Genomic DNA, 54827 nt, shown 5'->3' on the forward strand with positions numbered 1-54827 from the left:
AAGCCATTAAGAGCTTTGAGGACTTCAAAAGGATGGATAACGAAGAGGAGAGGCTCTACTATACAAGCAAACTAAAAGGTCTGGCAGATTTTACGATTGTGAATGAAGGAACTTTGGAAGATTTGAGAAAAGATGTTGAGAAGATTCTTGAATTTCTGGATACACTTATAGTTATTGCCCCCTGCCTGCTTAGCCCGTTCACGGTTTATAGAGGGCCAAAGGAGAAGGAATATAGGACAGCTTCAGCCCTAATGAGGCTCTTTGGGAAGTATCACTACCTCAAAATTTTGGCTTATCCGTGTCCAGAGTTTCTACTCTTAGATTTTCCAAGGCTACCCGCGAGCAAGGAAGTTTATGAAAAGCTAGGCATGAGAGAATACGCCAAGAAAGTTGCTGAATTTGTTGAAAGAGTAATTAAAGAAGAAAATCCATCAAGAGTGATCCTTATCGGAGTTAAAGGTTCGCCAACCTGTGGAGTCTTTCATACAACTTCAAGCGACCCAGAAGAGTACCCCTATGAGAAAATTGAGGAGTTCAAAAAGCTGAGCAAGAAAGAGAGGTTTAAATTAGCAACGGAGATTGCCAAGGACTTTAAGCTTATTGAGGGGGAGGGAATTCTGTTTGAGATTTTAAAGAGAAAAATTGAAGGGATTTATCTAGAAGTCGATAAGGACAATCTGAAGGAGAGTCTGCAGACAATCTCCTACTATTTCACTTCATTGAAACCATAATTGCTCCAACAACAATCAGTAATGCCCCAATCAAAGTCCTTATTGTAACCTCCTCTTTAAAGATAAACCACGCAAAGAGTAACGCAAATACAATGCTCAGCCTGTCTATTGCAACGACTGTTGAAACATTCCCATTTTTCAATGCCATAAAATAAAAAAGCCAGCTCAAAGCTCCAGCAACTCCAGATAGCATTATGAAAACCCAAAAGCGCGTATTGAGATTCAGGTTTAGCTTTCCTGTTGCAAGTGAAAAGGACAGCAGAAAGAAAAACATCACACCAGCCCTTATTGTTGTTGCTAGCGTTGAATCAACGTTTTCAAGACCTAACTTTCCAAAAATTGCCACCAAAGCTGCAAACAGTGCCGAAAGCAGAGCATAAAAAATGTAGGAAGTCATGCTAAGCCTCCTTTATCGCTCTCTCCACTAATTCTTTCGCCTTTTTCATCAGCTCCTCAGCTTTCTCCCTTGTGTGAGCCTCAAGTGTAATTCTCATTATCGGTTCTGTTCCGCTTGGTCTAAAGAGAATCCACCATCCATCGTTCTCTATCCTTATCCCGTCAATGTCAATTAGTCTTTCATACTCAAAGCTGTTTAAAGCCTCCTTTGAGATTATCTCCATGGCTTTTCTTTTCTTTTCGTTAGGACAGGAGATTTTAGCCCTCATTGTGACATATCTAGGCACTTCCTTAGCCAATTCGCTCAAAGGCCCCAACTTATCAATCATCTCAATGACAAGCGCACCGGCAAAGATACCATCGGGAGTGAGGTTCCACTGGGGAATTATCCAAGTCCCACTTGGCTCTCCACCAAAGACCGCATTTTCCTTAACTATACCCTCAGCAACTGCAACATCACCAACTTTAACCCTAACAACTTCTCCACCTAAGGGCTTAACGTAATCATCAAGAGCAAAGCCGGCATCAACCGTCGTAATTATCTTTCCTTTTCCAAACTTCCTTAGCATATAGCCCGAGATTAAGCTCAGCATAACTTCATATTCAACAAAGTTGCCCTGATCATCAACGACGCCAATTCTGTCAGCATCTCCGTCATGAGCTATGCCCACATCAGCTTTCATGACTTTCACAGTTTTGGCAAGCCAGTCAAGACTTTTCGCATTCGGCTCCAGCTCGCGGACGAAGTATCCAGAAGGGTGAGCGTTGAGGCTTATAACTTTGTTGCCAAGTTCCCTCTGAAGATAGGGGCTAACAAGAGAACCTGCACCATTTCCTGTATCAACAATCACAGTGTAGGAATTTTCAAGCTCAATTATATCCAAAATCCTCCTGATATATTCTTCCTTCGGATCTGCATGGCTCAGCTTTCCAATTTCATTCCAGCTTGCTTTTTTGAAGGCTTCACTTTCTATAATTTTTTCCAGCTCATTCTCCATCTCACTTGTATATGCCATTCCATTGGGCTGCCAGACCTTAATTCCATTATATTCTGGGGGATTGTGTGAGGCCGTGATTGTTACTCCAGCATCCGCTTCGTAAAGCTTTATCGCAAAGCCCGTCAAGGGAGTAGGAGAGAGGCCAATATCAATGACGTCAACACCAGTGCTTAGAAGACCAGAAATTAGAGCATTCTTGAGCATCTCTCCAGAAGTTCTGGTGTCCATGCCAACAACAACTTTTCCCCCGCCGAGATAAGTTCCCAAAGCCTTTCCAACTTTTAAAGCTAGCTCCGGAGTTAGTTTTTCATTGACTACTTCTCTAATCCCGCTTGTTCCGAAGTATTTTCCCATATTAATCACCCGATGAATATGCTTACAATTACAAAAAGTCACAAAAGTTTATAAATAAAACGGAGGGGAAAAATTACCAGTTTCTCAACTCGTTCGCAAGCTCCACTAATTTCTTGGCTCTTCTCAGGTCAATATCATTCTTTGTTTTTCCATCTTTCTTAATCCATGTCCCCACTATGAAGCCATCAGCATACTTCCATAGCTTTGGAAGGTTGTCGTAGGTTGTACCTGAGCCTACAATAACTGGAACTGGGGAAATTTCCTTCGCCTTTTTGAGCTTCTCCAAATCAACTTCACTACCAGTTGCCCTTCCGCTGATAATTACAGCGTCAGCCAAGCCCCTCTCAACTGTATCCCTCAATGCATCTTCAAATTCTCCAAAGTGATACGCATGTTTAACATGAACATCTGCGAAAACCTTTATTTTGCTTGGCAAGAGTTTCCTCAGCTTTGTAAGCTCATAGGCTATGCCTTCTATTATTCCCTGGTCAGTGTATGCAACCCCGCTCAAAACATTTACTCTTATGAAGTCCGCTTTCACAGCGTAGGCTATTGAATAAGCCGCTATCCCATCGTTCCTCAGGACGTTTATGCCCAAAGGAAGAGAAACTTCCTCCCGAATGGCTTTTGCAATGACACTCATAGCTGCTACCGTTATTTTCTCAACAGTTTTTGGAAAAGGCACATCTCCAAAGTTCTCAACCATTACGGCATCAAAGCCCGCTTTTTCAAGCTTTTTTGCTTCGTCAATTGCATGCTCTACTATTTCGTCAGTGTTTCCATCATAAAGGTATGAACCTGGCAAGGGTTTGAGATGAACCATCCCAATCAGAACTTTTCGCTCGAAGTTCATTGTATCACCGAAAATTGGAAGGACCTTGGAAGTAATAAAATTTACCTAAAAGAAAGAGGAAGGTAATCTCTCAACAAATTTTAAAAAGGAAATCACTTTTTCACAAGCCTGTAAATTCTCAGTGAGATGCTGTACTTGTTGTAACCTTCTTCCGGGTGAAACTCCACTTCAACCTTGAAAGGCACATCTGATGTGTAGATGAAATCCGATTTGACAACTATAAGAGACTCATGAAGAACTTTACCAGCCTCACTGATAATCCTTACATTGTCCACACTTCCGCTCGGCTCGATCTTGATTCTGTAGATACCTGCTGGGATCACGGGTGAGGTGTAGTATGTAACTCCTTGAACAGTTTTCTCTTTATTGAACATTAACTCTTTGTCATATTCCGAGAGCTTGAGATGATAGTTTAAATACCACGCTCCTGCACCAAGCAGGATTAATATCACTACGAGAGTGGAGAGCTTTCCCATCTTAAGCACCTTTCCCTATATCGTTCCTTCCTCTCAAGATTAATGGCAGAAGGATCACTGCAACTATCACTCCTGGTCCGCAGACTCCCTTAGCAACTTCCTTAGCTTTTTCTGTCGCACTAGTTGCCATCTCTTTGGCGGTTTCTGTAATATTCTCAGTCCCTACGATTGTGGAAGTTTTTGATGTTGGTGTGCTTGTTGAGGTGCCTATAGAGGGCGATTTATCCTTTGGAGCCTCTACTCTGATAAGCCAAAGGTCACGAGTATTGCTGAAAGAGTCGCTTGACAATAAGAGCAAATATCCGTCGCTAACTCTCTCCATAGCCAGTGCCCAATCTTGTTTTGGCATATCTACATCAAGAGAGTACTCTTTAATACCTCTATCGTTGAATTTGAAGAAGTAGCCTTTCTTATCTGTCCAAGCATTCTCCATTCCTCTGTCAAAGAGCACAAAGCCATCATCAGCTTTTAGGATTTTAACTGGTTCATCATTTTCTACTTTTCCCTCAACCTTTTCCCATATCAAATTGCCAGCTAAATCAAGTCTCGCGATGTAGAGGTCACTTCCTCCGAAAAGGTTGTTGTACACGTAACCTGTTACAAGATATCCGTTGTCCAGAACTTCTACACTGAAGCCCACTGCGTAATCTTCCTTTTTATCGCTGTTCTTTCCAAGATATTTAACCCACTCTTCCTTCCCCTCTAAGTTCGTCTTGATGACAAATATTCTAGCCGTGTTGCTCTTTTCCGTTTTTACAGTATCCCCAACTATTATGTAGCCGTCCTTGGTTTTCTTAACTTGATGAGGCATCATATCTGGACTCATTCCGAGCTTTTCAACATTAATGTAGCTCTCCCATAAAAGATTGCCATTTTTATCTACGTTTACCAAGAACAACTCCCTATAAATCCCCCTACTTCCACCCCAAGTTCCATCGGTGGAACCCATTAAGATATAACCATCCTGAACTTTTATGATCTCTCTTCCTCTCTGGAAAATCCCATGTTCTGCATAGTTTTTGCTCCACAAGATGTTCCCACTTAAGTCGGTTTTTATAAGTGTGGCTTTACCTTTCATGGTTCCAAAGATCAGGTAGCCATCGTTTTCAAGGGTCAGAGATGGGAAGTCACCAATTATGTCAGTGTACTTCTTAAACCAAATGAGATTGCCCTCTTTATCAGTTTTCACAAGTATTGGATAGCTTGGATTCCCATCAGATGCCGCTAAAATTGCATAGCCGTCACTTACCTCCTTGATGTCCTTTCCCCAAACGCTTTCACCTATTGAGATAGTCTTGTTGAGTGTGATCTTGGGGAGCTGAGGAGAGTAGTCTTTAAAGCCAAATTTGACGATGTAGCCTTCAGCAAGATAAGAGAAGTCTTTGCCAGGCTTTTCTTTGAAGGAATCTTTTGTAATTGGAAAGTCATATGCTCTGGTATAGCCCCCTATGTAGACTTCACCGTTCTCAACAGCTATTTCGGATGCCCATTCTCTTTGGGTATGCTCCCCTTCGTGGCCCCCTAAGAGCGTACAATATAAAATGTGGCCGTTTGAATCAAGCTTCGCAAAGAAAGCGTTGTGTGTTAACGAGGAAGTGTCTTTTGGCATGAGAGCATTTGGAGTGGTTAAGTGGGAACCGTTGGCATCCCGGGTTATGCCTATTATGTACGACTCACCGTTCTCAGCCCTAATTGAGTGAACTGAAGCTTCCCTCATGAAGTACGTAGAATACACAAGGGCACTTAGTGTAGGCGTCATCTTGAAAACAATACCGTAATCAGCCCCATCTCCCTCAGGCTTTGTCATGGATGGATTTTTGAGCGGAAAGTCATTATTTTTCCATGCCTGAACTCCAACACCATATACATAGCCCTCTTCATCCACATAGAGGTCTTTGAGATAATCCGCTCCAGTTGATCCTATGAAGGTGGAGTAAACGATGTTCAAATTATTGTCAAGCTTTGTTATTGCTATATCGCTGTTTCCTGCTTGTGGATTGCATTCTTGGTCTTTAATTCCACATACACTATCGAACGCGTCCGGTGTGATATAATACCCCGGATCAACAGTATGTCCACCAATGTAAAGGCCGTCCTTAACTGGGGCAAGCTTTATCTCATGGAGAGACCAATAAGTTGAGAATATCAAGTTGCCATTTGTGTCAAACTTTGCTATAAATGGCCTTGTATAAAAGTTAAACTTCTTTATGCCTTCCACACCTATTTTCTCATTTTTTAGAGGAATGTGCTTCAAGTTATTATCCTCACCCCATGTGTGCTTGGTGTAGCCGGCTATGTATACATTACCCTCGCCATCAACCTCCATATCGTATGGTTCCTCAAGATATTCACCCCCAAAGTAAGTGGAAAAAATTAGCTCACCATTAGGGGAGAATTTAATAATGAACAAGTCACTGGTGCCAATCAGCTTACTTTGAAAGGCATTTTTCGTAGGCATGTCTCTGGATGAAGTCTTTCCAAAGAGGTATATGTTGCCATTTCTATCAACCCTAATTTTTGTAACTTCTTCGCCCCCACTTCCACCAAAGAAGCGAATATACTCAACATCCCTTCCACTTTTTGTGAACTTCGCATAGTAGATGTCCACATTGTCAAGTCCCCTAGCATGGTTCCCAGTAACATAAACCTCTCCATCTTTTACATCAATACTTAGTATGCTGTCCCAAGAGTTTCCCCATCCAAAATATGTCCCATAGATTAGTTTGTAGTCCTCGTTTTGAGCCGAAGTTTTAGGTATAGAACTAGAACTAAACAGGAATATCAAAATCCCAAGTGTTAATACAATTTTCCGTTTCATATTTATCACACTCCACAGAGCCAACCCACTTATGGAACAACCTAATTTCGCAAAACCATCTCGTAGAAAAGAAAAGCGAGACAGGTTTTGCTTTTGACATATTACGTTTTTCTTTTGATGTACAATAACATCTTTTGTTAATATACTTTTTGTTTGTTAGAGGGATTATCTGTTATTAGGGAGAAGTTGAAAAAGAGGTTTAACACTTTCCCCCAACTAAAAGAAAAAAGATAAGTAAAAACAATACTCCAAGATCACTTTTTCACAAGCCGGTATATCTTAACAGAGACCGTGTAATCTTCATTTGGATTCGGTGCATTGTACTGAATACGAATCCTGAAGGGATTTGCTGAGCTGTATATGACATTCCCGCTCTCAAATTCTGTAACAACTTCATCTGTATCCGCTTTGAGTATTTGCACGCCTTCAACGACTCCCGAACTTTCTGCTTCTATAAAATATTTTCCGGTGGGTATTACAGCTGAGGTATAGTAAACTGAACCGTTAACTGTCTCGCTCTGGCTTATGATTAGTTCTTTTTCATGGGTCGCAAGAGTGTAATGGTAAATACCAAATGTAAATGCAACTCCCACAATAAGCAGGACAAAGAACCCTATTATGAGCTTCTTTATTAGTCCCATATTCTCACCTCCTTTACTTTATAGCTTTGTTTAACTCCCATCCTCAAGATTTCTATACCGAATTACAACCGTATGGTCGCAGTCGCTAATTTTCTCGTGGCTAACTATAACAAAAGCTGTGTAGCTTCCATCGCGGTTCAAACTTATGTAAACATGACCCACCTCCACTTGCTGGGAATTTTCCGAGGAGCTCCAGCTTAAGGGGATGTCCGAGGATGTAACGTCCTCGAGATTTTTCTTTCCAACATCAATGAAGTTGCCAAGCAAAGCCGGATAATCAACACACCAAGGCTCAATCATTAAGTCACCCTCTTCATTACCAAGCTCACCAGTTGAGAAGTTGATCACCATTCTATCTCTGGTTGAAAGAACAGCCTCATGAACTTCCCCAAAGCTCCCCTTAACCATTGTCGAGGTGGCAGTTGATTGGTTTAGGAAGGAGTCATGGCATGCCTTGGCTTCCAGATACTTAGCGTAAGCTTCTTTGATTCTCTCTTGCTCTGCATTAGCTTGCTGGAGTGAAGTGACGTTGTTGTAGGCTTGAACAAAAAGCCTGTATGCTTCTTCTTGAGTTGATGGACAGGTGAAGCCTCCAGTTGTATTTTCGGGTGGTACTATGTTTGGGCCGCCCTCAAACTCATCAAAAATTCCGTCAAAGTCATAATCATGTAAATCTGAAGTTCCATCATAGTCAACATCCTTCTCATCTATAATTCCATCGGAGTTTAAATCCCAAGCATCAATCTTGCCGTCTCCATTTGTGTCATAAACGTCCGGAATGCCATCTCCGCTTAGGTCCCATGCATAGCTTTTGATACCGTTAAAGGTCGTGAACCATGTGTCAGTTTTTCCATTGTAGTCCTCATCGAGGTAAGCCGTGTCGAAGTTCCCGTCCCCTGTGGTATCAATGTACATAGCATCTATTCTGCCATCATTGTTTCTGTCTTTGGTTATAACATAGCTCTCATTGACGCTTATGGCGATGAAGCCTGTTCCCACGTAAATATCGGCACTTCCATCATTATCTGTATCGCTCCAGCCACTCCCCTTCAAGGATGCTCCATTATCATTAGAGAGCTGTCCAGAAATTTCCTTTCCAATGTTCCTAGTATTATCAGTGACGTTCTTTATTACGTCCGGATTCTTGGCATAAAGGTAGTAAAGACCACCAAGAATGAGGAGGATTACCAGAAGAGTCGTAAGCTTACCCATTTTCCTTCACCTCCACGAACTGTTCTCTGCTGAACCATCCCCCTCCAACGCGCCTGAACTTCTTGCCAGTTTCGTAGTCTTCATAAATGCCTGGAATTGTAGTCTCGTGAAGAACATAGCCGTTCCATGTGAACCATCCCTGATTGCGTTCCTCTATCTTTTTCCGCAGATTTATCAACGCTCCAACTGTAGCATCTGCCATATTGCCAAAGTAGCCAGTTGGATCGAGTATTTTGCCTATTTTTGTAGTCCCGTCAAGGACTATTATTGAAACCTTGGCGTTTTTGTCGAGGTTCATCTTCTCCAAATCTCGAGCATGATCCATCAACGCTTTAGCATCGAGGGCAACAAAGTAAATCTGCGCCCCTGTTGTGAACACTTTAACTTTTCCTCCACCTTTTATTCTCAAGCCTTCCCTTGTTTTCTCAAAATTATCAGCTGCAAACTTCGCCCAGTCAAGGGCTCCACCAGAACCGTACTGTCCACCGACGAGCCATTTTGGGGGATTCAGGAGTCCAGTCATTATCATGTTAATCGTTGCCATTTTTTCTGCTTCGCTCTTAGAGTTCTCGTAAATGAACTTTTTCATCTCTATATCCCGATTTATCGGATCGTAGCGATATTTTATCGCTATCTGTCTGAGCTGGTATGCTTTTTTTGGATCATCTCTGAAAATTGAGATGTATGAATTGATCTTCTGGTTAGCATAAACTCTTTTCTCCATGTATTCATTCATCCTGACTATCATCTTGTCCGGGTCGTTGATATAGGTGTTGTGTATCTCTTTGAGTCCGCTTATGTAGTTTCCATAGAGAGATTTATATTCCGGATGAAGCTCCATTGCCTTCTTGAGATAGTTAATGTGTCTCTGCATTATGCTTTCAGCCAGCTCAAGTTTTTTCTGGACAATACATGCCTTGCAGGTGAATAAATCCGGATCGTCGCAATCAACGAGACCGTCTCCATCGTTGTCTATATAGTCTCCCGGAACTTCCTCTCTGTTAGCAAAAGTCACAGTAACGCTGTCACTCGCGAGGAGAACTTCACTTGAGTTGAGAGTTCCATACAACTCAACCTTTATTGTTCCACTTCCTGATCCATTGTTTTCGATGAAGAGCACATCCCATATATCGCCCCTTTCAGAAACACTGACCTTATCTCTCGTTCCTCCTGAAGCGATTATGACTGCACGGAGGTTTTTTGCCCCATCACCCAAAACTTTGGCTGCCACTTCAACAGCAAATACACCAATGCCACTCGAAGAAGTGAAGGTTTCTCCATCAGATGGTGATGTTATGTGTAAGGAGTACTTTTTTTCTTTCAAGGTGGGGGTTGTTTCTGTAGGAGTTATGCCTGTATGTTTCAGAATCAACTTTACCACTTCTGCGGTAAGTTTTTCTGCCTTGGTCTTTGAAGCCTCTTTGCGCTTCTCCAGTAATTTTAGATATTCCTGATACTTCACCTCATTTACTCTTGTAGCAAAGTAGTTAGGGTCATCAGACTCCACGACAACGTCACATTTTGCATATCCGCTTTCAACCAGCTGTTTTGAACAGACATATTCAATGTAAGAATCCATTGAGTCATCGCTCCAGCGTCCATGCATATCGACATCAATGAGATACCTTCCATACATGTAAGTGGCATAGTAGTCTGCCGATGCCGAGTACTTATAACTGTTCCCGTTCACCGTTATGCTGTTTGTTGTGAAAAAGTAGCACATGTAGCTGCTGGCGGTTTTAGCTTCCTCAACATAATCTGCAGTTTCTCTATTTTCAGAACAAAGGGACTTAAGATTATCTGCTCGATTGTTAAACCTTTCTTTTGCTTTTTCGGAATTTTCATACTCGAAGATTGCTACTGTTAAGGGATTCATCGTCGGCTCGTTCGGATTGTTTGCCCACGAAACTCCCGTAAAGGTGACTCCTCCTCCAAGATTCTGACCCACGTTTTCAACATTAATGCCGACTGCGTTAAGCTCGCTGATCGTAGGTGCATAATCTGGAATCTCTGAACTCGAAACCGTACTAATAGGAAATGCTGAAATCATAAGAATTATTACAACCAAAAAAGCTTTACTTTTCATAAAAATCTCCTCTTGTTGTTTTTTCTTAAACAAAAACTCCTCATCATCCTTAATCACCCCCACTCCCATTCGTCGTTATCAAAAAATCCGCTCTCATCATCTCGGCTCCCAAGAGAACTCCTGACAAAAACAATGTTTCCTCCCTGCATTTTCAGCATCTTGAGAGAAATCCATAGACCGAGAACCAAGAACACAGCCCCCAAGAATACTGCTACATCTGGGAGAAACATTAAACTTACTAGGTATCCAACACCACCAAAGGTTAATGTTACTATGGAAACAACAATGACCTTCAGCAGAACTTTCCTCAGCAACCAAAGCAGCAAAAGCAGAGCAAAGAATACTCCTGCTCCTAAGAGAGGAGCACTTACGCTGAATCCTGTTAGATAATCTTCACCTTTGATCAGAGGCAAGGTAACCAAAAACATGCTCAATACAATAAGTTTTCTCACAGTACCACCACCAAGGCAAAACCATCTCGCAGAAAAGAAAAGCGGGACAGGCTTTGCTTTCAACATGTTACATATTTTTGATTAATATACTTTTTGGTTTTAGTGAGGAATTATTTTTAAGTGCAAAGTTTAATATAGAATGCTGACCAATAGCAGAGTTGGTGAATTTCATGAGTAAAAAACTTCCAAAAGGTGTTTTAGAGAATCTCTATCCAGATGAAGATGTTCTTTATGCTATAAAAAAGAAGTTCAGCTTGGAAGCAAAGCCTAAGTGGTTAGTTGTAACAGATAGGAGAATTTTGTACGTTGATGAAAAGATTTTAGGGAGATATGAACTGACCGCTGTTCCCTATGAGAAGCTCGAACTCGTTTATGTGAAGGTTGGCAAAATGTATTCAGAGTTCATAATCAAGAAAGAATACGGAGATGAGATTAGGCTTAGTAGAATGGACAAAGAAGAAGCAAGAAAAGCTATGGAAGCTATAAGAGATGCTCTAAACGAGATTGCTGTTGAGCCTGTGAGCATTGAGAGAAAGAAGCACCTAATGAGTGAGGAGTGGATTATCCACAAGCCAAAGGAAGCTGTGAGCAGATCAATTAGAATGGAGCCAAGGAAATTTAAGGAAAAGAAAGAGGAAGATCCTCTTGAGAAGCTCAAGAAGTTGAAAGAACTCTATGACATGGGTGTTATAGCCCGAGAGGAGTACGAAGAAAAGAGGAAAAAGCTTTTAGAGAAGATTTAGTGATTATTATGAGCATCAGAGCAAAAAAATTATTATTTTTCTCTTCCTCTTAATGTTGACAGGACCTTTCGCTTTTCTCTGGTTAGCAAGAATTATGCACAAGGAAAAACCCAAAATTGAGATTGAACACCCCAAAGAAGATACAAGAAAAGAAAAAGATTCATTTGAATGGAAGAGCATTTGGGACGAGGAATCAGCGCTTTTTGAGGAGAACTATTAGGGACAGCATCAAAATTAGACCCGCCCCACAGATAGATGTTGAGGGAGATTGAATTGTAGTTCTTGTGATTGTTTGAGTGTACTTTGGAGCCTGTTTTGTCTTCGTTAGAATTATCGTTTTGTTGATTGATTCTCCATAGAGAGTCATATTTAAAGGCTCAAGTTTTTCCCAAGGTAGGCCAGAGTATAAATCCACGCTAAAGCTGGTATTTATAGGAAGGCTAATGACTTGGAAATAATAGCCAGTTCTAGACCTCATCAATGGAATTGGTTCGGCCAATTCGGAGATGTTGCCTTTAATCCATATCTGACCCATCAAGTTAGACGCATTTAAAACGAGCAAAAATGCTTCTTCGTTTCCATTCAAATACCGAAGCTTAACTTTGTTGCTTCTCTTTCCATCCGTTTCAACGTAAACATCAACCCAAGCTTTTTGAGTGTTCAGCTTGGGCATTCTAAAAACTATCATCTCATCACTCCATTCAAGGACTTCTGCTCTTACTCCTTCAATAAACACATTTCCACTTTTTCCAAATCCGGCTCCACCGAGAATAATTTTTTGATCTGGTTGCGCGATATATGGAGTTATAGATCCGATTAAGGGTTTCTCTTGCTTGCCCTCATAACTGAACACAAGCACTTTGTTTTTAGGGGCTGAAATCTCAGCTTTTCCATCTTTAACTTGCATCTTAACTCCATAAAGAACATCTCTGTAAATTCCGTTGCTCCAGTTTAAGCTAAGGGTTAAGTTTTTGCTGTCCACTTTGTTCACAACAACCAAAACTTTCTCGCTACCAAAGTTCCTCTCAAAGACCCAAGTGTTGTAATCAGCATAAATTGCCTCAAAATTTCCATAAGCGAGGGCGTTGTTCTTCTTTCTAAGTTCTGCAAGAATTCTGATTATTCTTGCAGCCTCTGTTTGGTTGTCAAACTTCATCATTGGTCTGTTATATGGATCACCCTTTCCTTCTTTGCTGACCAGATAACTTTCATCACCATAGTAAATCACCGGAATGCCAGGCAACGTCATTACTAAGCTCAATGCCATGTGATACCTATCGAGATTTTTACTTTCGCTTAGATATCTGGGCAAATCATGATTGTCGAGGAAGTTAACTGCCTTATTCGGATAAACGAAGTGAGAGTAATATTCTTCGAGCTCTCTTGCAAGAGTCTTGAGACTTCCACCAAAGGCAAACGTCCTCACAATGTCGTTCCTTATTGGAATGCTGAGCTGGGAAGAAACATTGGAATATTGATAAAAGTAGAACATATCATCATCTTTTTCAAAGTTAATCTTATAGTACTCACCAAAGATAAAGAGAGGCTCTTGCATGTACAAATGAGCATAGAACTGAGTCAACCAGCCCAAGTCCATATGTTTGACCGCATCAATTCTAAATCCACAAATACCACTTCGAACAAACAAACTCGCACCATCTTTGAGATACCCATCAACCCAAGGATTTAGCTGATTAAAGTCTGCCAGACCAAAAAGATTCCCATATTTAAGCTCAAATCCTTCCCATATCTTAATGTTGCCATTGTGATGATAAATATCCTCCAAGCTTCCCGTGTAAGGATTTAACGTTGCATTTTTGCTGTCAGAATAATAGTTTGTGACAAGAGTGCCGTTGTCATAAAGAGAACCGAATTCACCGTCAGTTGCTGGATTCGAATGATTTGGAACAAAATCAACAATTATGCAAATTCCTCTTTTCTCTGCTTCTTTAACTAGGGTTTTGAAAATTCTCCAGTTACCGAAATGTTCCTCTATTCTCTTATAATCTCTTGTCCAATACCCATGATAAGGCGCAGAGCCTGAGGCCATGCGATTTATATTGTCATTGACCGGAGATAACCATATCATCGAAACTCCTAAGCTTTTGATATAGTCAAGATTCTCAATTATTCCTTCTAAATCCCCACCCCAGTAAAGGCGATAATTACTATGAGTCGGATCGTAAAAAGGCTGATTATTGCTCTTATTCCCATCGTAAAAACGGTCAACCATTATCTGATAAATGATGCCTTTTTCTGGAATTTGATATGCATAGCTACTTGGTAGAAGGACAATCAGGAGTAATATGCCAATCAGCTTTCTCATTATATCACCAGAAGTGATAAGAAAAAAGAGCTTAAAAACTTTCACATCTTTTTGATATCTTCAAAATTTATTGTTGCAATTTTCTCGAGAATATTATTGTTTGCAGATTTGACAACTTTCAACTTATAAGTGCTACCACTTCTCTCCCACTGCATAACTGAGGTTGCAATCTCCTCAAATAAGTAAAGGAGTTCTGGGAATTTAGTTTGTGTTAAATCCTTGTGAATGAAATAAAGTGCTATTCTAGTTTTGTTTCCAACATACTTGGAGATGTTTCTAAGTAATCTGATACCTCCTCCATATTCTTTTATTGAATTTATTAAAAAAAGTTTGTGAATTCCTAATACAGGATTATACACCATTTTAGGTGGAACTACTCTCTCATAAATAAGATCATAATACTGGAGATTTAAAGAGTACTTCTCAATTTCTATCCTCCCAATGACATTTCCTTCATCTCTATGACCACCTATTTTTATAACAGGAATGTCCTTAAACCCTTCTATAGGTAGCCCTATAAGGTCCAATCGAATTAGAAATTCAGGTAAAGTATCTGCCATGTCATCAATAATCATTGGAATATCATGTTGTTTACAATACTCCTCCAGCACATATAACAAAATTTCAGGAGATGATACAGAAGTATACTCGATGAGTATGGTTTCACCGGCTCTTAACTGAGAAAAGATGAACTCAAATCCTTGTTCAACCATTTCCCTACCACCAGGATTAATTTTTGGATTTAAAGTATAAATAGTTTACCCAAATTAACAAGAGTTTTATATAATTTTACCAAAAGCTAGTACTCTTGGAGAGATAAAACTGCCAACCTCTTCCTTTTCTTTTCCAACACTTATAATTGAGTTTATCAACTCAAAGATATTGCCCACAAACATGTTATCTTTAAACGGTCTAACTTCTCCATTTTCAATTATGTAGCCAAGCTCAACTGTTAAAGAGAAATCTCCACTTACTGGATTTGCAGTATGCTCTCCAAAAACGCGCTTTAGAATGACAGCCTTATCTAAATCCCCCAAATTCTCCCGCTTTCCATCAACAATTACGTTGCTGTTCCCAATGTGTGGTGTTGTCCTGAAATCCCTAACAGCATTTCCTGTGCTTTCTGTGTTCATAAGTTTAGCATAGGTTTCATCAAAAAGAAAGCTCTTTAGAATACCGTTTTCAATCAGCACATTCCTTTGGGATGGATTCCCCTCACCATCGAAAGAATAACTACCAAGCTTTCCTTCAAGGGTTGCATCATCTATCAGCGTAAAGCTCTCACTTGCAATTGTATCCCCTACTTTTGAGAATCTCGAGCGTCTGTGATAAACATTATCCCCATAAAGGTTAGACATTAAGATACTTATGACAGATGCTACTGCATGTGGTTCCAGAATAAGCTCTCCTTTATATCCGTCAATCTTTTTGGCATTATAGCTTAGCGCCACTTCTTCCAAAGCTTTTTCAAGCCCCAATGAGATCTCTCGCTCAAAGTCTGGCATCAGTCTAAATCCCTTGTAGTAGCTTCCAATTCCACTTTTCTCTGATCTTTTGACAATATGAATGCTCATACTCAACCCAGTTGTTTTTTCACTCTTTTCTATCCCGTTGGAATTTGCTATTCCATCTGTGGAAACTCCAAAAGCTAAACCCCCAGAAAAAGTGTACTCTTTTCCAAACTTTTCTTTGAATTCTTTTTCCTTTTCAGTTAGGGAGAGAGCAGTTGCATAAGCGTCATCGAAGCTGAGCTCCTCAATTCTCTTGTCATAGAGAGCTTTAACTTTGTTTCCCCCATTATTATCGGGAAATCCATGAAAAGGAACTTCACTAACCTTTGCAAGCTTTATTGTTCTGTTCACAAACCTTTCCAAAGTCGCTCTGTCGTGATTTATCCCAGTGATGTATGAGAAGCCGATTTTCCCTTTATATCCAATCCTCAGTCCAATACCAGAATGATATTTACGCTGAGCTCTCACCAGCTCACATCTCTCAATCTTAAAGGAGCTTCCTCTCCCTATTTCCCAGTAAATCTCCCACTCAACGTCTTTGTGATTGAGGATTTTAATTAATTCATCTATCATAGCAATCCACCCACCAAAGCTCTCGTCAATACATGAGGGCCGCCGTCATCAACAGGTACCCACTGGCCTTTTCCACAATAGCCAGGAAATTCGATTTTCAAATCTTTGCCAATAGCTCTGATATTCCTAAGAACGTCAAGGATTTTTCCTGATAATGCAACGTCCCTTATATGTGCTTTAATCTCACCATTTTCAATTAAATAACCTTCTTTTGCTCCAAACATGAAAGTTCCATTAGCGATGTCCACTTCTCCACCTTTATCTCCGATTAAATACAAACCACGCTTCACTTCACTAAGCATCTCCTCAAAGCTCCAATCACGAGGTTCAATGTACGTGTTGCTCATTCTAACTAAAGGCTGATAGTTGTAGCTTTGAGCCCTGCCGTGTCCATTTGGTTCCATATTAAGATAAGCCGCTGTTTCCCTATCAAGGAGGTACTCATTAAGGAATCCATTTTTAATTATTTCAACTCTTCTCGCTTTTATACCTTCATCATCATAAATATATGAGCCGAATTTTCCTTCTAGAGTTGGATCATCAACAACCGTAAGCTCTTCAACAGCTATTTTCTCTCCAAGCTTGCCCTCTAAAATGCTCTCCCCATTCTTTATTGCATCACCTTCGCTTGCATGCCCTAAAGCTTCATGAATAAACACGCCAGCAAGCTCTGGATCCATAATCACATCAAACTCTCCAGAGGGAGGTAGTTGAGCATTCAGCAGAGACTTCGCTTTTTCTTTCACAAAGGTTGTCCAGTGTTCCAAGTCAGTATTCTCAATTATTTCCCATCCCCCAGTCCCACCGAAGATTTCCCAATAACTCTGCATGTCGTTTCCCTTTTTAGCTGTTGCAGAGAAGCTAAGTCTTATTCTTGGAATTATTGTTTCAATCTCGCTCCCCAAAGAGTTAAAGTAGAATTGCCATTTTAGACCATCACCATAGGTTATCTTTCTGTTTACAATCTTGTCATCCATTAATAACCTGTCCACAGTTTTTACGAGTTCAAGCTTCTCCTCTAAATCAACATCCACAAAAGCTTTTTTTGCTTTAATTTCGGCTCGATCTTTTGTCGGATCATCAAGATAAACTTTTGAATTCCCTTTCATCAACTTTGCTATTTTCATGGCGGTTTCTATTGCTTTTTCTGCTCTCCTCATATCGTTAGCTGAGGAAAATCCCCAGGCACCACAAAATGCTCTCACACCAATCCCAATTTCAATATTTGAAGAAAACTCCTCAAGATGAGAGTTTTGCATTTCCAAGTGAGTGGCATTTATTTCTGCTATTCTAACTTCATAATATTTGATCCCATACTCTCTCGCAAGTTCCTCTGCTTTTCTCATAAGTCTCTCAATTTCCATCTTCTCACCCCACAAAAGAGATATTCATCATAAACCCAAATCAATTTATATTTCTTTTTATCGTATAGAGAACTGTACCAAAAGTAGGATAAGGTAAGTGATAGTATGACCCACAGAGAGGAGATACTCCAGTATATTCGCAAAAACCCTGGCATAACATTTCGAAGACTTGCAGATGAGCTTGGGATAGGCATAGGAAATCTTCAGTATCATCTTTATCAGCTCGAAAAGGAGGGCCTAATATTTTCAAAAAAGCTTGGAGGAAAAAGATATATATTCCCAAAGGAATTCAGAGAAGAATACGAACCCTTGCTGATAGCAATTTCAAATGAAACCCAGCGTAAAATACTGCTCCTACTAGCGGAAAAAGACATGAATCAGCGAGAAATTGCTGAAAGATTAAACCTTACACAGGCAACAATAAACTACCATATGAATGCTCTCAGCAAGCTGGGACTCATTGAGAAAAGAAAAGAAGGTCGAAATGTGATATACAGCTTGAAATGTGATATTGAGATCATAATAAGAGTGATCAACGAGTACAGGCCAAAGCTATGGGATAAGCTGGCGGATAGACTTATCGATCTCATGCTAACTCTGAAAGGTGGTGATATAAATGATTGATATAATACTTGATGTCATTATAGTAGCATTTGCCCTGTTCCTATCTTTCATCTCATGGATAGCCTATAAAAAGAGCGGTATGAAGAGCATATTCTTTTTGTTACTTGCTTTCCTGCTATTTGGAATCAAAAAAACTCTGGAAAATCTCCACATAATAGCTGAAGTGGGTGAAGGAACCCTTGAAATCGCCACAACATTTCTTGAGTTAGCAATACTCCTTATGTTTTTTATAGCAGTTGTAAAGAGAGATTAACGAACAATCATTAAGGGTGGCTTTATGATCCCAGCAAGCTCCTCTAATAGGCTTCCAATTCTTGTTTTTCCACTTTTTCCATAAGCACCCATAACAACTAAAGTATACTCCCCACTATTTGCCTCCTTGAGGATTTCATCCTTTGCAATACCTTCCACTATTTTCATAGAACAATTAACGTTTTCCTTGTGGCATAGTTCGAGTAAATCCACCATTATTTCTTTAACGCTCTTCTTCATCTCGTGCCATATCTGTTCTTCAAACTTCTTTATCTCATCAAGTTTGTCACTCCTCATACTTAGATTAAATGCAACAGCCCTCGCTTCCCTTCTATCAAGAACCGAAAATAAAATAATTTTGGCATTCTTTTTCTTTGCTATTGATATAGCATGCAGAGCTGCCTTTTGACTCCATTTTGAACCATCTATGAGTACCAATATTTTCATCATTACCACCCAATATACCTGATCCAGAGTATTCCAACGCCTATAGCAACTGTTATGACCATTATAACCATACCCACCTTTAAAAAGTCCCCAAAGGTTATCCTAATCCCTTCTCTTTCAGCAATTCCAATAACAACAACATTTGCAGATGCACCTATTGCAGTCCCATTTCCCCCCAAACATGCTCCCAAGCTGAGAGCCCACCAGAGAGGGTAGATATCCATTGAAGTGCTCATATGTTTTATCAGAGGTATCATTGCAGCTGTCAGAGGAATGTTATCAACAATAGCAGAAGAAAAAGCAGAAAACCAAGTAATAGCAAGCAGTGCTTGACCCTGAGTATGCACGTGGGTTAAAACCCATTCTGCAACTTTGGCTATCGTTCCCGTTTCCTCCAATGCACCGACTATTATAAACAGCCCTCCGAAGAAGAACAAAGCTGGCCACTCGATTTTTTCAAAAATACCCTCCGGATCTTCTCGTGTCCACAACAATATGAGAGAAGCCCCAAGGAGAGCTACAACAGCGGGCTCTATACCCAGCTTATCGTGGAAGAAGAACAAAGCTACAACAAATACAATTATAGCAATGGATTTTCTGAAAAGTCTTATATCCCTAATTGCGGCTTTTTCATTTAAGCCACGAAGAGTTTGCTTTATCATGACTTTTTTCTTTGGTGTCACCTTAAGAGCATTGTTATATGCGAAGTATATAATTAAGATCGTTGCAATCAGATCAACTGCTGCTATAGGTCCCATATTAACCAAAAACTCATTAAAGCTTAAATTTGCTGCAGAACCTATCATTATGTTTGGAGGATCACCTATCAGAGTTGCAGTTCCGCCAATGTTGGAGGCAAAAATTTCAGAAAGCAAAAAGGGGATTGGATTCAAATCCATTAAGCGGGAAATGTAGATAAGCATAGGAGTCAATAACAATACCGTTGTGACATTGTCAAGTACAGAGCTAACTATGGCAGTAACGACTGAAAAGAGAAGCAAAACCCTAATTGGACTCCCCCGCGCAAGCTTTGCTGTCTTTATTGCAACATATTCAAAAAGCCCACTGTTTCTGGCAGTATTTACAATAATCATCATTCCCATAAGAAGGAAGAGAGTATCTAAGTCTAAATATTCAGGGACTTTTTCCCAAGGCACAATTCTTAGAAACAGAATCACTGATGCACCAAGCATGGCAGCAACCGCCCTATGAATTCTTTCGCTAACTACAAGCCCATATGTAAAGAGGAATACTGCAATTGCTATTGCCTCTTGATTCATTTTTATACACCTCAATAGATTATGATTGGAATGTCAACATGCTGGACTATCTTTAAAACTATGGGACTCAACGGGTGTGTTTTTGTAATTTCAGACCCATAAGCCTTTGAGAGCACGAGCATATCATGCTTCTCAGACAGCTTTATAACATCCTCACTCTTGTCACCAAAAAACAATCTCAACTGCGTGCTCATGTCCAATTCCTCAAAGGTACTTGCGATTTTTTCAAGTAATGTCATTCCATACCTCTCTTCATTTTTTCTGAAGTCTTCACTTGCTTTTCTTCCCAGTGTGTGTTCAATCATGTGAAAGACTTGGGCATCAATGATATAGACCAGAAGTATTTTCGCTTCTTTATAAGCCGATAGAGTATCATAAACTTCAGCTGGAACTTCGTTTATGAATCTGTCGAGAGGCATTAAAATAGATTTAATCTCTGGGAGAACCATCTCTTCTTCAGTTAACAGAAATTCTTTGTATTCCTTGAGAATGCGCTCGTATCTTTTCCCAGCGACATTCTTAAATTTCCTCCGGATCAATGATGAGAACAATCCCATTCATATCCCCTCAGCATTTTATTACAACACTCCAAGACTATTAAATTTATTTGGTGCAAGTCTCTAAATTAGATTCATGAACCACAAGAGCTATTAAATAAAAAACCTTTTTGGATTTTGGAGGTGAAGAAATGAGAAAGCTATTTCCAATTTTGGCACTAATACTCTTGCTTTCTCCTTTGGCTCTTGCTCAATGTCCTGTACAAGGACACACAGTTATTTTAAAGGCTCCAGCAGTTTCAAAAACTGCCAACGGAGATTTAATCGGAGTAGCGACTGAGTTCGTAATTACAGTAGCTCCAGGAAGTGGACATGTGTACGTTGAGACATGGCCACTGGCAGAAGTGGATATGCAAGCAAGTGCAAGATTAGCTGCCCAAGTGGCTGGTAGGGTTCTTGGAGTGGATATGAGTAAATATGATGTTTTTATTCAAGTTAAAGCTGATTCTCCAATTATTGGTGGCCCTTCTGCTGGAGGAACAATGACTGTTGGAATAATTGCCGCATTAAAAGGCTGGAAACTCAGAGATGATGTCATGATGACTGGAATGATAAACCCAGACGGAACAATTGGGCCCGTTGGTGGGATTCTGGAGAAAGCTTCAGCCGCTCACAGTGTTGGAGCCAAGCTGTTCTTAATCCCAGAAGGACAAAGAATACAAGTTGTCCAAAAAACTGAACAAAAACAGATTGGACCTCTCGTTCAAATCACAACAAAAGAGGAGAAGGTAGACGTCGTTGAATATGCAAAGGAGAGATGGGGACTAGAAGTAAAGGAAATCAAGGACATTTATGAAGCAGTCTATTATTTCACGGGACATAAAATAGAGAAACCCCAAGCTCCAACAAACGTTAAGATTGACACGTCCTTTCTCAAAGAAGATGCAGAGAAGGATTATGAGAACACCACAGAATACTATAAACAAGTGGAGAAAAAGCTCAAAGAGAGCGATGTGAGCTACACAACATATTCCTACCTTAAAGCAGCACTCGATGATGCAAACAAAACCTTAAAAGACGCTAAAGATGCCTTAGACTCAGGAATGTATTATACTGCCTTGAGCAAAGACTTTCAAGCGAGAATTATTATCAGACATGTTGACTGGTATTTAGATGTACAAGATGAGAAAGATATTGAGAACCTATTCAAGATGGTTAATGATGATATAAAGAATACTGAAAATTACGTTTCTAACTTAACAATTAGAGGCACAACAATGCTTCAAGCAGTTGCTGCAAGTGAAGAGAGAATAGAACAGGCAAAATCCCTTCTTAAGGATGCATGGAGCGATTACTATAAGGGAGATTACTGGAATGCAGTAAGCAATGCAGCATTTGCGTATGAAAGGGTTCAAACAGCAAAGTTCTGGGCAAAATTAGGTGAAAGATATGCAAAAGGTGATGTAATCAGCAGAGATGTCATCAAGGACACAGCAAGAGATTACTTAGACAACGCCCGCCTAGTAGTCACATATATAACCTCAATGTTTGGAGAAAGCTTAATGCAAGGACTCGTTGATAAACTCAATCAAGGGGAGCAATACTATGAGGACGGAAAGTATTCAGCTGCTTTATTCTCTGCAATGGAAGCAAGGATTAGAGCAGAGGTTATACTAGATACCCTAGGCATAGACAACGAAACAGTACTAATGGATAAGCTCCAGCAGATGAAAGAGGACGCAAAAACTGCGATAGCAATAGCACAGAGCAAAGGTGTTTACCCAATTCTGGGAATGGCATATTATGAGTTTGCCCAGAGTTATGAAAAGCAGGGGGGAATTGAAAACATTCAAACAGCTATGATATTCTATCAATATGCAAAAGAGACTGCAATGATGTTCCTTCCAAAGACAACACCAAAGATAACCGAAGAAACAACTACACCGCAGATAACTCATCCAACACCACACCCAACCACTACGCAAACTGATACACAAACTCAAACAACCAGCACAATCACAGCATCCACAATCACAGCAAAAAGCGTCCCAACATCACTGCTAGGAGGAATTGGAGTATTGGGAGTTATTCTGGGTCTGATAATTGGAATTGTGGTTGGAAGAAGGGTTTGAGCCTTTTCTTACTCTTCTTCCTTTTGTCCAAAAATAAATCTCCTGAAAAATTCTGGCAATTCATTTCTCTTATCAAGCAGTTTTATTTCCCAATCAGCTAAACTTGGACAGATTGTGCAGCCTAAACGGTAAAATCCCTCATAGTAGAGAGGATGCAAATCAAAGCCATTCATCAAGATATAAAGCTGTACCATCATACCAGACCAGAACTTAATGGGCATGATTTCCAGGAAAGTGCCGAGGATTTCATTTTCCCTCTCAATTACTGGTGGCTTCAGCCTCCTCTTAGCACTTTCCCCATCTCTATCACCCACAACTAAAATTGGATTCTCAAATTCTTCTATAGCTCTATAGAGAGCCTCAACTTTCATCTTTGTACACCAGCGGTTGTAATGAGTAGGGATTCCATACATATCAATGGGCATTGAGACAAAGGTTTCGACAACATTAATGCCGAGCTTTTTAGCAAGCTCTTCAATATATTCGTCAGTCCGAGGCATCTCGTATTCCATTTTAACATAAACGGCCGTAACATTTTTGAATACTTTGCTTGCCAGAATTAAAGTTGCCGTTGAGTCTTTTCCACCGCTCCAAGGTACTATTATGTCATAATCCTTAAATTGCTCAAGAAAACTCTTGCTTGCATCTTCAAAAGCCCCGATGTAATTCTCATTTGCCCTAATAATGTCCTCTAAGCTAATCTCCTCAGTGTGGGGAATCCTCCAGAGTACTTCCGTTTCTTCTCCGATGCGCTTGCTGACTTCAGCTATTTTCATGCTTCCTGAGTAGTACACTTCCTGGTTCATTAGTTTCCTCAAAACAAGTGAAACGCTCCCAATGTCTACTCCTAAAAGCTCCCTCATGTTCTTTCTAAAGCCATCTCCAAAGGCCAAGTAAATGTCATAGTCTGGATTAATTTCAATGTTGAGAGGATTTTCTGGGTTAAGTTTGTAAGTCCTATCCCATTCAATCCCAAGCCTAAATCTGGCTTTGATTTCTTCTAAGTGAGCATAAAGCTCGTCAACACGCATATTCCTAACCTTCTTCGTCCTCAGGATTCGAGAATAGAAAGGTCTACTTAACTCCAAAAAGTACTCACTAATATCTTTAGCTAACTCTTTTTCTTTTTCTCCGAACAGTAAAATCGGAATGTATGGATCTTTCTTCAGCTCCTCAAGAGTATCTTCAACTTCATTAAACTTTCTACCTCCCCCAAGGCTCGAAACTTTCAAAAAACCACCATAGTTACGCTCATTTATGTACTGCAGTGCTTTAGCATCTTTTCTTGCCCTCACGATTACATGAAACATATTAGAGAATTAGAGAAAGAGTTAATAAGATTAGCGAATTGAAAGTGCGCAAAATATTTTAATGATAATATATTACAGCTAAATCTAGGGATAGGAATGACAAAGACTGAGGAATTCTTCCGACTTATAGAGTTGTACAAGAAAGAGAGCAAGCCAAGGAGAAGCATCTATGATGTTCTTGTCAAAGTTTTCATTATAGTTGGTGCACTTGTTATAGTTGGAGCTCTTGGGTTCATCCTCTACACTCTTAACATCGCAGGTTTTAGCAAAACCTTCATAGCTACCCTTGCAGGATTATTTGTAGCTGTTGTAGGGATATCATTTATAATTTACAGACTTTGGAGCAGAAAAGAAAGAACTACATGATGAAAACTCCCTGAACTGAGGTGATGATGAAGACCGGTCTGCTGATGCGAAGCTCTAAAATACTTGAAATGCATAATTAATTAACATGGACTATCGAAAAATTAGCTACTTGGTAATCATCATTGTGTTTGTTTCCCTCTTCCTAGTTCTCTTTAAGCCTTACCTATATTCCTTCAGAAGAGAAAGCATCAAATATGATGGTGAGGAAATTATGTTACCTGAACCTAGGCTTAAAGGTGATATGAGCGTTGAGGAAGCGATAGCAAAAAGGAGAAGCATACGCTATTACAAGGATAAACCATTAACACTTGAGCAACTCTCTCAGTTATTATGGGCCGCTCAAGGAATAACTGAAGAAAGGAGAAAATTCAGGGCTGCCCCGAGTGCTGGAGCAACATATCCTTTCGAGATTTATGTAGTTGTGGGAAATGTGGAGAGCTTAAAGCCAGGAATTTACCACTACGACCCATTTAAGCACAGCCTAACACTGATTAAAGAGGGAGACTACAGAAAGCAACTTCAAGCAGCTGCATTGAATCAGCAGTGGGTTGGAAAAGCTGCCGTTGATATAGTCCTAGTTGCATTTTATGAGAGAACAACAAAGTACTATGGTGAAAGAGGTTACAGATATGTTTACATGGAAGCTGGACATATAGGGCAGAACATCTATCTGCAAGCAACAGCACTAGGACTTGGAACAGTTGCAGTTGGAGCTTTCTATGATGAAGATGTTGCGAAAATACTTGGAACTGATGGTGATCCTATATACATCTTTCCAGTAGGTGTTCCATAATGGTCTTCCTAGATCATAACACACTTGGCTATCTTACTTTTGCTTTTATGAGTCTCACAATGCTCAGCGGAGCCTTTATATTCCTAAGCAAAAAGAAGAGCAATCTTTGGATAAAAATTCACATAATTCTGGGAATTATAACCTACATCCTAATGGTTCTCACAATTTTGCTAGTAAGATAAATAAGTTTGAAATTCGAAAATAGGAAGGTGGTTTAAGATGGGAAAACTTACTTTGGAAAATTTAGATATTGAAGAATTTATTAAAAAACTTGAGAAACTTAGTGATAAAGAGATTATAAGTTATTGGATTGAAGGAGAGCTTAAGGAAGCAGAACTTTATAAAGATCTTGCTAAGAGAGCCAAGGAACTTGAACTCGACGACAGGATTGTAGAAACATTTATTATTCTTTCAAAAGAATCCAAAGGACATGCGTCTCGGCTATGGGAAATTTACAGACGATGCTTTAAGACAGAAAAAATTGAAAAGATAGATTTGCCCCTAATTGAAGGGGAACCTCTTTTAGAGAAATTTAAGAATGCAAAGGATGTCCTTGAAGTGTTGAGTATAGCTATGGAGTCAGAGCTTCTTGCAGAGAAGATTTATAATATACTTGCTAAACGGACAAATGATGAAAAAATAAAAAGAATTTATGAATATTTGGCAGCTGTTGAAAGAGAACATTACCATAAGTTAAGGGTTGAGTATGAGTTCTATTACAAAAAATCAGAGAACTGCACAAAATATTAAAATTGAAAAAAATTTTAAAAACAAGAGACAAAGTTAAAATCATGGAAAAAGAAATAGATGTTGAACATATACTAATAGAGCTAAAAAACTTGTCCCATGAAGAACTACTTATTTATTGGATAAAAAATAGACTCAAAGAGGCCTATGAATATAGATACTTTGCTGAAAAAGCTAAAATGCTCAATAAAGACGAGGATATAATAGAACTCTTTATAATTCTTTCAAAAGATTCACAAAGTAATGCTTCTCGTTTATGGGAAATCTATAAGAGAGTATTTGATTCAGGTAATTCAGAAATTCCAGAAGTGTCATTAAATTCAGCTGATTTTAAATTCGCAAATGTTTCCAAAAGACTTGAGAAAGTTAACTCGCCTTTAGAAGTTCTTGAGCTTGCTATGGAATCAAAACTACTTTTAAAGAGTATCTATAACGATTTAGCAGAGAAAACACAGAATAAAGAGTCCAAGCTAATCTGTAAATATTTAGCAGCCATAGAGGAAGAAAATTATCAAAAACTTAAACTTGAGTACGAATATTATAAAAAGAGAAACGAGAGAAAACTTAAATTCCCATCTCTCTAGCTTCAGGAGGCTCTTCAATCAAATTATCGCTGTATTTATCATAGTCTGCTAAAAGGAACTCGTCACTCATTCTTAAAGCTTTAACTGGCTTATCCTCTCCTGGAAACTTCTTACCTGGGCAGACATCAACACACAATGCACAGAACATACATCTCGAAACATAATGCCTGATTTTCTTAAGCTCCGAAATCCACTCCATAGCATTCGCTGGACAGACTGTTATGCAAAGCCTACATCCAATACATCTTTCTGGATTGTACTTCAGCTTTCCTCTAAAGCCTTCAGGAACTGGAACTGGAGGATTAATTTGAATTTCTCCCCTCTGAACTTTCTCAATTAGACCTGTAACATCCTTAGGGGCGTGCTTTACTGGAAAAGGATTTGTAAATGGCTTTTCTACAAGTTGTTTCAGGAATAGAAACATTGCTTTTGTTGGCATCCGTCACACCCCCAACCAAACAAGTGCTAAGCCAAGTAGGGCAATTAAGTTCACGTGCACCCAGAAAATCCTTGAGGCCTGTTCTATTCTGAATCTTCCGAATGACGTTCTTACAACTGTCACTGCCGCTATGTAAATTACCAGCACCTTAAAGAGGAACCAAAGACCCTCAATGACATAAAATGTAGCCCCGCTCAAGCTAACTCCAAATACATAGCTGAATGTAAACGGTATGAAAAGAACCACTTCAATTGCAGCCATGGCAAAACCTCTGACGGCATCTGAGAGGTAGAAGAGTGCCAGATTTCTTCCACTGTATTCGGCGAGCATACCTTCCGCTATCTCTGTCTCTGCTTCAGCTATATCAAAGGGCAGCTTGGCTAACTCCGCTGGGGTGACAACCAATAATGCAACAAATAGCAGGAGAACCCCCAGACCTGATACAGGTGAAACCATGTTCCAGACAGGATTTGATGCTATGGTTGTTAATGAAAAGCTCTTGTAAAGCAGTGCAAAGCCAACAATCACAGTGGCCAAAGGCATCTCATAACTCATCATGAGAACCATTTCTCTCTGTGCACCAACAGATGAAAATGGACTTCCCGACGCAAATCCTCCAACAGCCATGGCTAAGGACTGAAGTGTGAGTAAATATAGTATTACGATCAAATCACCGTATCCTTCGAGAGGAGCTCTCAAGACACCAAACGGAATGTAGAGCAATAGAGTCATTGAAGATGCAAATGCTAGGACGGGCATTGCATTAAAGAGCCATTTCACGGCATTTTCTGGTACAACAGTTTCTTTGAGCAACAGTTTCCCAACATCCCAGAAAGGCTGCCTTATTGGAGGACCAATCCTTGACGTCATTCTTGCTGATATTCTCCTGTCAATACCTTTGTAAGTTAACCCCAGAAAAATTCCAAGTATTGGAAATGCAACTGCATAGAATACAGTCTCGGGGGTCATTTTTTCACCTCCCTCTCAATCCTCCTTGTTTTTTCAACGGCTTTTCTGTGAATGTATTCATAGCCAAGAACTCTGCCTTCTGGAGTCTTTAGCAGTGCAACTCTATCATTACAGCACATGCATGGGTCAATGTATGCCACAACTATTGGAATATCCGCAACCTCTGCCCCAAGCAAGAGTGGAGCCCAGCTGTTGATATTGTTATAACTTGGAGCAATTACTTTCCAAACGCTTGGCCCATCTCTGCCGTCAAATTTAAGGTAATGAACTACTTCTCCTCTCGGTGCTTCATGAGCTCCTATTGCTTCACCTTTAGTCCTCCTAATCTTCGCAAGCAAAGCTACATAGTTGGGGATCGCAAGGATTTTACCTTCTGGGAGGTTGTCAACACAGTATTCAATGATGTCCAAGCTCTGCTCTATCTCATAAATTCTGACCATAGTAATGTCGTAGGCATCTCCTCTCGCTTCTCCAACTATATCTTGAGGAACAACGGCTCTAACGTCAATATCTGCATAAGCATCGTAGGGCATGTCCTGTCTGATGTCCATTCTTAGACCAGCCGCTCTTGCAGTGGGCCCAACAACATTGAGCTTGAGTGCCAGCTCTTTTGAAAGCTGAGCAACTCCTCTAGTTCTTGCCTTATAGACTGGGTCTGAGAGTATTATCTCCTTCATCTTTTCAGTGAGCTCCCAGTAGTAAGTTATCATATCCTTTAGGGCTTTTATGTGACTCTCTTTGATGTCTCTCCTCACACCGCCAATCATGAAAACCGAATAGTTGATTCTGTTTCCAGTTAAAAGCTCCAGTAAATCGAGGACTTTTTCTCTTCCTTTCCATATCCAGAACAAAAGTGAGTCAAACCCCATCTCGTGAGCTATCACTCCCAACCAGAGCAGATGACTGTGAATCCTCTCAAGCTCTGCTATGATCGGTCTTATGTACTGCGCTCTTGGAGGAGCTTCAATCCCTAACGCTTTCTCCGCTGTAATCACGAATGCGTATGGGTGGGATATTGAACAGATTCCACAGATTCTTTCTGAGAGATAAAGTGTCTGTATGGCATTTCTCTTCATTCCCATGTACTCGATTCCCCTGTGGGCAAATCCTCTCTTCACATCAACTTTAACAACCTTTTCCCCCTCTATCTCAGCCTCGACTCTGATTGGCTCTTTTAATGCTGGATGAATTGGACCTATAGGAATATAGTAAGCAGATTTAGGCATTTTCCCCACCTTTCTTTCTTATTTCCCTAACGCTCTTGTGTGTGTGCTTAATCATGTCATCAACACCATACTCATCCCTTCTCCATGGATATTTCCCTTCAGGCCAGTCGTCAGGCAAGAAGAGGTGTCTCTTGTTCTTTAAGCCCTCAAATTCAACGCCAAGCATCTCTCTTATTTCTCTTTCATTTGTCTCTGCCCCAATCATTAAGTCCGTAATTGTTGGAAGAATCAATTCACTTTTTGGAAGGTCAAACTTCAGCGTTATGCTTATTTCCCCCCATGGATGTCCATGATAAACTCCAAAGGAATAGATCATCTTTATAACATCTCCTCCAGTGTCCTCACCAGTTATGAAGTGTAAATGTGGATAATCAATGTCAAAAATTGTTTCAACAGCTTTTCTGAATGCGGATTTATCAATCTCAGCCCAAATTTCATAAAGGGTTCTCTTTCTCCTGACTCCCATTGTATATTCCTTTATCTCATAGCTCAGCAGTGCATCTCCAAGAGATTCCTTAAGCTTTTCAAGGATTTGTTCTACATTCATTCTTTCTTCCCCTCCAATTCCTTTTCCAACTTCTCCAGCTTGAGCCATGCCTTAACGACGGCGTCTATGATAGCCTCTGGTCTTGGTGGGCAACCAGGAACGTAGATATCAACAGGAATTATCTCATCTATTGGCCCAACTAGATTGTAGGAGTCGTAAAAGACACCCCCACTTGTTCCACAGTTCCCAACTACAATGACTGCTTTTGGATCTGGCATCTGCTCGTATATTCTCTTCAGCTTGTCAGCAAAGTCCCTTGGAATCGCCCCAGTAACCAAAAGCACATCCGCATGCCTCGGCGAACCCACCAATTTGATTCCAAACCTTTCAGCATCATATCTTGGTGTGAGTGCAGCGATGATTTCAATGTCACAGCCGTTACATGAACCTCCCGAAGCATGAAAAACCCAAAGAGAGCGTTTAAAATTCGTAAGCTTTCCCATATCAGGCACCTCCTACAAGGAGGAAGAGAATTATTGTTCCCACTCCAAGGTACCAGAGTATGTAGTCTCTAAGGTCGCCTGTATGAATTGTCTGCAGAATGTTGTAGTAGCCCTTTAATGCCTCAATGAAACCCCAATAGATATCACTAGCCTTAACTTGGATTTTTTCTTTTGATGGCTCAATGTTACCACTCAAATATGGCTTAACCTGTTCTGTATCTTTCTTATAGCCCGGGTTTCCTCTGGAATAAATCAGGTAACCTATTAGTGCAAAGGGTATAAGGAAAGCCAACCACAGCAATGGGCTCCAATATCCTGCACCTGTAACTAGTCTTGGTATCATGCTAAACCACCCCATGTTTGATATTGAGCTATCCTGATTAGTGCATCAACAGCCGGATACACTAACTTGTCAAGCACTACATCCGGGAACAGACCAAAGAGTATACAGAGCAACGCTAGAATCACCATTGCCACAATCATTGGCTTTGGAACTTCTTTTGCGTTCTCAAACTTCTCCAATGGTGGTCCTAAGAATGCCGAAGCGAACACTTTAACGAATGAAGCAAGCGTTAATATGCTCGTAACCATTGCAAATACTGCCAAGAGGGGGTTTAATCTGTATGAACTTTCATAAATTAGGAACTTGCTTGCAAATCCATTGAATGGCGGCAGACCAGATATGGCAGCGGCACCAACGATGAAACATAGAGTTGTTATAGGCATTTTTCTCGCTAATCCTCCCATTTCGTTGAGGTTTCTTGTTCCTGTTACGTAGAATAGAGCACCAGCAGTCATTAAGAGCAAGCTCTTGTAGATGATGTGATTTATTATGTGGAAAATTCCTCCAGCCATTGCTGTTTTACCAAACTCTGCTAATGCCTTAGGATCATGGAGAACCGTTAAGCCAACACCGACACCAAGGAGCATGTAACCTGTCTGTGAGATAGCGTGATAGCTCATAAGCCTCTTCACGTCTTTCTGAACCAAGGCCATTGTAACTCCAATGAACATTGTCAGAACGCCGAGAACTGACATTATCCACCCAACTCTCGCTAAGCTGATTGATATGTTTGCAAAGAGTGTGAAGCTGACTCTAAAGAGAGCATATAGACTTGCATAAGTTGACACCAATAAGACAGGGTTTATACCAGCTGGAACCTCTGTATAAGCGTCAGGAACCCAGTAGTGCATTGGCACTGAACCACACTTCATTGCAAATGACGTGAAGAGCAAGCCAAATGCTATCATGTCAAGGGTGTTGAAGGACACTTGCTTGCTTATGTATGCCAAGTTCAAGTTCCCATATTCCCCATAGAGAATTCCAATGGCAAAGAGAACCATCAGTGAGGCAACAGCACTAACGATAAGGTATTTGATTCCAGCTTCGCTTGCTTCACCACGATAGTTCCTAAAGCCAACCAACGCTGAACCCGCTATACCAGCTATTTCAAGGAACACGAATAAGTTGAATAAATCTCCAGTAAGAACCATGCCCAAGATACCGACCTCTAATAGGAGCAACAAAGCATAGTATTTCTCTAAGCCGCTTTCCGCTTTAACATGGCTGTAAGAGTAGAGGGCACCAATAAAGCTCATTAGTGTCGCTGAGATTGCCATGAAAGCTCCAATACCATCAATTTCAAACATAATTCTTATCGGCACTTTATAGCCTGATGGAAGCACGAGAGTTGGCCTATCAGCGCCAAAGACATACACTATTACTCCATTAAGCCTAACCTGATACATTAATAGGAGTGAAAGGCCAACAGTGACAGCTGTTATTAATATGGCCCATACAGCTGCAAGGTTCTGCTTTTTCTTGAATAACGGTGCAACAAATGCTCCAAAGAGTGGAATTGCTATCATTAATGCCGGCAGATGCTCAATCATCCTCTCAGCCTCCTGATTTTTGTAACATCAAGGGTTCCGTAGTGCTTGTAGATGTTCACAGCAAAAGCGAGCATTAGAGCTGAGACGGCGACACCGATGACAATGCTCGTAAGTGTTAATGCCTGTGGAGTTGGCAGAACCATATTTTGCGGATTTGCAGCTTCTGGAGGTGCTAAAGTATAGATTGGAGCATAACCACCTTTCACATAGCCCAATGCGACCAAAAACAGGTTTACAGCCCCTTCAAGAATTTCAATTCCAATGACCACCTTGATTAAATTCCTCTTGAATCCTATGGTGTAAAATCCTATTGCTAAGAGAAGTGCAACTATTATGAAAGGAAAGTTCACAAAAACTTCACCACTCATCCCTCTCCCTCCTCATGATCAGGAAGAATATCAGCACTATACTGGTAAGACCAGCGAGAACCTTCATTCCAACGAAGATGTTCATGTAGGAAAGTGTTCCACCAGTGTTTAGGTAGCCTGGATTTATTCCAACTGGTGTCTTCCCCCCAAAGATCGGAAATCCACTGTTTGCAATTATGTTTTTGAAGAATGTGTAACCAGCAAATCCCAAGCATGCCATTCCTAAGAAGCCCAGTGCACCAATGCTTTCAAACACATTGAGTGGAACTTTCTCAAATAATGTTTTTATGGTTTCATACCTATTAGCAACTATTAACAACGCTAATCCACTCGCAAACACTGCTCCTCCCTGGAAACCTCCTCCTGGTGTAAGATGGCCATGAAGGATTATGTAGCTTCCAAAGACAAGTATCAACGGAGCTAATATCTTGGTTGTAGTCTTTATGATAGTCGTTGTCATCCTTTCACCTCCCTCCTACGCAGCACCATTAAGACTCCGGAAACCGCTGTAAATAGAACAGTTGCTTCACCGAGAGTATCAAAACCTCTGTAATCAAAGACTATGCTTGTGACAACGTTGTTAGCTGAGGCTTCAATCTGGGCATGAGTTATGAACCAGTCATCCATCTCCCTGTGCGGAGGCTCTCCGAAAGGTCTTAAGCTGATCATTGCAGCAAGGAGGAAGAGCGTGAAGCCAATGAAAGCCAGCAAGCCAAGAGAAGTCCTCATTCTACCACCTCCTCATCGGTGGTGTTCTTTATAGCCAGCAGATACATCGCCGTTGTTAGACACGCACCAACGCCAGCTTCAGCTATTGCAACATCTGGAGCTTGGAGAACATAGAATTCCAGTGATAAAATTAGGCTGAACACTGCCATGGCGATTACGGCCATAATAAGGTTCTTGAATCTAATAGCAACTATTGCGCTAACGAGTAGTCCTATTCCAATTAGTATTTGCAAAATCCAGAAAAACTCCATAAAGTTCATAGCCTCCCCTCCAGTTCATCTATTACAGCTCCATATGGCCTAATTCCCGATTTTCTCGCAGCTCTTCCGATTGCATGGGCACCAACTGGGTTTGTTAGCACCAGAAAGATTACAACGAGAGCTGAGTGAATCCCTATTGTTACCCATCTTAGGTCATGTGTTGGGAGCCAGTTGTAAATTGAATACACCACCGTTGCAAGAACTATGAAAATAGTCCCAAATGTTGTACATTTTGTTGCTGCATGAATCCTTGTGTAAACATCTGGAAATCTGAGGATTCCAACGCTTGCAAGGAAGTTAAAGATTACCCCAATTGCCAAGAAAATTGTGATTATATACTCAATCATGCTATCCCCACCTTCTTCTTTACTAAATACCTTGCAATATAGAGCGTGGCAATGTAACTCAGAACTGCATACACCAGTGCAACATCAATGAACACAGCTTGCTTCGTAATTACACCATAGATAACCATTGCACCAGCCGTTGTTGTGGTCATTGAATCTAGAGCAACTGCCCTGTCTGGAATGGTAGGGCCGAGAAGGAGTCTAATCAGTGTTAACATTGCTGAAAATAGAAGCAAAACCAACGCAACCATAAATGCACTAATCACATTCATTCCGCAATCCTCCTTGCCCATTTTGGAAGGTAACCACAAAGCTCTTCAGGAGTTGGTTTTTCCTTTCCAGGCGGAACATGGATCCAGTGCACGTACAAATTGCCATCTTCGTCAATTTCAAGAGTAAACGTTCCCGGGGTTAAAGTTATTGAATTTGCCAAAAGAGTTCTGCTTTCGTCTCTTGTAAGTCCAGGAGATATTTTAACAATGCCAGGCCTTATTTTCCCTGTTATAACTCTATAAGCTACATCAAGATTTGCCTTTGCCATTGCAAAGAAAAATGGCCCAACTGCATATATTATGAAAAGAACCCATCTCCTCGGACTAAAGAAATATTCGAGCTTTTCATCCATGATGTTCCGTGTTAAATACCCAATTATCGCTGCAATAATGAATCCGGCGATTAGTTCTTCTTTGCTCCATGCGATTATATTCCCCGAACCCGCTGTAAGCAGTAAATACACAATAAACGACCAAAGGAAAGATGTTACAAACGCCATTCTTTCACCTCGGCTTTAAGTTTTAAACCTTTATAGGGCATTTTTAGGATTAATCTCATTTTAAATTTGCTAAAAATTCTTAAATATATTTCTAAAACGAAAGGTTATAAACCTAATATTTTGACAAATGAAAAAGTCACTAAACTTTACAAACTATTTAACACAAAGAGACATTAATGAACAAAGATTCTCACTACAGTTTATGTTAGTTCAGAAAAAATGTTGAAAATGGTTATACCTTTGTAAAGGTTTACAAAAAGCAAAAAGAACATGACACTTAATAAAACACTAATGCTAACAAATAAGAAAAAATTAGAGAACATGCTACTCTTCGTATTCCTCAATAGCACCAAACCTACAGACACTTGCACATATGCCACAGCCAACACACTTGTTTGGATCAATCTTATGTACTTTTCCTGGGGCTCCGGTTATAGCGTTCTGTGGACATTTCCTTGCACATAACGTACATCCCTTACATTTATCTGGAATTATGCGGTATTTCTTGACTTTTTTGCTCTTCTGTGCCTCTATCATTTCCTCGATTTCTTCATCTTTGAGCCACCTTAAGTTGTCATCGTATTTATCGTAAGTAGCAAGGAGGAACTCTTTGCTCATTTCCAGAGCATTTACCGGACACACATCCACACACTGAGCACAGAACACACATCTACCGAGCCAGAAGGTTACTTTTTTGATTTCTGGTATAAACTCAATAACACCTGCTGGACAAACTGTCACACAGAGCTTACAACCAACACACTTGTCAGGATAGTAGATTAGCTTTCCTCTAAATCCATCTGGAGTTGGAACTGGCTCAGTCTTTGGGAACATGTTTGTTGCTGGTTTTCTGAAAAGATTTGAGAGGACTGTGGAGAGAGTCGGAGGTATCTTCATACTATCACCCCCAATAGATCAATTGCAAGGATTAATGATCCAATTATCGCAGCAGGAAGGAGTCTAAGCCAGAATATTTGCACTGCCTGGGTAATTCTTAGCCTTCCGGTTATCGCTCTAAAGATGCTCATGCTGATGAATAACACTATAAAGACCTTAAGTGTGTGGAAGAGTACGTCAACAATGAGAGCTGGTGTTCCGCTGAGTCCAACATAAGCACTTATGCCCCATGGGAAGAAAATGGCAACAACTAAGCTTGCACTTACGAACATTTTTAGAGCATTGCTGAGTTCAAATAATGCAAGATGCCTTCCGCTATACTCAGCCATTGGACCTTCAGCAACTTCAGTCTCCGCTTCTGGAATGTCAAAGAAACCAACTTCGATTTCACTTGCCAACCAAGCCAAGAACACAAAGAGCAATATAAATGTTCCAATGAAAGCTAGGGGTGTTCCAAGTTCCCATATGTTGCGCTGGTAAAATGTTGCCAAGCTGAAAGGCTTTTCAACCCCGAGATGACTCAATCTCCAGAGAATTGTGAAGAGCCCAAGCATCATTGGGATCTCCCTTGAAACTAATATTATCATCTCTCTCTGAGCACCTATTTGAGCATAAGGTGAGCCAGAGCTTATTGCTCCTAAAACCCTGATGAAGCCAATGAGGGTTAACAAGTAAATGAATACGATTACGTCACCCTTGGTGGCAAAGAGGGGAGCAAAGCCCATTGGAGTGTAAGCTAATAATGCTATTGAAACAGCTAAAGCCAAAACTGGAGCCAGCTCATAGAACTTATTGGCATGCTTTGGAATTATTGATTCTTTGCTCATGAGCTTTAGGAAATCATAGAATGGCTGGAGCAGAGGAGGCCCTACTCTGCGTTGCATTCTTGCGACTAACTTTCTGTCAAGTCCCTCCCAGAGGAGTGAGGCAAATGAAACGTAAAGATAAAGGGCAATTAAACCAAGAGTGGCATATAGAATGTTCATAGTATGCACCTCCCTATTCCAATTTTCTCAGGTTTTGCTTTGATGTTTGGATTGATTTCCTTGGTCTTCTTTATTGACTCTTTAAGCAAATCAACCTCTGTTAGAATTCTCTTCCTTCCAGTTTCGGCATCAATCACCGCTACTCTATCAGTACAGCTCAAGCACGGATCAATTGAAGCTATAGCAACTGGGACATCAGCCAATTGTTCACCAACTAAAGCCCTTGCAACTGCAAAGAGGTTCGGAAATGTTGGCTCTCTCATCTTCCACTTTGCTGGGCCATCTCTTCCAGGTTCAGCCCTTACGTAGTGTATGGTCTCACCTCTTGGAGCTTCGTATCTTCCAATTCCTTCACCCTCTGCTTTCTTGAGCTTGAAGAGTATCATGTTGTCCTTTGGAAATGCCTTAATCTTTCCTTCTGGCATCTGATCCAATGCTCTCTCAATAATTTCCATACTCTGCCAAAGCTCACCGACTCTTACTACCATCCTATCAAAAACATCTCCTTTGATTACACCTGTGAACTCCTTAGGTGTTACTGGCTTAACTCCCAAGTCTGGGTAGACTCCAAGCTTTTCGTTGTATCTAACGTCCTTCTTAATGCCACTTCCTCTTGCTGTTGGACCTTGAGCACTGTACTCAATTGCTATTCTCTTTGGTATAACACCAGAGTCCCTCAAACGGGCTTCAACTGTTGGATCGTAGAGGAATATCTCCTCAATTTTTGGCATAATCTCTTGGCGATAATAGTAAATCATATCAAGTATTGCCCTCTTGTGCTTCTCTGTTATGTCTCTCCTAACTCCGCCAATCATGTTTCCAGCGTAGTTGACTCTGTTACCTCCAATGTCCTCAAGGATGTCCATTACCTTTTCTCTCGCCAACCAGCTCAAATGGAGAACTGTGTCGTAGCCTATTGAGTGTGCAACTACACCCAAGTTGAGCAAGTGAGAGTGTATTCTCTCAAGCTCTCCAACGATGACTCTGATATACTCTGCCCTCTCTGGGACTTCAATGCCAGCCATTTCTTCAACAGCTCTTGCATAAGTGTGGTTGTGTGAAAATGAACAGATTCCACATATTCTCTCTGCTAAATAGAGCACTTGAATCCAGTTCCTTCTCATTGCAATCCATTCAAGGCCTCTCAAGTTGTAACCGAGCTTGACATCGACGTTAATGATACGCTCACCGTCAAGGGTAATTATGAACTTCTCAGGCTCCTCCAATGCTGGGTGAATAGGACCTATGGGGATTTTAACCCAGTATTCAATCCTCTCATTCATTTTGACTCCCTCCTGTATGGATGTCCAGCATTTTTGACCATTTCGGGAGTAATTCCTGTCTCGTCGAGCCTCAATGGATAAACACCTTCTGGAAAGTCATCTGGCAAGAACAGTCTTCTGGGATCTGGGATTCCTTCGTATTTGATGCCAAGGAACTCCTGTACTTCTCTCTCGTATGGCAGAGAGCTTGGAAAGATGTCAGTTATCGTTGGCAACACTGGATCATCCTTTGAGCATGCTGTTCCAATCACAACTGACAAGCTCTCTCCCTGCTCCCAGAACATTTCCCAATGGTATTTAGCAGTAAGTCTATCTCCCCTATCCTCAGCTATTATAATGGAGAACTGTGCAGTTGGGTCAATTTCCTTGAGGAACTTGACAACATCTTTGAACTTCTCCCTGCTAACTTCAATCCAAATTCTCTTTCTTGGGTGAGGAAGTTTATTTTCAGTTATCTTGACCTCTACATCTTCAAATTTTGCCTTTATTCTCTCAGCAAATTCTTCAGGTGTCATTCTTTCTCACCTTTAATCTTTTTGATCAGCTTTTCCAATCCCAAGACAACTCCATAGAGGATTGCCTCTGGCCTTGGTGGACAACCGGGAACGTAGACATCAACTGGAATATGCTTGTCAAGTGGAGCATTTGTGAATGGACTCTCATAGAACACACTTCCGCCAGTGGGACAAGCGCCTACTGCAATTACAACTTTTGGGTCAGGTGTTTGCTCGTAAATCAGCTTAACCCTCTCAAGACTCTGGTCTGTTATTGGACCTGTGACAAGCAAAATATCCGCATGCCTCGGTGTTCCAACAAGCTTTACTCCAAATCTCTCAGCATCGTATCTTGGAGTTAACGCTGCTATAATTTCGATGTCACAACCATTGCATGAACCACTATTGACATGAAACACCCAAGGTGACCTTCCGATGTATTTACAGAGCTTTGCAATTCTTTTCTCAAGCATTTCTCTCTCACTGACTTGTGATTGAGTATTAGCCTTGACTTCTTCCATTTAATTCACCCCCATACTATCAAGACCCCAAGGATTATTGCCACAGTTATAAGAAGATAGCTCACATAGTCTGTTAACAGCCCTGTATGTTCCCTTCTGAATGCTATGAACATTCTGTTGATACCTCTGATAAGCCCCCACATGACATGTCTCCCTGTGAAATACCCTTGAATGTGTTCAAACTGTGGAATTATTTTATCCTCATCTTCACCGCTTAAGTAAACCTTGGTACCAGCTCCTACTCTCCTTGTTCCCATGCTTGCTTTCTCTCCCCACTTCATGAGGATATAGCTGATGATTAGACCAATGATGAAGACATAAATAAAGTAAAGTGCATCCCAATAGCCGAACATTTTTCATCCCCCCAACACTGCCAATACATATTTTCCTGACTCCTCAAGCATCTTTGCTGTTGGTAGCATAACACTCTCGTTTATCTGCCATGGTAGGAGACCCATGACAATTATTGCAAGGATTAGGATTATCATTGGTATTATCATAGCCTTTCCTGGATCTTTTGCCGTTTTCACTTTCTCGCTCTCCTTCCCAAAGAAGGTGAAGAGTACTCTTATGTATGCTGCAGTACAGAAGGCTGTTCCGAGAATTGCTATTGCTGCTAGGAATGGGTTATACAAAGCGGAGCTTTCATAGATGAGCCATTTGCTTGCAAATCCATTGAGTGGAGGCATGCCTATTATAGCTGCAGCACCAACCAGAAAGGCAAAGCTTGTCAGTGGCATTCTTCTTGCTAGTCCGCTAAGCTCATTGAGGTTCTTTGTACCCACTTCATGCAAAACAGCACCTGCAACAAGGAAGAGGAGTGCTTTCATAATTGCGTGATTCACTGTGTGGTATATTGCTCCAGCCAAAGCTATTTGCCCAATGTTTGTTCCATATGCTGCAAGTCCAATGCCTATGCCAAGAAGAATGTATCCTATCTGACCAACACTTGAGAATGCAAACAATCTCTTCATATCAGTCTGCACTACAGCCATGGCATTTCCGACAATTAACGTTAGGCATGCGAAGAATATAATTATCCAGCCGAGAGTTCTGATGTTGAGGCTTATATTGTAAATGCTGAAGAGTATTCTTGCTATTGCATAAACACCACCAGCCTTAATTACTAATCCAGAAAGCATTGCTGAAATTGAGCTTGGTGCTGCTGGGTGGGCATCTGCAAGCCACATGTGTACTGGAACTGCACCGCTCTTGAAGAGCAATCCACCGAGGATAAAAGCTAAGGCAACTTTGCTTACAAATGTTGGCTCCCTTGTGATGTACTGGCCTAGATAAGCCATTGTTAGAGTTCCATACTGGCCATAAAGCAGAGCAATGCCGAGAAGAATGAATGAACTTGCCAGTGAACCAACAAACATGTACTTGATTCCAGCTTCAATGCCTTCCCATGTGTCATTTCTGAATGCAACCAAAGCATAGCTAGCTATGCTCATTATCTCAAGGAAGACATAGAAGTTGAATATATCTCCCGTTATGACTATGCCGAGCATTCCAAGCTCTAAGATTAGAATCAAGGTATAGTACTTATCCAGCCCAGTATCGTGCTTCATGTATTCGAGTGAGTAGATTATTGATAGCAGTGAGACAAATGCTATTGTTACTGCTATTAACGCTCCTAGGAGATCAACTTCCCAAACAATTCTGATTGGAAAGCTTACTCCTTTTCCTAGTGGCGTTGTATCCCCAAGTGTGTACACTATTATTTGATTGGTCTTCCAGATTGTGTAAAACACATCAGTAGCTACGCCTAAAGTTACTGCACTAATTATCACTGCCCAAATATCCCTGGCTTTCTCACTGATGAGCTTGATTAGAGGCATTGAGAATGCTCCAAAGAGAGGAACGATGATTAGGAATGGCAACACATTCATCCTCTCAACCTCCTTAACTTGTTGATGTCTAAGCTTCCGTAATGTCTGTAAGCGTTAATTGTCAAGGCCATTGCTAAAGCTAGAACACAAACTCCAATGACGATGCTCGTAAGCACTAAAGCTTGAGGAATTGGGCCAACCATTGGAGTGCCCTTTAATGTTTCATAACCGGTGTAGATTGGCGCAGTTGGAAGAACTCCGTTCTCCAAGCGGTAGCCAAGGCTTATCAGAAGTAAGTGGATTCCACAGTCAATGATGTTCAAGGCTAAGATCAATTTGATTAAGTTCCTCTTGTAAAGAAATGCATAAATCCCCATGAAGATTAAGAGAAATGCAGTTACAAATTGAAACGGAATCATTTTTTCCACCTCCTAAAGAGGGCTATTGCCATCATCGCACTTACTAATCCAGTGAAGACCTTTAATCCGACAGCTAGGTTCATTATTGGTAGATAACCTGCCGAGAGCAGAGTTCCCGGCTGTCCTGCAAAGGCTATCTTATTACGCCAGAGTATGTTGTAGAAGAAAGCTATACTTAACCCAAGCATTGCAGCTCCTAAGAAAGCCAAGCCACCAAGTCCCTCAAGAGCTGAGTATAAGTTCTTGTCGTACCTCTTTCTAGCTTCATTTAACCCAAATGCGACGAGGAATAATATTCCAGCACCAGCTATCGTAGCTCCCCCTTGGAAACCACCACCTGGTGTAAGATGACCGTGGGAGATGACATAGGCTCCAAATATTCCAATGAGTGGAATCGTAGCTCTCGCCATTGTTTTAACGATTAATCCCATGTCATTCTCCATCTTCATCCCTCCTCCAAGGTCTGAGCAGTGCAACAGCACCAGCTATGGCTGTAAAGAGAACAGTAGCCTCTCCTAGGGTATCATAACCTCTGTAATCAAACACTATGTCAGTTACAATGTTGGTTCCACCAACTTCTTCGATACCATGTTCAATATAATACTGGTCAGTGTAGCGGTACTTTTGCCAGTCACTACCACCAAGACCAAATTTAAGCCCGTATTGTGGGTTAGCTACTATCAAGAGCACACCAAGGATGAACAGCAAAGCTAAAGCCCCAAAAGTCTTGTTCATGGTCCCTCACGCTCCCATCTCTCTGTCTTAGCTATTCCATACACCACTATGGCCGTAACGACACCAGCACCAACTGCTGCCTCAGCTATTGCAACGTCAGGGGCATGAAGCATGTAGAACTCTAAGCTCAGCAGAAGGCTCATTGCTGCTGAAGCCAAAGCCGCTGAAAGCAAATCCCTAAAGCTGATTGTAAGGTATGCAGCGATAAGTATTCCAATCAAAATTCCAAACTGAATGATCATGTCAACTGTGAGAACGTTCATTTTTCTCCACCCCTCTCCCTCTTGAGTTTTGCTTCATAAGCATCAACAACAGCTCTCACAGGCTTTACACCACTCAAGTGAGCAGCTTTTGCAATTGCGTGAGCACCTGTTGGGTTAGTAAGCAACAATGCTATCAATGCAACCAAACTGTGAAGTGCCATCTGAAGGTACTTTGGATCTCCAGTTACGTGGAGCTGATTTGCTGCATGAACAATTACAGCAAGGACTGCAAAGATTGTCCCGAAAGTTGTACACTTAGTTGCTCCGTGCAAGCGTGTGTAAACGTCTGGAAATCTGTGAAGGGCAAAGCTACCGAGCAAGTTGAAGATTATGTTAATCCCAAGGAAGGTATAAATAACGTATTCAACGATAGTCGTCACCTTAATCCCCCCGGAAGGTATTTTGCTATAACAAGTGTTCCTATGTAGCTCAGCAGAGCATAGACAATTGCAATGTCAATGTAAATTACTCTGTCATATGCTGCTCCAAGAAGAACCATTCCTGCAACGATTAGCGTATTCAATGTGTCAACTCCAACGACCCTGTCAGGAATAGTTGGGCCAAGAAGAACCCTAAGCACAGAGAGGAATGCTCCTATCATGATTATCAACGCTGAATAAAAGAACTCTGGTGCAATCATCTTCCCAACCTCCTTGCCCATTTTTCAAATGAGCCAGAAACAGGTTCTGAACTCTTTGGCTCTTCCTCTCTGACATAGATCCAGTGGACATAGAGGGCTTTTTCCTCTGGACAGGCATCTATTGTGAGTGTTCCCGGAGTCAAAGTTATTGAGTTGCTTAAAATGGTATATTGGGCATCATTTTCAAGCTCAACGGGAACTCTAACTATTCCTGGCCTTATCTTTCCAGTTATCACTCTATAAGCAACATCAAAGTTTGCTTTGACCATTCCCCAAAACAGGGGGCCAATTGAGTACACTACAAACTCGACCCATCTTATCGGGTTCAAGAACCTTGTAGTTTTTTCGCCTATAATGTTTCTCGTTGAATAAGCCACTATTACCGAAAATACAACTCCTGCAATAATTTCCTCTGGACTCCATAGCATTCCTTTGGTGCCTGCCGTAAGTACTAACCAGAGCATGAATGACCATACAAATGCAACAATGAAACTCATTTTTTCCACCCCAACTTTTGGTTTAAACCTCTATACCTGGAGTTTTCACTCAATTCCGATATTTAATTCGTTTATTGCTTTTAAAAGAGTTTTGGAAAGCGCAGAATTGACAACAAAGGTATAAAACAGCTCTTTAAGAACTAAAGATTCTCAACAAAAAGTTTGTAAAAATGAAGAAACAAATGTATACAAATTTGTTAACGCAAGTTTTTCGCTAATTCTAAAATGACACCGATATATTTTTGATAATTAAGTGCCTGTACTGTCGCTGGTTCAATCAATTTGTCCAAGATAACTGGTGCCGCTAATCCAAGTATTAAGCATGTTAATGCCAGCAGCAGACAAACTAAGCTCATGCTCATTGGCTCTTTGATTTCCAGGTTTTCTTTTGGTTTTCCTAGCCAAATAACATAGAAGACACGCATGTAAGCTACTAGAGCAATCACTGAACTAATTACGATCATCAAGGCCAAGCCAAAGCTCCTCTCCATCAAAGCATTGAAGAGTAAGAGTTTACTGAAGAATACGTTGAGTGGTGGAATTCCAACTAAGCTTAATGTTGCAATTGCTAGACTAAACGTCGTAATTGGCATCCTCCTGCCTAAACCAGCCAAATCGTCTATATTCCTAGAACCAACAGCATGAATGAAGACTCCAGCCGCAAGGAAGAGTAATGCCTTAGCAATCGAGTGATTGATAATGTGGAATAATGCCGCCTGAAGTCCAAGCTGAGTGCCAAGCCCAACAGCCATGAACAGATAACCCATATGCATAATTGTTGAATATGCAATGAGCTTCTTAACGTCTTTTTGAACATTCATCATCAAAGCACCAAAGAGTGCAGAGATTGCTCCCAAAACTATTACAATCGTGCTTAACATACTGACTACATGAGCAAGCTCTGGCGTTAACTGACCACCGTAAACCGTGTATAGGAACCTAATCAAGGCATAAACACCAACGTTTACGACCAAACCAGAGAGCACTGCTGAAATTGGGCTTGGAGCTGCTGGGTGAGCTTCAGGAAGCCAGAAGTGATTCGGCACAATTGCCGCTTTAATAAGGAAAGCCCACGTAGCCAAAGCCAAAGCAACACCAGATGCCAAGATTATGTTCCCAACTGGCGTTCCAGTAACTGGAAACGACATTCCATGAACTTTTGCTGATAAATCAGCAAAATTTACTGTACCAAATGCTCCATAAAACACTCCTAATGCCAAGAAATACATTGTCGTTCCAACTGCCCCGATTAAAGCGTATTTAAGCCCGGCAGTGACTGAATCACCCCTGTCGCGATAGAACATTACTAAAGCATAAGCTGCAATGCTCGTAACTTCAATCATAACAAAAAGATTAAAGGCATCACCTGTAAGCAATACACCAAGCAAACCTGCTTCTAAGCCCAAGTAAAGTGTATAGTACCACTCTAAACCTTCCTCGTGCTCTAAATATCTATAAGAGTAAATCGTAATGAGGAACATTAGTGCGGCAGTAACTAAGGCTATTAAAGCCCCTAATTTGTCAACCTCATACACAATTCCAATTGGAGCAACCCACTTGCCGAAAGTATAAACTAAGGGAGTGCTTGAAGAATAAGCCAGCTGGAAGAGCTTGAAAGCACTGATTAAAGTTAAACCAGTTCCAATTAGAGCGTAAGCTTGAACGATTTTTCTGTCTCCCTTGATGAGGATTGAGAATAATGGTAGTGCGAATGCAAAGACAATTGGAATGATTGGGGTTAAGCCAACGACATTCATCCTTCACCACCTCACTCGAAAATCCTCTTAGCATACTTCTCAAAATCTTCACAAATCTCTTTCTTGGCTTTTTCAGGCTCTGTAGTAGTTACATTAATCCAATTCACATACATATACTCATCATCCAAGTCAACGACTACAGTGCCGGGAGTGTTCGTTATAGAGTTCGCCACAAGTGTTTTTGCATAGTCTGTTTTCACATCGATTGGCACTTTTACAATTCCTGGATTATAGTTACCCGTGATTGTTCTAATCATGACATCAATGTGAGACTTAGTCTCGGCAACAATCATGTACCAGATGAAGTATATTATCCCCCAAAGCCATCTAACTGGATTTAACGCCTTAGCATCCTCTTTAACCAAATACTTGCCTACAAGCAAGCCAACGCCGATTGCTACAATTAATCCAGTAACTAAATCAAATGGCTCTGCAGAGCCAGTGAACAGAATGTAAGTGATGAATGCTAACAATGCAGTTGGAATTACACCCCTCATTGCTCACCACCCCTCAGTAAAGCGGGCAACTTTTTACCAATCTCTCTAGTGTCTACAGTCCCGTACAAGCGGTAGATTTGGATTATTGCAAATGCAATAAGCACGTTTACAGCCATTCCAATAACAACAGCTGTAATCACCAAAGCTTGCGGGAGCGGATCAACTGCCGTGCTGATAAACTGCTGGAGGGCTTCCTTACTCAAACTTGGCAAAATGGGTGGAGCGACTGGGTAAATCAATCTATAGCCCAATAAGACTACGAGTAAGTTAGCAGTATCGCCGAAGATTGTTAGTGCAATGAGTTTTTTAACTAAATTAGGCCTCCTCGCAATTCCATACAAGCTGATTACAATCGTGGCAAGCAAAGTTAGAATTATAATTGCCCAAATGAAGGCGATCATTGTCTCACCCCCAGGATTTTTTTGAATACTTTTTCTGGGATTGCTAAGAGCAGGAATACTGCCGTGAATCCAGCACCGACAGCCAAGAACTCAAAGAAGTTGTAGTAGATTAGTGAGCCACCGATAAGTTGTCCACCAAGTTCTGCTGGGAAAATTGGCTGATTCTGCATGACGAAACCATCACTAAGGAGAGGAACCAAAGCAGTCAATGCAATACCCAGCAACCCAATAGAACGGAGGATTAATGCTCTTGTTTTGTCTAATCCGTGTTCTTCAAGAGCGTACTTGGAGTAAGCGGCAATGATTAACAATGGTGCTACTGCCAGTGCTGAACCACCCTGAAAACCACCACCAGGTGTGAGGTGACCGTGCAAAGCAATCGAAGCCGAAACAGCAAGAATCATTGCAACAATAATCTTAGTTACACTCTTGATTACCAAAGTTAAACCACCACTGAATTCTTCTGGTTTTTGCTTTGCTTCTTTTTCTTGCTTCTTGTTGAGTCTAAATAAGGTTAGACTGCCAATGATTGCAAGGAAGAAGACTGAAGTCTCGAAGAGAGTATCAACACCACGATAATCCCACAATATTGAAGTCACAACTTCCGGGCTTTTGGCAGAATAATCACCAAAATAACTGTTTTCTAAATAAAACTCACCCAATGGCCTTAACTCAGTTTGCTGTGGGAGTTTTGGAGCGATGTAATAGGCTAACCCAAATATTGAGATGAGTATAATCATGAGTGGAATTAACCTTTTCATTTCACACCACCTCGTATCTTTCCGTCTTACTTACCACAAAGACCAATAATGCGGAATAGATACCAACTGCAATTGCTATGTATGCTAGGACGATGTCTGGTGCCATGAGGATGTAAAAAGCAATGGCGTAAGCAATGGCTTGGACTGCAGAATAACCTACTGCCTTTAACAAATCTTTCTCGAGTATTGCCAAGTATGAGAAGATTAACCCGATGATTACTGTGACGAGGAGCATTAGTAAGTGGGTTTCAATCATTTTTCCCTCACCTCTGCGAGATGGTCAACCTTCGGCTGCCATTTAACAATTCTAGCTTTGTGAGCAGCATAAGCCAAAGCATGAGCACCAGCCGGAGCTGCCAAAAGCACAATTATTCCAGTGACGAAACTAGCTCCTGCAATCGCATACTTATGCGGCAAAAAGTCTGCCCCAAGTGCAAGAAAACCAACACCAAATAATGGTACTACAGCGCCGCCAATAGTGCCAACTGTCGCAGCATGTAATCTAACGTAAAAGTTCGGGAATTTAAGCAGTCCTAATGCCCCAAAGAGATCACAAATCCCACCAATGACTATCATCAGCGCACCTAAGTAGAACAAAATCTCGCTCACACTCCCACCTCCTTACTGACCAAATGTTTAGCGATGTAGATATCCAGCAAATAGGCCCACAATGCCAAAATTATCGCTCCGCTTATGAGAAAGACACTCTTGAAATAAACAGCCAGAATCGCCATAAACGCAGCAATGTCAAATGACAAACAATCAACGGCAAGAATAATATCCACTATTGTGGGACCCTTAAATGCCCTAATCCCGTAAATTATGAACGCCAACAGGTAAAGTGGGATGACAAATTTCATGAGCGTCATGAACGCACTTTCGAGCATTTTTCTCACCTCTCTCGTTGAAAATATGAAAAAATGAAAGAGCCATCAGGCAGCAGTCTCAACGTTCTTGTAAAGGACAAATGCTCCAACGATGTAGTAAAGTGTTAGCACTAATGGGACAATGTACATTGCACCCTTGCCAAGTGCCTTGTCGAGGGCAATTCCAATGCCTGCTGGGATGAGTGCTGCAACTATCCAGAACACAATGAAGACTACGAAGAAGTCCACGATTTCCTTGATTATTTCATTAGTGCTGAGTTCTGGATGTGAAAGGTACCAGTAGTAGAATGCCACAAAGAGGAATCCACCGACAGCGTTTCCAAATGTGACTGGAACCACGTTGTGGAAGAATTGGCTCCATGTTATGGCGTAGTTGCTTGCTATGATTCCCGTTGGGATAACCCACATGTTTGCAATAGCGTGCTCAAAGCCTATTGCAACGAAAGCGAAGATTGGGAACCATATTGCTAGGATTTTACCTGCACCGTCCTGAACTCTTGCTGACTGCCATATTGCAACGTTGACAAGCCAGTTACATCCGATACCAAGGAAGAACAATGCAAGTATGTCCTTTGACACTTTACCTGTCGCTATTGCAACAGCAGTGTTTCCGAAGATGTTAGGGTCACCGACATGACCAAAGAGTCCTGTCAATGGAACTGCCAGGAGTGCAAGGAATATTGAGCCTATGAAGTTCCCACCGTAGCTTCCGAACCAGTTGTAGAGGACACATTTGAAGTCAGCATATCTCTTTGCCTTTGCTGCACTGAGGAACTGGACGTTTCCAGTCCAGAGGTCAGCACCAGCAAGGATAACTGCAATCAAACCGACTGGGAACACTGCACCTAAGAGGACTTTGAACAGTGCTTTATTGAATGTGTCACCAGCAGCGAAGGGGGGATATTTTGCTACACAGCCGGCTACTATTGCTAAAATGAAACCGAAGGCAATGAATGCACCTGCCATGAATCCTGCAGACAGTAACCTTCCTGGGGTTGTCTTGTACTTTGGTGTTGCCTTCTTTGCAACTGCTTCAAAAGTTGCATCAACTCCATACAATATCTTTTCCTTTGACATCCCAACTCACCTCCTTATTCTAAGCACTTCATTACTTTCCAAAGTCTGCAAAGCTTTGAGCAAGAGCTGTCTATCCCCCTCATCTATATCATCGAGGGGAATCAGGGGAGCATTGGTGAGCGTGATTTCTAATCCACCTAAAGCTTCCTCAATTTTCATGGCAGTATCTTCGCTAATTTCACCAATAACTTCCTCAACTAGGAAATCTCCTTCTACATGGGAAAGGGCACCTGCTATGTAAGTCTCAAATCCAATATACGAACTCTTTACCAGCTGATATGGCATCTTTAACCCTCCAGTACTCACTCTCAAGTAACTTCATGCAGAATACTATTCTCATATCCTTCTGCTTTGAGTTATACTCTTCAACAAGCTTTCTGAGTTCTTCTTTGGGATTCTCACTTTTCTCAGCTTTTTCAACAAGCTTCATGAAATCTTCAAGAATTGCATCCCTGTCTAGATATCCTACAACATGTCTAAGCTTTTCTCTAAGCGTTAACCTTATGCGCTCTTCAATCGGCATTTCTGGTAATCTGAACGGAGAGGTTTCTTCTGTATAATGCTGATAGCTAAGCTTCTTCTCAACAAGTCCAACGAGCTGGGCAATTCCATAGATTATCTCCTCTGGTCTCGGTGGACAGCCGGGTATATATATCACCGGACCCACTTTTACCCCTTCATCCCTGAGATCCTTGAGTAGCTCATTTATACCTCCAAACCTGGGATATTCATTGCCCTCTCTGCCACTCTCAGGTCTTCTATAGACTGGATAACCGTTGTAGAATATTCCTCCACTGCATGTACAAGTTCCAATTGCCACTATTATTCTTGGCTCAGGTGGCATAGCCTTTATTGCCATTTTTGCACCATAGTATGCTTGTCTTGTTAGAGGACCTGAGACGAGCATTGCATGAGCATGCCTTGGACTACCAACAAGTTTTATTCCAAAGCGCTCGACATCATAGAATGGTGTAAGCACATCGATTATCTCAATGTCACATCCATTACATGAACCTGTGTTAAGGTGGAATACCCAAATAGACCTAAGCTTGGGTTTTGCGCTCATAGAACCACCTCCTTACTTGCTCTAATTGTAGAATCTACTGTCCCCTTCCGTTTACAATCTCTGCAAAGATAGACCTTGTCCTCAAGGGCTTCCTCTTCTATAACTTCTTCTGGCAATATCTGCAGAGCTTTCTGAACTTGTCTCTCGGTAAAGTCCACGTATCTTCCGCAACCTTTGCACTTAACGAGCCTAAGCTCAACTATTTCGACATGATCCCTTCTGTCTGGTGATGCAGCTTCAAAGAAGTTTGTGAGTTTTATTGCTCCTGTTGGACAGACCTCCTCACATCTTGCACACCTTATGCATCTACCAATATCAAGAACTATCCTTCTTGTTCCCTTATCGTAGTCATCAATCCTAAGGATAGCATCAGGAGGACAGGCATTAACACAAGCACCACAGCCAATGCAGAGAGTAGGGTCTATCTGAGGTATTCCTCTGTATTCCGGAGGAGCTTCAAGCTTGACAAATGGATATTTGAGTGTTACGGGCATTTCACACCCTCCTTGAGGCTTTTATTGCTAGCTTGTTGAATTCCTCCTCACTCAAAACCCTAACTTTTCCGCTCTCAACATCAACTATCTGGACTCTTTCTGTACAGGAGTAGCATGGATCAATGCTGGCAACTATAAGGGGAGCATCCGCTATCGTGTAACCCCTCATCATGTCTGGAACCGCAGGTAAGTTGTTGTATGTTGCAGCTCTGACTCTGTATCTGTAGATCTTGTTATTTGGACCAGTCATCACATAATGAACATTCTCTCCTCTCGGTGCTTCGGTCATGCCTAAAGCTTCTTGGTATGGTGGAATTTCTTTATATTCTGCAAGTATGTCTCCTCCAGGAAGCTGATCTAAGGCTTGTTCAATTATCCAGATGCTTTCCCAAACTTCATCGATTCTAACCATAGCTCTTGACATCACGTCGCCATCCTTGTAAACTGGAACCTTAAAGTCCAAGTCCCCATAAGCGGCATATGGATGATCCCTTCTAACATCAAAGTCTCTTCCAGAAGCTCTTCCCAATGGACCGTCCACATCCCATTCTTTTGCAACTTTGTAGGGAAGAACCCCAACGCTTTCACATCTCTTTACGAACGTTTTTGTAAATGTGATATTGTCAACAAATTCCTTAAAGCCACTCTTAAGATCCCTCAACACTTTTTCAATCAGAGATTTTCTGTATTCTAAGAAATCCCTCCTAACCCCACCCACAAGGAGCATACCATAGGTTTTTCTGTTACCTGTCAAGCGCTCAGCAAGCCACATTACGTGCTCTCTAAGTTCCCAAGCTTTCATGAATCCAACATCTAATCCAGTTAAGTGGCAGACAATTCCCAAATGGAGTAAGTGACTGTGAAGCCTCTCAATTTCAAGGACAATGGTTCTTATGTATTTAGCCCTCTCAGGAACCTCAATTCCAGCTGCATTTTCAACAGCCTGACAATATGCTGTTGAATGAGTACATCCACATATTCCACAAATTCTTTCGGCTATGAAACATACTTGATCATAAGTTAGCCTTCCCTCAACGATTTTCTCAATTCCTCTGTGTGCATAAAAGCCGCGATAATCAACATCAACGATCTCTTCACCCTTCACATAGAGTCTAAAGTGAGCTGCCTCTTCAAGTGCAACGTGATATGGTCCATAAGGCACTATAACTTCGTTATCTTTGGGCTTCTTATATGGATAGAACTTCTTTCCTGGTGGACTATCTGAGTAATGGAAATCCTTTCTGAGTGGATAAACACATGATGGCCAGTCATCAGGAAGTACAAGCCTTCTTGGATCAGGATGTCCTTCTGGAACCAAACCAAGCATGTCATATGCTTCCCTCTCATACCAATTTGCACCCTTGTGTTTTGGTGTTATTGAGATGAACTTAGGATCCTCCTCCGGGATATATGCTCTAACTCCAAGGTAAAAGTCACCGGCTGCTCCATTTATGCTAAGCCAGTAAGTTATGCTGAATTTTCCTCTCAAAGGCCTTTCATCAGTTGCAACCATTGTTGACAGTTGAGTTTCTTTCCATTTCTCATTGTTGAGGAAGTAGAGGACAATTTCAGGTACATCGTTTCTGTCAACTGTAATAATCCACTGGTTATATGCAACTTGTTTAACTTCCTTTATCTTATCTCCAAACTTCTGAAGAATTTCATCCAAATATTCTTTCGTGACTTTAGCTTTCTCGCTACCCCAACTAACTCTCTTTTTCTCGACAGCTTCCTTGAATTCAATAATTTCAGGCATGAACACCACCTCACAATCCTAACGAAGCAATTGCTAACGCAATCAAACCTGCAACAAATATGATTGTATTCTGTTTTATTATCGGAGTTATCTTCATACGAGCTGTGGTCGCCTCAATAACCGCCGATGTTGCGTAAAATACGACCAGCATAACCAGCTGAGTTATTAATGTAGCAACTGCACCATAAAGAGATGTTATGTCAACGATATTCTTCATTATGGGCAGTACAATGAAGCTCACAAATAGCCAGATTAAGACCACACGTTTTATCAACATGGCCCATTTGAAGATTCCTAATAATCTTCCGCTGTATTCTACAAATGGACCCTCCAAGATCTCTGTCTCAGCTTCAGCAACATCAAATGGTATGAAAGCACATTCGACATAAATGGAGTATGCTAGGAATATGAACGCAAGTATGACAGAGGGAGTGATTGTTAGATTCATTGGAATTCCGCTTATGCTTAATGTATGAGTTTTCAATGCAAATATTCCAAGAGCAACACCAAGTATTGGCTCTACGCTGAGGATTATCATCATCTCTCTATTTGCTCCAGCATTTGCATAAGTGTTGTTAACAAGGAATCCTGCCATCATCATTGAAATCGAGAATATTGCCAGCACATAGAGGAAGACAAAGATATCTCCCGTGAATGCAACTGGTATGAAGTTTCCAAATGGTAATACTAATCCAGCTGAAAGTGCTGCTGCAAATGCCGCATATGGAGCAACAATGAAGCCTAATCTATCCGTTGGGAGTATTGGCTCCATTGAGAGCAAGGTTGAGATGTCATAGTAAGTCTGAAGCAGTGGAGGACCTTGTCTTGATTGAAGTATTGCCTTGATTTTCCTAGCTATTCCATCTAAGAGTGGAGGAAGGAGGAGTATTATTATGAGTGAAGCACCAGCGAATGCAATTTTCTCAAACATCATTTTTCTCACCTCACAGCACCATTAATGCAAGTATCACGGCCAAAATCACTAGTGCAAGAGTCAGCGCTCCATTAACTCTGGCAAATCCTTCATCAAGCAAGATACCGCTTACCCTAGATATTTTGACGAGAGGTGCAACAAAGTATTCGTCAAAGTAAATCTCAGAGGTGTTCTTAACGTAGGAGTGTCCAAGCAAAGTAACTGCTCTAGATACAGCATTGGCACAACTATGGAGAGCTTCTGAAAATCCAACATACAACCTTGCAACTGCCTTGTTGACTCTGCCTCCAAATTCACTAAGCACGTGACCTGCATGATACAAGAAGTGTATGTACTCCTCAAATGGCTCATAGTAGTTAACAGCTTTGTATTTGTATTGGCTCATTGCAACAGGCTCACCAAGTGTCCATGGTTCATCCATTTTTCTTGAGATCGGGAACAGTAGGTACATTCCGATGAATATCACAGAGAACAGTGCCATGAATAGCAGGGGCTTAAAGTAACTCTCTGCACCAATAGGCATTGAAGGAGCTTTTATCATCACAAGCCAGTACTTGGTTGTTATCCAGTTTGCCAACTCAACACCTGTTAAATCACTACCTGGTGAAAGGAGAAGCGGCAGGATTAATGCCGGAACTAAACCTAGGACTAAACAGAGTGATGCCAGGAAACCTTTTGCTATGAGCATTTGTGAAGATACTTCTTTGACGTCTTTTGTCAGTTCAGTTGGTTCTCCTCCAAATGCTGTCGTGTAAAACTTGATAAATGACGCTAAAGTTGCTGCGCTGATAAATAACGCCATTACGCCGAAGAATACAATGAGTCCATTATTTGAAAGGAATGTTGACTGATAAATCATCCACTTGCTCATGAATCCGTTGAATGGTGGAGTTCCTGCTATTGACATTGCAGCTATAAATGTGAATATCGCTGTGAATGGCATCAGCTTAGCTAAGCCTCCCAAGGTGTTTAAATCTCTGCTGTGAGTTCTGTAGAGGATTGACCCGGCTGAGAGGAAGAGCAGACCTTTAAAGAGAGCATGGTTCACAAGGTGGTAAAGACCAGCCGCTAAGGCTATTGCACCGAAAGCAGCGTAAGCACCACCTTTGGCTATGAAGATTATTCCAACTCCGACTCCAAGCCAGATGTATCCCATCTGTCCAACACTGTGATAAGCAAGCAAACGCTTAGCATCAGTCTGTTTTAATGCATAGAGAGTTCCAATAGTTAATGTTATTGCCCCAAGAGCTGCAACAATGTAACCAAATGTTACGTTTGGTTTTAATATGAAACAAGTTGTCCTTATCAATCCATAAACTGCAACCTTAATCATGACACCACTCATCAAAGCAGATACGTTGCTTGGCGCAGCTGGATGCGCATCAGGCAACCAGAAGTGTATTGGTACAACACCAGCTTTGCTTCCAAAGCCAATTAGGAATAGGACATAGAATATTGGGCTGAGCTTGAGTGAAGCTAAATTTGCGAAGTTTAGTCCATCAACTGAGCCAACTTTAGCGTAGAGCAAAGCGACCGCTATAACCAACGGCAGTGTACTCGTTATGTGCATCGTTACAAAGTACTTCCACCCAGCTTTTCTGACGTATTCCTCCTCGCTTTCCCAGATCATTAAGACATAGGATGCAAAGGTCATGACTTCCCAGAGGAAGAGGAACCAGAACAAGCTTGATACAGTAACTATGAGTATCATTGAGAGCACGAAGGTGCTGTATAGTATTATGTAGAGCCATCCCTTGCCAAGCTTCTCATAGAACTCCATGTACTTTGGTGAATAAACTGATGTTGCCAATCCCAAGGCTCCTAAGACAAAGCAGAGTATGAGTGATAACCCATCGATGTGGAAGGGTATCTTAGCCACGCCAATGTTGTAAACAATGTCTACTGCTTTTCCTTGAAGTGCAAGGGGTATAGCATTTATAGTGAAAGCTAACAGTGAGAGGGAAGCTAAGGCTGTGAATGCATGGCCCAAGCTGATTGAAAGTTTATAATTTCTCTTGAATATCAGAGCGACCAGCATTGATGCAAAGTACAGGATTACAGCTAAGGTGAA

69 protein-coding genes and 1 pseudogene (2 of these 70 only partly in view) are annotated in these 54827 nt (G+C 41.1%); 11 read left to right on the forward strand and 59 right to left on the reverse strand.

Annotation, left to right across the window (positions count from 1 at the left end):
• Positions 1–158 (forward strand): annotated as a pseudogene (locus TES1_RS11030) (AAA family ATPase) (its annotated part extends 406 nt beyond the left edge of the window); the annotation flags it as partial.
• 553 nt (positions 159–711) lie between these two features.
• Here the strand turns inward: TES1_RS11030 and TES1_RS07470 are convergent.
• From TES1_RS07470 to TES1_RS07510, 9 genes are all read right to left on the reverse strand, one after another.
• Positions 712–1128 (reverse strand): EamA family transporter, encoded by a 417-nt coding sequence (locus TES1_RS07470; protein ID WP_042681570.1) that lies wholly within the window; start codon positions 1126–1128, stop codon positions 712–714.
• A gap of 1 nt (position 1129) precedes the next feature.
• On the reverse strand, positions 1130–2479 hold the full coding sequence (gene glmM, locus TES1_RS07475; protein ID WP_042681571.1) for a phosphoglucosamine mutase: 1350 nt from the start codon (positions 2477–2479) through the stop codon (positions 1130–1132).
• Between the two features lie 73 nt (positions 2480–2552).
• Complete coding sequence (locus TES1_RS07480) at positions 2553–3332, reverse strand: BtpA/SgcQ family protein (protein ID WP_042681573.1); 780 nt, start codon at positions 3330–3332, stop codon at positions 2553–2555.
• Between the two features lie 92 nt (positions 3333–3424).
• A complete protein-coding gene (locus TES1_RS07485) occupies positions 3425–3808 on the reverse strand; it encodes a hypothetical protein (protein WP_042681575.1) in 384 nt (127 codons plus the stop codon).
• A gap of 1 nt (position 3809) precedes the next feature.
• On the reverse strand, positions 3810–6626 hold the full coding sequence (locus TES1_RS07490; RefSeq protein WP_042681577.1) for an SBBP repeat-containing protein: 2817 nt from the start codon (positions 6624–6626) through the stop codon (positions 3810–3812).
• A gap of 254 nt (positions 6627–6880) precedes the next feature.
• The gene (locus TES1_RS07495) at positions 6881–7267 is read right to left on the reverse strand and encodes a hypothetical protein (protein WP_042681578.1); all 387 of its coding nucleotides are present in this window, start codon (positions 7265–7267) and stop codon (positions 6881–6883) included.
• Between the two features lie 30 nt (positions 7268–7297).
• Positions 7298–8479, reverse strand: a complete 1182-nt coding sequence (locus tag TES1_RS07500; RefSeq protein WP_042681580.1) for a hypothetical protein — start codon at positions 8477–8479, stop codon at positions 7298–7300.
• Positions 8472–10565, reverse strand: a complete 2094-nt coding sequence (locus TES1_RS07505; protein ID WP_042682801.1) for a hypothetical protein — start codon at positions 10563–10565, stop codon at positions 8472–8474. The genes TES1_RS07500 and TES1_RS07505 overlap by 8 nt, the downstream gene beginning before the upstream one ends.
• A gap of 53 nt (positions 10566–10618) precedes the next feature.
• Positions 10619–11017: a hypothetical protein gene (locus TES1_RS07510; protein ID WP_042681582.1), complete on the reverse strand. Its 399-nt coding sequence runs from the start codon at positions 11015–11017 to the stop codon at positions 10619–10621.
• 170 nt (positions 11018–11187) lie between these two features.
• Here TES1_RS07510 and TES1_RS07515 point away from each other — a divergent pair, with 170 nt between their 5' ends.
• Positions 11188–11760 (forward strand): PH domain-containing protein, encoded by a 573-nt coding sequence (locus TES1_RS07515; RefSeq protein WP_042681584.1) that lies wholly within the window; start codon positions 11188–11190, stop codon positions 11758–11760.
• A gap of 52 nt (positions 11761–11812) precedes the next feature.
• On the forward strand, positions 11813–11980 hold the full coding sequence (locus TES1_RS10990; protein ID WP_158505959.1) for a hypothetical protein: 168 nt from the start codon (positions 11813–11815) through the stop codon (positions 11978–11980).
• On the opposite strand, the gene TES1_RS07520 is transcribed toward TES1_RS10990, so the two are convergent.
• The 4 genes from TES1_RS07520 to TES1_RS07535 all read right to left on the reverse strand — a co-directional run bounded on the left by TES1_RS07520 (position 11954) and on the right by TES1_RS07535 (position 17534).
• A complete protein-coding gene (locus tag TES1_RS07520; protein WP_042681585.1) occupies positions 11954–14086 on the reverse strand; it encodes an alpha-amylase family glycosyl hydrolase in 2133 nt (710 codons plus the stop codon). The genes TES1_RS10990 and TES1_RS07520 overlap by 27 nt on opposite strands.
• Positions 14087–14127: 41 nt before the next feature.
• Positions 14128–14799, reverse strand: coding sequence for a DUF257 family protein (locus tag TES1_RS07525; protein WP_042681588.1), 672 nt, complete (start codon positions 14797–14799; stop codon positions 14128–14130).
• A 66-nt stretch (positions 14800–14865) separates the two neighbouring features.
• On the reverse strand, positions 14866–16170 hold the full coding sequence (locus TES1_RS07530; RefSeq protein ID WP_042681589.1) for a TldD/PmbA family protein: 1305 nt from the start codon (positions 16168–16170) through the stop codon (positions 14866–14868).
• Complete coding sequence (locus tag TES1_RS07535; protein ID WP_042681591.1) at positions 16167–17534, reverse strand: TldD/PmbA family protein; 1368 nt, start codon at positions 17532–17534, stop codon at positions 16167–16169. Before TES1_RS07535 ends, TES1_RS07530 begins: the two co-directional genes overlap by 4 nt.
• A 105-nt stretch (positions 17535–17639) precedes the next feature.
• Between TES1_RS07535 and TES1_RS07540 the strand changes: the two genes are divergently transcribed.
• Both TES1_RS07540 and TES1_RS07545 read left to right on the forward strand, forming a co-directional pair.
• Positions 17640–18158, forward strand: a complete 519-nt coding sequence (locus TES1_RS07540; RefSeq protein WP_042681593.1) for a winged helix-turn-helix transcriptional regulator — start codon at positions 17640–17642, stop codon at positions 18156–18158.
• Entirely contained in the window at positions 18151–18411 is a 261-nt protein-coding gene (locus tag TES1_RS07545) for a hypothetical protein (protein ID WP_042681595.1), read from the forward strand. Before TES1_RS07540 ends, TES1_RS07545 begins: the two co-directional genes overlap by 8 nt.
• Here the strand turns inward: TES1_RS07545 and TES1_RS07550 are convergent.
• From TES1_RS07550 to TES1_RS07560, 3 genes are read right to left on the reverse strand one after another with little or no spacing between them, the layout of a single operon-like run.
• Complete coding sequence (locus TES1_RS07550; RefSeq protein WP_042681597.1) at positions 18408–18857, reverse strand: universal stress protein; 450 nt, start codon at positions 18855–18857, stop codon at positions 18408–18410. The genes TES1_RS07545 and TES1_RS07550 overlap by 4 nt on opposite strands.
• A gap of 2 nt (positions 18858–18859) precedes the next feature.
• Positions 18860–20137, reverse strand: a complete 1278-nt coding sequence (locus TES1_RS07555; protein WP_042681598.1) for an ArsB/NhaD family transporter — start codon at positions 20135–20137, stop codon at positions 18860–18862.
• An 11-nt stretch (positions 20138–20148) separates the two neighbouring features.
• Positions 20149–20694 (reverse strand): hypothetical protein, encoded by a 546-nt coding sequence (locus TES1_RS07560; RefSeq protein WP_042681600.1) that lies wholly within the window; start codon positions 20692–20694, stop codon positions 20149–20151.
• Positions 20695–20825: 131 nt separating this feature from the next.
• Here TES1_RS07560 and TES1_RS07565 point away from each other — a divergent pair, with 131 nt between their 5' ends.
• Positions 20826–22766, forward strand: a complete 1941-nt coding sequence (locus tag TES1_RS07565) for a S16 family serine protease (RefSeq protein WP_042681602.1) — start codon at positions 20826–20828, stop codon at positions 22764–22766.
• 8 nt (positions 22767–22774) lie between these two features.
• On the opposite strand, the gene TES1_RS07570 is transcribed toward TES1_RS07565, so the two are convergent.
• Positions 22775–24076: a phosphoadenosine phosphosulfate reductase domain-containing protein gene (locus tag TES1_RS07570; protein ID WP_042681604.1), complete on the reverse strand. Its 1302-nt coding sequence runs from the start codon at positions 24074–24076 to the stop codon at positions 22775–22777.
• 96 nt (positions 24077–24172) lie between these two features.
• On the opposite strand from TES1_RS07570, the gene TES1_RS07575 reads away from it, so the two are divergent.
• The 5 genes from TES1_RS07575 (at position 24173) to TES1_RS07595 (ending at position 26566) form a co-directional block, all read left to right on the forward strand.
• Positions 24173–24442 carry a hypothetical protein gene (locus TES1_RS07575; protein ID WP_042681606.1) on the forward strand — a complete coding sequence of 90 codons (270 nt, stop codon included), beginning with the start codon at positions 24173–24175 and terminating at the stop codon, positions 24440–24442.
• An 85-nt stretch (positions 24443–24527) separates the two neighbouring features.
• A complete protein-coding gene (locus TES1_RS07580) occupies positions 24528–25235 on the forward strand; it encodes a SagB/ThcOx family dehydrogenase (protein ID WP_042681608.1) in 708 nt (235 codons plus the stop codon).
• Complete coding sequence (locus TES1_RS07585) at positions 25235–25417, forward strand: membrane protein (RefSeq protein ID WP_042681609.1); 183 nt, start codon at positions 25235–25237, stop codon at positions 25415–25417. Before TES1_RS07580 ends, TES1_RS07585 begins: the two co-directional genes overlap by 1 nt.
• 37 nt (positions 25418–25454) lie before the next feature.
• The gene (locus TES1_RS07590; RefSeq protein ID WP_051408198.1) at positions 25455–25985 is read left to right on the forward strand and encodes a ferritin-like domain-containing protein; all 531 of its coding nucleotides are present in this window, start codon (positions 25455–25457) and stop codon (positions 25983–25985) included.
• A gap of 41 nt (positions 25986–26026) precedes the next feature.
• Positions 26027–26566: a ferritin family protein gene (locus TES1_RS07595; RefSeq protein ID WP_144080604.1), complete on the forward strand. Its 540-nt coding sequence runs from the start codon at positions 26027–26029 to the stop codon at positions 26564–26566.
• On the opposite strand, the gene TES1_RS07600 is transcribed toward TES1_RS07595, so the two are convergent.
• The 42 genes from TES1_RS07600 to TES1_RS07805 all read right to left on the reverse strand — a co-directional run.
• Positions 26547–27005, reverse strand: a complete 459-nt coding sequence (locus TES1_RS07600) for a 4Fe-4S dicluster domain-containing protein (RefSeq protein ID WP_042681612.1) — start codon at positions 27003–27005, stop codon at positions 26547–26549. The genes TES1_RS07595 and TES1_RS07600 overlap by 20 nt on opposite strands.
• Before the next feature lie 3 nt (positions 27006–27008).
• Entirely contained in the window at positions 27009–27974 is a 966-nt protein-coding gene (locus tag TES1_RS07605; protein WP_042681614.1) for a respiratory chain complex I subunit 1 family protein, read from the reverse strand.
• Entirely contained in the window at positions 27971–29200 is a 1230-nt protein-coding gene (locus TES1_RS07610; protein WP_042681616.1) for a hydrogenase large subunit, read from the reverse strand. The genes TES1_RS07605 and TES1_RS07610 overlap by 4 nt, the downstream gene beginning before the upstream one ends.
• Positions 29193–29747: an NADH-quinone oxidoreductase subunit C gene (locus tag TES1_RS07615; protein ID WP_042681617.1), complete on the reverse strand. Its 555-nt coding sequence runs from the start codon at positions 29745–29747 to the stop codon at positions 29193–29195. The genes TES1_RS07610 and TES1_RS07615 overlap by 8 nt, the downstream gene beginning before the upstream one ends.
• Positions 29744–30190 (reverse strand): NADH-quinone oxidoreductase subunit B family protein, encoded by a 447-nt coding sequence (locus tag TES1_RS07620; RefSeq protein WP_042681619.1) that lies wholly within the window; start codon positions 30188–30190, stop codon positions 29744–29746. Before TES1_RS07620 ends, TES1_RS07615 begins: the two co-directional genes overlap by 4 nt.
• Before the next feature lies 1 nt (position 30191).
• The gene (locus TES1_RS07625; protein ID WP_042681620.1) at positions 30192–30533 is read right to left on the reverse strand and encodes a hypothetical protein; all 342 of its coding nucleotides are present in this window, start codon (positions 30531–30533) and stop codon (positions 30192–30194) included.
• Positions 30530–32083 (reverse strand): proton-conducting transporter transmembrane domain-containing protein, encoded by a 1554-nt coding sequence (locus tag TES1_RS07630; RefSeq protein ID WP_042681622.1) that lies wholly within the window; start codon positions 32081–32083, stop codon positions 30530–30532. Before TES1_RS07630 ends, TES1_RS07625 begins: the two co-directional genes overlap by 4 nt.
• A complete protein-coding gene (locus tag TES1_RS07635) occupies positions 32080–32451 on the reverse strand; it encodes a sodium:proton antiporter (protein WP_042681623.1) in 372 nt (123 codons plus the stop codon). Before TES1_RS07635 ends, TES1_RS07630 begins: the two co-directional genes overlap by 4 nt.
• Positions 32441–32911 carry an MnhB domain-containing protein gene (locus TES1_RS07640; protein ID WP_042681625.1) on the reverse strand — a complete coding sequence of 157 codons (471 nt, stop codon included), beginning with the start codon at positions 32909–32911 and terminating at the stop codon, positions 32441–32443. The genes TES1_RS07635 and TES1_RS07640 overlap by 11 nt, the downstream gene beginning before the upstream one ends.
• A complete protein-coding gene (gene mbhE / locus TES1_RS07645) occupies positions 32908–33180 on the reverse strand; it encodes a hydrogen gas-evolving membrane-bound hydrogenase subunit E (RefSeq protein WP_042681626.1) in 273 nt (90 codons plus the stop codon). The genes TES1_RS07640 and mbhE (TES1_RS07645) overlap by 4 nt, the downstream gene beginning before the upstream one ends.
• Complete coding sequence (locus TES1_RS07650; RefSeq protein WP_084340033.1) at positions 33177–33440, reverse strand: hydrogenase subunit MbhD domain-containing protein; 264 nt, start codon at positions 33438–33440, stop codon at positions 33177–33179. The genes mbhE (TES1_RS07645) and TES1_RS07650 overlap by 4 nt, the downstream gene beginning before the upstream one ends.
• Positions 33437–33787, reverse strand: coding sequence for a monovalent cation/H(+) antiporter subunit G (gene mnhG, locus TES1_RS07655; RefSeq protein WP_042681628.1), 351 nt, complete (start codon positions 33785–33787; stop codon positions 33437–33439). Before mnhG (TES1_RS07655) ends, TES1_RS07650 begins: the two co-directional genes overlap by 4 nt.
• Positions 33784–34059, reverse strand: a complete 276-nt coding sequence (locus TES1_RS07660) for a monovalent cation/H+ antiporter complex subunit F (RefSeq protein ID WP_042681630.1) — start codon at positions 34057–34059, stop codon at positions 33784–33786. The genes mnhG (TES1_RS07655) and TES1_RS07660 overlap by 4 nt, the downstream gene beginning before the upstream one ends.
• Entirely contained in the window at positions 34056–34559 is a 504-nt protein-coding gene (locus tag TES1_RS07665; RefSeq protein ID WP_042681632.1) for a Na+/H+ antiporter subunit E, read from the reverse strand. The genes TES1_RS07660 and TES1_RS07665 overlap by 4 nt, the downstream gene beginning before the upstream one ends.
• 324 nt (positions 34560–34883) lie before the next feature.
• On the reverse strand, positions 34884–35456 hold the full coding sequence (locus TES1_RS07670) for a 4Fe-4S binding protein (RefSeq protein WP_042681633.1): 573 nt from the start codon (positions 35454–35456) through the stop codon (positions 34884–34886).
• Positions 35453–36442, reverse strand: a complete 990-nt coding sequence (locus TES1_RS07675; protein WP_042681635.1) for a respiratory chain complex I subunit 1 family protein — start codon at positions 36440–36442, stop codon at positions 35453–35455. Before TES1_RS07675 ends, TES1_RS07670 begins: the two co-directional genes overlap by 4 nt.
• Positions 36439–37725 (reverse strand): hydrogenase large subunit, encoded by a 1287-nt coding sequence (locus TES1_RS07680; protein ID WP_042681637.1) that lies wholly within the window; start codon positions 37723–37725, stop codon positions 36439–36441. The genes TES1_RS07675 and TES1_RS07680 overlap by 4 nt, the downstream gene beginning before the upstream one ends.
• A complete protein-coding gene (locus TES1_RS07685) occupies positions 37722–38240 on the reverse strand; it encodes an NADH-quinone oxidoreductase subunit C (RefSeq protein ID WP_042681638.1) in 519 nt (172 codons plus the stop codon). Before TES1_RS07685 ends, TES1_RS07680 begins: the two co-directional genes overlap by 4 nt.
• Positions 38237–38740, reverse strand: coding sequence for an NADH-quinone oxidoreductase subunit B family protein (locus tag TES1_RS07690; protein ID WP_051408199.1), 504 nt, complete (start codon positions 38738–38740; stop codon positions 38237–38239). The genes TES1_RS07685 and TES1_RS07690 overlap by 4 nt, the downstream gene beginning before the upstream one ends.
• A gap of 5 nt (positions 38741–38745) precedes the next feature.
• The gene (locus tag TES1_RS07695) at positions 38746–39093 is read right to left on the reverse strand and encodes a hypothetical protein (protein ID WP_042681640.1); all 348 of its coding nucleotides are present in this window, start codon (positions 39091–39093) and stop codon (positions 38746–38748) included.
• A 3-nt stretch (positions 39094–39096) separates the two neighbouring features.
• Positions 39097–40632, reverse strand: coding sequence for a proton-conducting transporter transmembrane domain-containing protein (locus TES1_RS07700; RefSeq protein WP_042681642.1), 1536 nt, complete (start codon positions 40630–40632; stop codon positions 39097–39099).
• Positions 40629–40991 (reverse strand): NADH-quinone oxidoreductase subunit K, encoded by a 363-nt coding sequence (locus TES1_RS07705; RefSeq protein WP_042681644.1) that lies wholly within the window; start codon positions 40989–40991, stop codon positions 40629–40631. The genes TES1_RS07700 and TES1_RS07705 overlap by 4 nt, the downstream gene beginning before the upstream one ends.
• Positions 40988–41434, reverse strand: a complete 447-nt coding sequence (locus TES1_RS07710; RefSeq protein ID WP_042681646.1) for a Na(+)/H(+) antiporter subunit B — start codon at positions 41432–41434, stop codon at positions 40988–40990. Before TES1_RS07710 ends, TES1_RS07705 begins: the two co-directional genes overlap by 4 nt.
• Positions 41424–41726, reverse strand: coding sequence for a hydrogen gas-evolving membrane-bound hydrogenase subunit E (gene mbhE, locus TES1_RS07715; protein ID WP_042681648.1), 303 nt, complete (start codon positions 41724–41726; stop codon positions 41424–41426). Before mbhE (TES1_RS07715) ends, TES1_RS07710 begins: the two co-directional genes overlap by 11 nt.
• A complete protein-coding gene (locus TES1_RS07720; RefSeq protein WP_042681650.1) occupies positions 41723–41989 on the reverse strand; it encodes a DUF4040 domain-containing protein in 267 nt (88 codons plus the stop codon). Before TES1_RS07720 ends, mbhE (TES1_RS07715) begins: the two co-directional genes overlap by 4 nt.
• A complete protein-coding gene (mnhG, locus tag TES1_RS07725; RefSeq protein ID WP_173391314.1) occupies positions 41986–42360 on the reverse strand; it encodes a monovalent cation/H(+) antiporter subunit G in 375 nt (124 codons plus the stop codon). Before mnhG (TES1_RS07725) ends, TES1_RS07720 begins: the two co-directional genes overlap by 4 nt.
• Positions 42361–42365: 5 nt before the next feature.
• The gene (locus TES1_RS07730) at positions 42366–42629 is read right to left on the reverse strand and encodes a cation:proton antiporter (RefSeq protein WP_042681656.1); all 264 of its coding nucleotides are present in this window, start codon (positions 42627–42629) and stop codon (positions 42366–42368) included.
• Positions 42626–43126 (reverse strand): monovalent cation/H+ antiporter subunit E, encoded by a 501-nt coding sequence (locus TES1_RS07735; RefSeq protein WP_042681659.1) that lies wholly within the window; start codon positions 43124–43126, stop codon positions 42626–42628. The genes TES1_RS07730 and TES1_RS07735 overlap by 4 nt, the downstream gene beginning before the upstream one ends.
• A gap of 197 nt (positions 43127–43323) precedes the next feature.
• The gene (locus TES1_RS07740) at positions 43324–44883 is read right to left on the reverse strand and encodes a proton-conducting transporter transmembrane domain-containing protein (RefSeq protein WP_042681660.1); all 1560 of its coding nucleotides are present in this window, start codon (positions 44881–44883) and stop codon (positions 43324–43326) included.
• 11 nt (positions 44884–44894) lie between these two features.
• On the reverse strand, positions 44895–45380 hold the full coding sequence (locus tag TES1_RS07745; RefSeq protein WP_042681662.1) for a Na+/H+ antiporter subunit E: 486 nt from the start codon (positions 45378–45380) through the stop codon (positions 44895–44897).
• Positions 45377–45781, reverse strand: coding sequence for a sodium:proton antiporter (locus TES1_RS07750; protein WP_042681664.1), 405 nt, complete (start codon positions 45779–45781; stop codon positions 45377–45379). Before TES1_RS07750 ends, TES1_RS07745 begins: the two co-directional genes overlap by 4 nt.
• Complete coding sequence (locus TES1_RS07755) at positions 45778–46542, reverse strand: MnhB domain-containing protein (RefSeq protein ID WP_042681666.1); 765 nt, start codon at positions 46540–46542, stop codon at positions 45778–45780. The genes TES1_RS07750 and TES1_RS07755 overlap by 4 nt, the downstream gene beginning before the upstream one ends.
• Position 46543: 1 nt before the next feature.
• Positions 46544–46798, reverse strand: a complete 255-nt coding sequence (locus tag TES1_RS07760) for a hydrogenase subunit MbhD domain-containing protein (RefSeq protein WP_042681668.1) — start codon at positions 46796–46798, stop codon at positions 46544–46546.
• Positions 46795–47151 carry a monovalent cation/H(+) antiporter subunit G gene (mnhG, locus tag TES1_RS07765; protein ID WP_042681670.1) on the reverse strand — a complete coding sequence of 119 codons (357 nt, stop codon included), beginning with the start codon at positions 47149–47151 and terminating at the stop codon, positions 46795–46797. The genes TES1_RS07760 and mnhG (TES1_RS07765) overlap by 4 nt, the downstream gene beginning before the upstream one ends.
• The gene (locus tag TES1_RS07770; RefSeq protein ID WP_042681672.1) at positions 47148–47429 is read right to left on the reverse strand and encodes a monovalent cation/H+ antiporter complex subunit F; all 282 of its coding nucleotides are present in this window, start codon (positions 47427–47429) and stop codon (positions 47148–47150) included. The genes mnhG (TES1_RS07765) and TES1_RS07770 overlap by 4 nt, the downstream gene beginning before the upstream one ends.
• A gap of 45 nt (positions 47430–47474) precedes the next feature.
• The gene (locus tag TES1_RS07775) at positions 47475–48506 is read right to left on the reverse strand and encodes a formate/nitrite transporter family protein (protein ID WP_042681674.1); all 1032 of its coding nucleotides are present in this window, start codon (positions 48504–48506) and stop codon (positions 47475–47477) included.
• Positions 48507–48512: 6 nt separating this feature from the next.
• Complete coding sequence (locus tag TES1_RS07780) at positions 48513–48791, reverse strand: hypothetical protein (RefSeq protein WP_042681676.1); 279 nt, start codon at positions 48789–48791, stop codon at positions 48513–48515.
• Positions 48751–49572 carry an NADH-quinone oxidoreductase subunit B family protein gene (locus TES1_RS07785; protein WP_042681678.1) on the reverse strand — a complete coding sequence of 274 codons (822 nt, stop codon included), beginning with the start codon at positions 49570–49572 and terminating at the stop codon, positions 48751–48753. The genes TES1_RS07780 and TES1_RS07785 overlap by 41 nt, the downstream gene beginning before the upstream one ends.
• Complete coding sequence (locus tag TES1_RS07790) at positions 49569–50066, reverse strand: 4Fe-4S dicluster domain-containing protein (protein ID WP_042681680.1); 498 nt, start codon at positions 50064–50066, stop codon at positions 49569–49571. The genes TES1_RS07785 and TES1_RS07790 overlap by 4 nt, the downstream gene beginning before the upstream one ends.
• A gap of 1 nt (position 50067) precedes the next feature.
• Positions 50068–51822: a hydrogenase large subunit gene (locus TES1_RS07795; RefSeq protein ID WP_042681681.1), complete on the reverse strand. Its 1755-nt coding sequence runs from the start codon at positions 51820–51822 to the stop codon at positions 50068–50070.
• Positions 51823–51832: 10 nt separating this feature from the next.
• The gene (locus TES1_RS07800; protein ID WP_051408200.1) at positions 51833–52756 is read right to left on the reverse strand and encodes a respiratory chain complex I subunit 1 family protein; all 924 of its coding nucleotides are present in this window, start codon (positions 52754–52756) and stop codon (positions 51833–51835) included.
• A gap of 10 nt (positions 52757–52766) precedes the next feature.
• Positions 52767–54827, reverse strand: the 3' portion of a protein-coding gene (locus TES1_RS07805; protein WP_042681683.1) for a proton-conducting transporter transmembrane domain-containing protein. 12 nt of this gene lie beyond the right edge of the window; only the last 2061 of its 2073 coding nucleotides appear in the window; the start codon falls outside the window, past its right edge; its stop codon occupies positions 52767–52769.

It is taken from the genome of Thermococcus paralvinellae (assembly GCF_000517445.1).
Classification (GTDB): domain Archaea; phylum Methanobacteriota_B; class Thermococci; order Thermococcales; family Thermococcaceae; genus Thermococcus_B; species Thermococcus_B paralvinellae.

Excerpts from the sequence above, each read along its gene's own strand:
- TES1_RS07740 (WP_042681660.1), bottom strand. The coding sequence starts at position 44,883 with ATGAATGTCGTTGGCTTAACCCCAATCATTCCAATTGTCTTTGCATTC.
- TES1_RS07620 (WP_042681619.1), bottom strand. The coding sequence starts at position 30,190 with ATGGGAAAGCTTACGAATTTTAAACGCTCTCTTTGGGTTTTTCATGCT.
- TES1_RS07535 (WP_042681591.1), bottom strand. The coding sequence starts at position 17,534 with ATGGAAATTGAGAGACTTATGAGAAAAGCAGAGGAACTTGCGAGAGAG.
- TES1_RS07735 (WP_042681659.1), bottom strand. The coding sequence starts at position 43,126 with ATGAGTTTCATTGTTGCATTTGTATGGTCATTCATGCTCTGGTTAGTA.
- TES1_RS07675 (WP_042681635.1), bottom strand. The coding sequence starts at position 36,442 with ATGAACATTCTATATGCCACTCTTGGTTTAATTGCCCTTTATCTTTAC.
- TES1_RS07705 (WP_042681644.1), bottom strand. The coding sequence starts at position 40,991 with ATGATTCCGTTTCAATTTGTAACTGCATTTCTCTTAATCTTCATGGGG.
- TES1_RS07630 (WP_042681622.1), bottom strand. The coding sequence starts at position 32,083 with ATGATTGAGCATCTGCCGGCATTAATGATAGCAATTCCACTCTTTGGA.
- TES1_RS07515 (WP_042681584.1), top strand. The coding sequence starts at position 11,188 with ATGAGTAAAAAACTTCCAAAAGGTGTTTTAGAGAATCTCTATCCAGAT.
- TES1_RS07560 (WP_042681600.1), bottom strand. The coding sequence starts at position 20,694 with ATGGGATTGTTCTCATCATTGATCCGGAGGAAATTTAAGAATGTCGCT.
- TES1_RS07755 (WP_042681666.1), bottom strand. The coding sequence starts at position 46,542 with ATGAAAAGGTTAATTCCACTCATGATTATACTCATCTCAATATTTGGG.
- mbhE (WP_042681626.1), bottom strand. The coding sequence starts at position 33,180 with ATGAGGACTTCTCTTGGCTTGCTGGCTTTCATTGGCTTCACGCTCTTC.
- TES1_RS07730 (WP_042681656.1), bottom strand. The coding sequence starts at position 42,629 with ATGATTGCACCAGAGTTCTTTTATTCAGCGTTGATAATCATGATAGGA.
- TES1_RS07670 (WP_042681633.1), bottom strand. The coding sequence starts at position 35,456 with ATGAAGATACCTCCGACTCTCTCCACAGTCCTCTCAAATCTTTTCAGA.
- TES1_RS07615 (WP_042681617.1), bottom strand. The coding sequence starts at position 29,747 with ATGAATGTAGAACAAATCCTTGAAAAGCTTAAGGAATCTCTTGGAGAT.
- TES1_RS07680 (WP_042681637.1), bottom strand. The coding sequence starts at position 37,725 with ATGAATGAGAGGATTGAATACTGGGTTAAAATCCCCATAGGTCCTATT.
- TES1_RS07685 (WP_042681638.1), bottom strand. The coding sequence starts at position 38,240 with ATGACACCTGAAGAATTTGCTGAGAGAATAAAGGCAAAATTTGAAGAT.
- mnhG (WP_042681628.1), bottom strand. The coding sequence starts at position 33,787 with ATGATTGAGTATATAATCACAATTTTCTTGGCAATTGGGGTAATCTTT.
- TES1_RS07800 (WP_051408200.1), bottom strand. The coding sequence starts at position 52,756 with ATGATGTTTGAGAAAATTGCATTCGCTGGTGCTTCACTCATAATAATA.
- TES1_RS07665 (WP_042681632.1), bottom strand. The coding sequence starts at position 34,559 with ATGGCGTTTGTAACATCTTTCCTTTGGTCGTTTATTGTGTATTTACTG.
- TES1_RS07545 (WP_042681595.1), top strand. The coding sequence starts at position 18,151 with ATGATTGATATAATACTTGATGTCATTATAGTAGCATTTGCCCTGTTC.
- TES1_RS07650 (WP_084340033.1), bottom strand. The coding sequence starts at position 33,440 with ATGAACTTTATGGAGTTTTTCTGGATTTTGCAAATACTAATTGGAATA.
- TES1_RS07605 (WP_042681614.1), bottom strand. The coding sequence starts at position 27,974 with ATGACCCCCGAGACTGTATTCTATGCAGTTGCATTTCCAATACTTGGA.
- TES1_RS07540 (WP_042681593.1), top strand. The coding sequence starts at position 17,640 with ATGACCCACAGAGAGGAGATACTCCAGTATATTCGCAAAAACCCTGGC.
- TES1_RS07720 (WP_042681650.1), bottom strand. The coding sequence starts at position 41,989 with ATGAACGTTCTCACAGTTGACATGATCATTCAGTTTGGAATTTTGATT.
- TES1_RS07760 (WP_042681668.1), bottom strand. The coding sequence starts at position 46,798 with ATGATTGAAACCCACTTACTAATGCTCCTCGTCACAGTAATCATCGGG.
- TES1_RS07785 (WP_042681678.1), bottom strand. The coding sequence starts at position 49,572 with ATGAGCGCAAAACCCAAGCTTAGGTCTATTTGGGTATTCCACCTTAAC.
- TES1_RS07745 (WP_042681662.1), bottom strand. The coding sequence starts at position 45,380 with ATGAGGGGTGTAATTCCAACTGCATTGTTAGCATTCATCACTTACATT.
- TES1_RS07490 (WP_042681577.1), bottom strand. The coding sequence starts at position 6,626 with ATGAAACGGAAAATTGTATTAACACTTGGGATTTTGATATTCCTGTTT.
- TES1_RS07795 (WP_042681681.1), bottom strand. The coding sequence starts at position 51,822 with ATGCCTGAAATTATTGAATTCAAGGAAGCTGTCGAGAAAAAGAGAGTT.
- TES1_RS07585 (WP_042681609.1), top strand. The coding sequence starts at position 25,235 with ATGGTCTTCCTAGATCATAACACACTTGGCTATCTTACTTTTGCTTTT.
- TES1_RS07625 (WP_042681620.1), bottom strand. The coding sequence starts at position 30,533 with ATGATACCAAGACTAGTTACAGGTGCAGGATATTGGAGCCCATTGCTG.
- TES1_RS10990 (WP_158505959.1), top strand. The coding sequence starts at position 11,813 with ATGTTGACAGGACCTTTCGCTTTTCTCTGGTTAGCAAGAATTATGCAC.
- TES1_RS07520 (WP_042681585.1), bottom strand. The coding sequence starts at position 14,086 with ATGAGAAAGCTGATTGGCATATTACTCCTGATTGTCCTTCTACCAAGT.
- TES1_RS07495 (WP_042681578.1), bottom strand. The coding sequence starts at position 7,267 with ATGGGACTAATAAAGAAGCTCATAATAGGGTTCTTTGTCCTGCTTATT.
- TES1_RS07635 (WP_042681623.1), bottom strand. The coding sequence starts at position 32,451 with ATGAGTGGTGAAGTTTTTGTGAACTTTCCTTTCATAATAGTTGCACTT.
- TES1_RS07525 (WP_042681588.1), bottom strand. The coding sequence starts at position 14,799 with ATGGTTGAACAAGGATTTGAGTTCATCTTTTCTCAGTTAAGAGCCGGT.
- TES1_RS07470 (WP_042681570.1), bottom strand. The coding sequence starts at position 1,128 with ATGACTTCCTACATTTTTTATGCTCTGCTTTCGGCACTGTTTGCAGCT.
- TES1_RS07700 (WP_042681642.1), bottom strand. The coding sequence starts at position 40,632 with ATGAATGTGTTGCCATTCCTAATCATCGTTCCTCTCTTTGGAGCATTC.
- TES1_RS07555 (WP_042681598.1), bottom strand. The coding sequence starts at position 20,137 with ATGAATCAAGAGGCAATAGCAATTGCAGTATTCCTCTTTACATATGGG.
- TES1_RS07500 (WP_042681580.1), bottom strand. The coding sequence starts at position 8,479 with ATGGGTAAGCTTACGACTCTTCTGGTAATCCTCCTCATTCTTGGTGGT.
- TES1_RS07505 (WP_042682801.1), bottom strand. The coding sequence starts at position 10,565 with ATGAAAAGTAAAGCTTTTTTGGTTGTAATAATTCTTATGATTTCAGCA.
- TES1_RS07780 (WP_042681676.1), bottom strand. The coding sequence starts at position 48,791 with ATGCCATATCAGCTGGTAAAGAGTTCGTATATTGGATTTGAGACTTAC.
- TES1_RS07775 (WP_042681674.1), bottom strand. The coding sequence starts at position 48,506 with ATGTCAAAGGAAAAGATATTGTATGGAGTTGATGCAACTTTTGAAGCA.
- TES1_RS07550 (WP_042681597.1), bottom strand. The coding sequence starts at position 18,857 with ATGAAAATATTGGTACTCATAGATGGTTCAAAATGGAGTCAAAAGGCA.
- TES1_RS07750 (WP_042681664.1), bottom strand. The coding sequence starts at position 45,781 with ATGATCGCCTTCATTTGGGCAATTATAATTCTAACTTTGCTTGCCACG.
- TES1_RS07660 (WP_042681630.1), bottom strand. The coding sequence starts at position 34,059 with ATGAATGTGATTAGTGCATTTATGGTTGCGTTGGTTTTGCTTCTATTT.
- TES1_RS07790 (WP_042681680.1), bottom strand. The coding sequence starts at position 50,066 with ATGCCCGTAACACTCAAATATCCATTTGTCAAGCTTGAAGCTCCTCCG.
- TES1_RS07570 (WP_042681604.1), bottom strand. The coding sequence starts at position 24,076 with ATGTTTCATGTAATCGTGAGGGCAAGAAAAGATGCTAAAGCACTGCAG.
- TES1_RS07565 (WP_042681602.1), top strand. The coding sequence starts at position 20,826 with ATGAGAAAGCTATTTCCAATTTTGGCACTAATACTCTTGCTTTCTCCT.
- TES1_RS07480 (WP_042681573.1), bottom strand. The coding sequence starts at position 3,332 with ATGAACTTCGAGCGAAAAGTTCTGATTGGGATGGTTCATCTCAAACCC.
- TES1_RS07580 (WP_042681608.1), top strand. The coding sequence starts at position 24,528 with ATGGACTATCGAAAAATTAGCTACTTGGTAATCATCATTGTGTTTGTT.
- TES1_RS07610 (WP_042681616.1), bottom strand. The coding sequence starts at position 29,200 with ATGCCTAAATCTGCTTACTATATTCCTATAGGTCCAATTCATCCAGCA.
- mbhE (WP_042681648.1), bottom strand. The coding sequence starts at position 41,726 with ATGAACAAGACTTTTGGGGCTTTAGCTTTGCTGTTCATCCTTGGTGTG.
- TES1_RS07485 (WP_042681575.1), bottom strand. The coding sequence starts at position 3,808 with ATGGGAAAGCTCTCCACTCTCGTAGTGATATTAATCCTGCTTGGTGCA.
- TES1_RS07770 (WP_042681672.1), bottom strand. The coding sequence starts at position 47,429 with ATGCTCGAAAGTGCGTTCATGACGCTCATGAAATTTGTCATCCCACTT.
- TES1_RS07530 (WP_042681589.1), bottom strand. The coding sequence starts at position 16,170 with ATGATAGATGAATTAATTAAAATCCTCAATCACAAAGACGTTGAGTGG.
- TES1_RS07710 (WP_042681646.1), bottom strand. The coding sequence starts at position 41,434 with ATGGAGAATGACATGGGATTAATCGTTAAAACAATGGCGAGAGCTACG.
- TES1_RS07575 (WP_042681606.1), top strand. The coding sequence starts at position 24,173 with ATGACAAAGACTGAGGAATTCTTCCGACTTATAGAGTTGTACAAGAAA.
- TES1_RS07690 (WP_051408199.1), bottom strand. The coding sequence starts at position 38,740 with ATGGAAGAAGTCAAGGCTAATACTCAATCACAAGTCAGTGAGAGAGAA.
- TES1_RS07595 (WP_144080604.1), top strand. The coding sequence starts at position 26,027 with ATGGAAAAAGAAATAGATGTTGAACATATACTAATAGAGCTAAAAAAC.
- glmM (WP_042681571.1), bottom strand. The coding sequence starts at position 2,479 with ATGGGAAAATACTTCGGAACAAGCGGGATTAGAGAAGTAGTCAATGAA.
- TES1_RS07590 (WP_051408198.1), top strand. The coding sequence starts at position 25,455 with ATGGGAAAACTTACTTTGGAAAATTTAGATATTGAAGAATTTATTAAA.
- TES1_RS07600 (WP_042681612.1), bottom strand. The coding sequence starts at position 27,005 with ATGCCAACAAAAGCAATGTTTCTATTCCTGAAACAACTTGTAGAAAAG.
- TES1_RS07640 (WP_042681625.1), bottom strand. The coding sequence starts at position 32,911 with ATGACAACGACTATCATAAAGACTACAACCAAGATATTAGCTCCGTTG.
- TES1_RS07695 (WP_042681640.1), bottom strand. The coding sequence starts at position 39,093 with ATGTTCGGCTATTGGGATGCACTTTACTTTATTTATGTCTTCATCATT.